Origin of the sequence: Mycolicibacter kumamotonensis, from assembly GCF_002086285.1 — a bacterium.
Classification (GTDB): Bacteria; Actinomycetota; Actinomycetes; order Mycobacteriales; family Mycobacteriaceae; genus Mycobacterium; species Mycobacterium kumamotonense.
Genome location: NZ_MVHU01000001.1, coordinates 1 through 57671, shown reverse-complemented (window position 1 = coordinate 57671; position 57671 = coordinate 1). Strand labels below are relative to the sequence as shown.

At 65.5% G+C, this 57671-nt stretch carries 48 protein-coding genes and 1 pseudogene (1 of these 49 running past the window's edge); 26 read left to right on the top strand and 23 right to left on the bottom strand.

Going from position 1 to position 57671, the window contains the following annotated elements; all coding sequences use genetic code 11:
• A protein-coding gene (locus BST28_RS00245; protein WP_413784768.1) for a M24 family metallopeptidase crosses the window boundary here: on the top strand, positions 1–261 show its final stretch. The gene continues 861 nt to the left of window position 1, outside the view; the window shows 261 of its 1122 coding nt (coding positions 862–1122); its start codon lies beyond the left edge, outside the window; its stop codon occupies positions 259–261.
• On the opposite strand, the gene BST28_RS00240 is transcribed toward BST28_RS00245, so the two are convergent.
• Complete coding sequence (locus BST28_RS00240) at positions 258–671, bottom strand: F420-dependent biliverdin reductase (protein WP_065287397.1); 414 nt, start codon at positions 669–671, stop codon at positions 258–260. The genes BST28_RS00245 and BST28_RS00240 overlap by 4 nt on opposite strands.
• A 35-nt stretch (positions 672–706) precedes the next feature.
• Here BST28_RS00240 and BST28_RS00235 point away from each other — a divergent pair, with 35 nt between their 5' ends.
• From BST28_RS00235 to ric, 4 genes are all read left to right on the top strand, one after another.
• Positions 707–1456 carry an SDR family NAD(P)-dependent oxidoreductase gene (locus BST28_RS00235; RefSeq protein WP_065287396.1) on the top strand — a complete coding sequence of 250 codons (750 nt, stop codon included), beginning with the start codon at positions 707–709 and terminating at the stop codon, positions 1454–1456.
• A 127-nt stretch (positions 1457–1583) separates the two neighbouring features.
• Positions 1584–1901, top strand: a complete 318-nt coding sequence (locus BST28_RS00230) for a hypothetical protein (RefSeq protein WP_020425511.1) — start codon at positions 1584–1586, stop codon at positions 1899–1901.
• Positions 1902–1972: 71 nt separating this feature from the next.
• Positions 1973–2356: a PPOX class F420-dependent oxidoreductase gene (locus BST28_RS00225; protein WP_065287395.1), complete on the top strand. Its 384-nt coding sequence runs from the start codon at positions 1973–1975 to the stop codon at positions 2354–2356.
• Between the two features lie 85 nt (positions 2357–2441).
• Complete coding sequence (ric, locus tag BST28_RS00220; RefSeq protein WP_065287394.1) at positions 2442–3143, top strand: iron-sulfur cluster repair di-iron protein; 702 nt, start codon at positions 2442–2444, stop codon at positions 3141–3143.
• 2 nt (positions 3144–3145) lie between these two features.
• On the opposite strand, the gene BST28_RS00215 is transcribed toward ric, so the two are convergent.
• Positions 3146–3844 carry a dienelactone hydrolase family protein gene (locus tag BST28_RS00215; RefSeq protein ID WP_083079352.1) on the bottom strand — a complete coding sequence of 233 codons (699 nt, stop codon included), beginning with the start codon at positions 3842–3844 and terminating at the stop codon, positions 3146–3148.
• A 66-nt stretch (positions 3845–3910) separates the two neighbouring features.
• Between BST28_RS00215 and BST28_RS00210 the strand changes: the two genes are divergently transcribed.
• Genes BST28_RS00210 through BST28_RS00195 form a run of 4 tightly spaced genes read left to right on the top strand, consistent with a single transcriptional unit; the run spans position 3911 to position 8545 of the window.
• Positions 3911–4420, top strand: a complete 510-nt coding sequence (locus BST28_RS00210) for an FxsA family protein (protein WP_109510842.1) — start codon at positions 3911–3913, stop codon at positions 4418–4420.
• Between the two features lie 43 nt (positions 4421–4463).
• Positions 4464–6068 (top strand): amidohydrolase, encoded by a 1605-nt coding sequence (locus BST28_RS00205; RefSeq protein WP_083079351.1) that lies wholly within the window; start codon positions 4464–4466, stop codon positions 6066–6068.
• A complete protein-coding gene (lnt, locus tag BST28_RS00200; RefSeq protein WP_065287391.1) occupies positions 6061–7800 on the top strand; it encodes an apolipoprotein N-acyltransferase in 1740 nt (579 codons plus the stop codon). Before BST28_RS00205 ends, lnt begins: the two co-directional genes overlap by 8 nt.
• Complete coding sequence (locus tag BST28_RS00195; RefSeq protein WP_065287390.1) at positions 7793–8545, top strand: polyprenol monophosphomannose synthase; 753 nt, start codon at positions 7793–7795, stop codon at positions 8543–8545. Before lnt ends, BST28_RS00195 begins: the two co-directional genes overlap by 8 nt.
• 34 nt (positions 8546–8579) lie before the next feature.
• Here the strand turns inward: BST28_RS00195 and BST28_RS00190 are convergent, their stop codons facing one another.
• The gene (locus BST28_RS00190; protein WP_029248713.1) at positions 8580–8915 is read right to left on the bottom strand and encodes an RNA polymerase-binding protein RbpA; all 336 of its coding nucleotides are present in this window, start codon (positions 8913–8915) and stop codon (positions 8580–8582) included.
• A 140-nt stretch (positions 8916–9055) separates the two neighbouring features.
• On the opposite strand from BST28_RS00190, the gene BST28_RS00185 reads away from it, so the two are divergent.
• Positions 9056–9394, top strand: coding sequence for a hypothetical protein (locus tag BST28_RS00185; RefSeq protein WP_052312169.1), 339 nt, complete (start codon positions 9056–9058; stop codon positions 9392–9394).
• 3 nt (positions 9395–9397) lie between these two features.
• On the opposite strand, the gene BST28_RS00180 is transcribed toward BST28_RS00185, so the two are convergent.
• Positions 9398–10108 carry a hypothetical protein gene (locus tag BST28_RS00180; protein WP_083079349.1) on the bottom strand — a complete coding sequence of 237 codons (711 nt, stop codon included), beginning with the start codon at positions 10106–10108 and terminating at the stop codon, positions 9398–9400.
• 378 nt (positions 10109–10486) lie between these two features.
• Here BST28_RS00180 and BST28_RS00175 point away from each other — a divergent pair, with 378 nt between their 5' ends.
• On the top strand, positions 10487–11995 hold the full coding sequence (locus BST28_RS00175; RefSeq protein ID WP_083079348.1) for a carboxylesterase/lipase family protein: 1509 nt from the start codon (positions 10487–10489) through the stop codon (positions 11993–11995).
• A gap of 66 nt (positions 11996–12061) precedes the next feature.
• Here BST28_RS00175 and BST28_RS00170 read toward each other — a convergent pair whose 3' ends face one another.
• Positions 12062–12610, bottom strand: a complete 549-nt coding sequence (locus BST28_RS00170; protein ID WP_019735564.1) for an RDD family protein — start codon at positions 12608–12610, stop codon at positions 12062–12064.
• A 39-nt stretch (positions 12611–12649) separates the two neighbouring features.
• Here BST28_RS00170 and BST28_RS00165 point away from each other — a divergent pair, with 39 nt between their 5' ends.
• Genes BST28_RS00165 through BST28_RS00150 form a run of 4 tightly spaced genes read left to right on the top strand, consistent with a single transcriptional unit; the run spans position 12650 to position 14937 of the window.
• A complete protein-coding gene (locus BST28_RS00165; RefSeq protein ID WP_420093413.1) occupies positions 12650–13123 on the top strand; it encodes a DUF2784 domain-containing protein in 474 nt (157 codons plus the stop codon).
• Complete coding sequence (locus BST28_RS00160) at positions 13080–13649, top strand: isochorismatase family protein (RefSeq protein ID WP_083079345.1); 570 nt, start codon at positions 13080–13082, stop codon at positions 13647–13649. Before BST28_RS00165 ends, BST28_RS00160 begins: the two co-directional genes overlap by 44 nt.
• Positions 13649–14461: a nuclear transport factor 2 family protein gene (locus BST28_RS00155; protein ID WP_083079343.1), complete on the top strand. Its 813-nt coding sequence runs from the start codon at positions 13649–13651 to the stop codon at positions 14459–14461. The genes BST28_RS00160 and BST28_RS00155 overlap by 1 nt, the downstream gene beginning before the upstream one ends.
• Positions 14462–14493: 32 nt before the next feature.
• Positions 14494–14937, top strand: a complete 444-nt coding sequence (locus tag BST28_RS00150; RefSeq protein WP_019735567.1) for a TOBE domain-containing protein — start codon at positions 14494–14496, stop codon at positions 14935–14937.
• A 1-nt stretch (position 14938) separates the two neighbouring features.
• On the opposite strand, the gene BST28_RS00145 is transcribed toward BST28_RS00150, so the two are convergent.
• A complete protein-coding gene (locus tag BST28_RS00145; RefSeq protein ID WP_019735568.1) occupies positions 14939–15292 on the bottom strand; it encodes a DoxX family protein in 354 nt (117 codons plus the stop codon).
• An 84-nt stretch (positions 15293–15376) separates the two neighbouring features.
• Between BST28_RS00145 and BST28_RS00140 the strand changes: the two genes are divergently transcribed.
• From BST28_RS00140 to BST28_RS00110, 7 genes are all read left to right on the top strand, one after another.
• Positions 15377–16270: a sigma-70 family RNA polymerase sigma factor gene (locus BST28_RS00140; RefSeq protein ID WP_083079342.1), complete on the top strand. Its 894-nt coding sequence runs from the start codon at positions 15377–15379 to the stop codon at positions 16268–16270.
• An 84-nt stretch (positions 16271–16354) separates the two neighbouring features.
• On the top strand, positions 16355–17089 hold the full coding sequence (locus BST28_RS00135) for an ATP-binding cassette domain-containing protein (RefSeq protein WP_019735570.1): 735 nt from the start codon (positions 16355–16357) through the stop codon (positions 17087–17089).
• Positions 17090–17092: 3 nt separating this feature from the next.
• A complete protein-coding gene (locus BST28_RS00130; RefSeq protein ID WP_083079340.1) occupies positions 17093–19006 on the top strand; it encodes a YhgE/Pip family protein in 1914 nt (637 codons plus the stop codon).
• Between the two features lie 77 nt (positions 19007–19083).
• Complete coding sequence (locus BST28_RS00125) at positions 19084–20358, top strand: ABC transporter substrate-binding protein (protein WP_052312209.1); 1275 nt, start codon at positions 19084–19086, stop codon at positions 20356–20358.
• On the top strand, positions 20355–21239 hold the full coding sequence (locus BST28_RS00120) for a carbohydrate ABC transporter permease (RefSeq protein WP_083079339.1): 885 nt from the start codon (positions 20355–20357) through the stop codon (positions 21237–21239). Before BST28_RS00125 ends, BST28_RS00120 begins: the two co-directional genes overlap by 4 nt.
• Positions 21236–22084, top strand: coding sequence for a carbohydrate ABC transporter permease (locus BST28_RS00115; RefSeq protein ID WP_019735574.1), 849 nt, complete (start codon positions 21236–21238; stop codon positions 22082–22084). Before BST28_RS00120 ends, BST28_RS00115 begins: the two co-directional genes overlap by 4 nt.
• 13 nt (positions 22085–22097) lie before the next feature.
• Positions 22098–23162 (top strand): ABC transporter ATP-binding protein, encoded by a 1065-nt coding sequence (locus BST28_RS00110; RefSeq protein ID WP_083079337.1) that lies wholly within the window; start codon positions 22098–22100, stop codon positions 23160–23162.
• 9 nt (positions 23163–23171) lie between these two features.
• Here the strand turns inward: BST28_RS00110 and BST28_RS00105 are convergent, their stop codons facing one another.
• The 4 genes from BST28_RS00105 to BST28_RS00090 all read right to left on the bottom strand — a co-directional run bounded on the left by BST28_RS00105 (position 23172) and on the right by BST28_RS00090 (position 28271).
• Positions 23172–24224: a tellurite resistance/C4-dicarboxylate transporter family protein gene (locus BST28_RS00105; RefSeq protein WP_019735576.1), complete on the bottom strand. Its 1053-nt coding sequence runs from the start codon at positions 24222–24224 to the stop codon at positions 23172–23174.
• A 167-nt stretch (positions 24225–24391) separates the two neighbouring features.
• Entirely contained in the window at positions 24392–27193 is a 2802-nt protein-coding gene (locus BST28_RS00100) for an aconitate hydratase (protein WP_083079336.1), read from the bottom strand.
• A gap of 83 nt (positions 27194–27276) precedes the next feature.
• Positions 27277–27936 (bottom strand): class I SAM-dependent methyltransferase, encoded by a 660-nt coding sequence (locus BST28_RS00095; protein ID WP_083079334.1) that lies wholly within the window; start codon positions 27934–27936, stop codon positions 27277–27279.
• The gene (locus BST28_RS00090) at positions 27936–28271 is read right to left on the bottom strand and encodes a DUF732 domain-containing protein (RefSeq protein WP_019735579.1); all 336 of its coding nucleotides are present in this window, start codon (positions 28269–28271) and stop codon (positions 27936–27938) included. The genes BST28_RS00095 and BST28_RS00090 overlap by 1 nt, the downstream gene beginning before the upstream one ends.
• Before the next feature lie 198 nt (positions 28272–28469).
• On the opposite strand from BST28_RS00090, the gene BST28_RS00085 reads away from it, so the two are divergent.
• The gene (locus tag BST28_RS00085; protein ID WP_083079332.1) at positions 28470–29105 is read left to right on the top strand and encodes a VldE C-terminal domain-containing protein; all 636 of its coding nucleotides are present in this window, start codon (positions 28470–28472) and stop codon (positions 29103–29105) included.
• Between the two features lie 9 nt (positions 29106–29114).
• Here BST28_RS00085 and BST28_RS00080 read toward each other — a convergent pair whose 3' ends face one another.
• Positions 29115–29960, bottom strand: coding sequence for an SDR family oxidoreductase (locus BST28_RS00080; protein ID WP_083079331.1), 846 nt, complete (start codon positions 29958–29960; stop codon positions 29115–29117).
• A gap of 122 nt (positions 29961–30082) precedes the next feature.
• Between BST28_RS00080 and hrpA the strand changes: the two genes are divergently transcribed.
• Complete coding sequence (gene hrpA, locus BST28_RS00075) at positions 30083–33997, top strand: ATP-dependent RNA helicase HrpA (protein ID WP_083079544.1); 3915 nt, start codon at positions 30083–30085, stop codon at positions 33995–33997.
• On the opposite strand, the gene BST28_RS00070 is transcribed toward hrpA, so the two are convergent.
• The 6 genes and pseudogenes from BST28_RS00070 to BST28_RS00045 all read right to left on the bottom strand — a co-directional run bounded on the left by BST28_RS00070 (position 33994) and on the right by BST28_RS00045 (position 47363).
• Positions 33994–34962 carry an acyl-ACP desaturase gene (locus BST28_RS00070; protein WP_083079329.1) on the bottom strand — a complete coding sequence of 323 codons (969 nt, stop codon included), beginning with the start codon at positions 34960–34962 and terminating at the stop codon, positions 33994–33996. The two genes, hrpA and BST28_RS00070, sit on opposite strands and share 4 nt — an antisense overlap.
• Positions 34963–35960: 998 nt before the next feature.
• Positions 35961–36617, bottom strand: a pseudogene (locus tag BST28_RS23600) (MAE_28990/MAE_18760 family HEPN-like nuclease); the annotation flags it as partial.
• 44 nt (positions 36618–36661) lie between these two features.
• Positions 36662–37759: a DUF262 domain-containing protein gene (locus tag BST28_RS00060; protein WP_133054271.1), complete on the bottom strand. Its 1098-nt coding sequence runs from the start codon at positions 37757–37759 to the stop codon at positions 36662–36664.
• A gap of 34 nt (positions 37760–37793) precedes the next feature.
• On the bottom strand, positions 37794–41159 hold the full coding sequence (locus BST28_RS00055; RefSeq protein ID WP_207569995.1) for a Swt1 family HEPN domain-containing protein: 3366 nt from the start codon (positions 41157–41159) through the stop codon (positions 37794–37796).
• Position 41160: 1 nt separating this feature from the next.
• On the bottom strand, positions 41161–43953 hold the full coding sequence (locus BST28_RS00050) for a DUF1156 domain-containing protein (RefSeq protein ID WP_083079325.1): 2793 nt from the start codon (positions 43951–43953) through the stop codon (positions 41161–41163).
• Positions 43953–47363 carry a helicase-related protein gene (locus BST28_RS00045; RefSeq protein WP_083079323.1) on the bottom strand — a complete coding sequence of 1137 codons (3411 nt, stop codon included), beginning with the start codon at positions 47361–47363 and terminating at the stop codon, positions 43953–43955. The genes BST28_RS00050 and BST28_RS00045 overlap by 1 nt, the downstream gene beginning before the upstream one ends.
• 126 nt (positions 47364–47489) lie before the next feature.
• Here BST28_RS00045 and BST28_RS00040 point away from each other — a divergent pair, with 126 nt between their 5' ends.
• Positions 47490–50969, top strand: coding sequence for a DEAD/DEAH box helicase (locus BST28_RS00040; protein WP_083079321.1), 3480 nt, complete (start codon positions 47490–47492; stop codon positions 50967–50969).
• Between the two features lie 13 nt (positions 50970–50982).
• Here the strand turns inward: BST28_RS00040 and BST28_RS00035 are convergent, their stop codons facing one another.
• The 6 genes from BST28_RS00035 to BST28_RS00010 all read right to left on the bottom strand — a co-directional run bounded on the left by BST28_RS00035 (position 50983) and on the right by BST28_RS00010 (position 57176).
• Positions 50983–51300: a hypothetical protein gene (locus BST28_RS00035; protein ID WP_083079320.1), complete on the bottom strand. Its 318-nt coding sequence runs from the start codon at positions 51298–51300 to the stop codon at positions 50983–50985.
• Positions 51300–52208 carry a TniQ family protein gene (locus tag BST28_RS00030; RefSeq protein ID WP_083079318.1) on the bottom strand — a complete coding sequence of 303 codons (909 nt, stop codon included), beginning with the start codon at positions 52206–52208 and terminating at the stop codon, positions 51300–51302. The genes BST28_RS00035 and BST28_RS00030 overlap by 1 nt, the downstream gene beginning before the upstream one ends.
• 9 nt (positions 52209–52217) lie before the next feature.
• Positions 52218–53249 carry a TniB family NTP-binding protein gene (locus BST28_RS00025; protein ID WP_083079316.1) on the bottom strand — a complete coding sequence of 344 codons (1032 nt, stop codon included), beginning with the start codon at positions 53247–53249 and terminating at the stop codon, positions 52218–52220.
• Between the two features lie 369 nt (positions 53250–53618).
• A complete protein-coding gene (locus BST28_RS00020) occupies positions 53619–55319 on the bottom strand; it encodes an integrase (protein ID WP_337339081.1) in 1701 nt (566 codons plus the stop codon).
• Positions 55316–56074 (bottom strand): TnsA-like heteromeric transposase endonuclease subunit, encoded by a 759-nt coding sequence (locus BST28_RS00015; RefSeq protein ID WP_165758032.1) that lies wholly within the window; start codon positions 56072–56074, stop codon positions 55316–55318. Before BST28_RS00015 ends, BST28_RS00020 begins: the two co-directional genes overlap by 4 nt.
• A gap of 103 nt (positions 56075–56177) precedes the next feature.
• Positions 56178–57176: a hypothetical protein gene (locus BST28_RS00010; RefSeq protein WP_133054269.1), complete on the bottom strand. Its 999-nt coding sequence runs from the start codon at positions 57174–57176 to the stop codon at positions 56178–56180.
• 55 nt (positions 57177–57231) lie between these two features.
• Between BST28_RS00010 and BST28_RS00005 the strand changes: the two genes are divergently transcribed.
• Positions 57232–57671 (top strand): transposase (locus BST28_RS00005; RefSeq protein WP_207569994.1); only part of this gene is annotated, 440 nt, incomplete at its 3' end.

Sequence of the window (57671 nt, the reverse complement as noted above, 5' to 3'; positions counted from 1 at the left end):
GACGTGCTGGCCGAGGCGGGACTGGCTGAGTACTTCGTTCACCGCACCGGGCACGGCATCGGCTTGTCGGTGCATGAGGAGCCTTACATCGTCGCGGGCAACGACATCGCCCTGGCCGCCGGGATGGCGTTCTCGGTGGAGCCGGGCATCTACTTTCCCGGTGAGTGGGGCGCTCGGATCGAAGACATTGTGATCGTCACCGAGGACGGCGCCGAATCACTGAATAATCGGCCGCACGAGTTGGTCGTGGTGGCCGTCTAACGGTTACCACGGTCGAGCAGATCGGCCGAACCGAGCACCCGCTCCACCTGTACTTCGATCACCACGCGCTGCGGATTCACCCGCGGCGTCCGGTAGCGCTGGGCGTAACGCAGTTCAGCATCGCGAACCGCGGCGGGGGCGTTGTTGACGGTGGCGCTGCCTTCCAGCGAGAGCCAGCGTGCCCCGTCGACTTGACTCAATACGGCGACCCCGGCCCGCTCGGCGTTGACCGCCTTCTGCGAACCGCCGGTGGTGATCACCCGGGCGACGTGGGTCTTCGGGTCGAAGGTGAAGCCGACGGCCACGACGTGCGGAGAGTTGTCGGCGCGCAGGGTGGTCAGCATCGCCAGGTGACGTTCGGTGAGAAAAGCCAGTGCGTCACTGGTGAGCCGGGTCGTCGCGTTCGCCATCACCGCCCACGCTAGCGCAGGCGATAATCGCAGCCGTGAACGACACGGTGGACGGACCGGTGGTGATTTTCGGCGGGCGCAGCGAGATCGGCGTGGAACTGGCGTGCCGGCTGGCGCCCGGTGCCACGGTCGTGCTGGCCGCCCGCGCTGCCGACCGGCTCACCGCCCAGGTCGCCGCGGTGCGCGACGCGGGCGCCGCGGCGGTGCACACGAAAGAGTTCGACGCCGACGATCTCGCCGGCCACGGCCCCCTGGTGGCGGCCCTGATCGCCGAGCACGGCCCGATCGGCACCGCCGTGCTGGCCTTCGGGATCCTGGGCGATCAGGCCCGCGCGGAATCCGATGCCGGGCACGCGGTGGCCGTGGTCCACACCGATTACGTCGCACAGGTAAGTTTGCTCACCCACCTGGCCACGGCGATGCGCATCGTGGGCCGGGGCCGCATCGTGGTGTTCTCGTCGATCGCGGGGGTGCGGGTACGCCGTGCCAACTACGTCTACGGCTCGGCCAAGGCCGGCCTGGACGGGTTCGCCCACGGACTGGCTGACGCCTTGCACGGAACCGGTGTAAGACTGCTGATCGTTCGTCCCGGTTTCGTCATCGGGCGGATGACCGCGGGGATGAAGCCGGCTCCGCCTGCCAGCACGCCGGCCCAAGTAGCGGCGGCGACCGCTCGCGCACTTGAGCGTGGCCGGCGCATGATCGCGGTGCCCTGGATGCTGCGGCCGATGTTCGTCGCGATGCGACTGGTGCCCCAGTTCATCTGGCGCCGGATGCCGCGCTGACCGGGGAAAACGATCGTAATCCGATAGTCGTAGCGTTGTCGGAAACTGGCACTCATATAAGAAAAGCCGAGAAATTTGGTCCTGCGGTCTGGCCTAGGCCCTGATAACAGGACTATGGTCTAAAACCATGGACGATCGTGATAAAGACCCGTCGGTGGTGTTGCCCTATCTGATCGGTCGGCCGCTGGCAGCGACCGAAGTCTATGAAGCCTTCGGCTACCGCAAGTCCGCCTACTACAAGGCGGCGCACGAAGGTCGGCTCATCACCGCCGACAACCTGCTCCGGGTTGCTCAGCACTTCGGCTTGAACGCCGTCGACCTGCTGGTCCGCTACGGGCTGATCTCGGCCGACGCGGTGGCCGCCTACATGGATTCCGCGCAGCCGAAGGTCGCGCTGCCCAAGATCGCCGAATTGCACCCGGTCGCGGGCCGGCCGCCGCTGTAGCCCGAGCAGTCCAGTCCACCCCTTCATCAGGTCTCCCGGCGCCGCCGCCCCGGGCGGGTAGATTCAGGTCCGTGGCCCCGACGTTTGCTGAGATCGCCAAGTCCGACTACCTGCTGCTGACCACGTTCACCAAGGACGGCCGACCCAAACCCACGCCGGTGTGGGCGGCCGCCGACGGGGACCGACTGCTGGTGATCACCCAGGAGTCGTCCTGGAAGGTCAAGCGCATCCGTAACACCCCGCGGGTCACCCTCGCGGTCTGTGACATGCGGGGGCGGCCCAAAGGTGAGGCGATCGAGGCGGTGGCCACCGTATTGGACAAGGCGCACAACGGTGCGGTCTACGCCGCGATCGGCAAGCGGTACGGGATCATCGGCCGGGTGTTCAACGTGTTCAGCAAGCTGCGGGGCGGCATGCGCAACAACGTCGGTCTGGAGCTGACCGCCGCCGAGTGAGGCCACGACTCGGTCACATATAATGTACTTTGATCATTAAAATCGGCATTGTTGGGTTGGACCCACCGACAACCTAGGAGCTCTCGTGGCCGCCTTCACCTCAGACCAGATCCTCGGCGACATCGTCACCGCCGACCCGTCGACCACACGCATCCTGAGCAAGTTCGGGATCGACTTCTGCTGCCACGGTCAACGGACGCTCCAGGATGCCTGCGCCGCCGACGGCGTCGACGCCGACGAGCTGCTCGCGGCGCTCAACAGCGCCGGTGAGCCCGCTCAGCGCGCCGACTGGGCCGACTTCGACGACGCCTCGCTGATCGCTCACATCGTCAGCACCCACCACAGGTTCCTGTGGGACGAGTTCCCGCGGCTGGCGGAGCTCGTCGACAAGGTCGCCCGGGTACACGGCCCCAACCACGGCGAGCTGGCACGCGTCCGGGAGATCTTCCACCAGCTGCGCGCCGGCATGGAGCCGCACCTGCGCACCGAGGAGACCATGCTGTTCCCCGAGATCAGCCTGCATGCAGGGCGCCCGGATCGGCCGCTGTCCGAGGAGGTGCGCAACGAGCTGGCCGAAAACCAGCAGGAGCACGACAACGCCGGCCACCTGCTCGCCCAACTTCGGGAGCTCACCGACGGCTACACCATCCCGGCGGACGCCTGCGCCAGCTACACCGCGATGCTGGCCGGCCTGGCGGACCTGGAAAGCGACATTCATCTGCACGTGCACAAGGAGAACAACGTGCTGTTCCCGCGGGTGCTCGCCGGAGCCGGCAGCCCGGCGTGAGCTCAGCCGGTGGCGCGTAGGTGTTCGCCGAAGAATGCGAACACCCGCGCCCAGGCATCAGCGGTGGCGGCGTCGTTGTAGCCGAAGCCCGCGATGCGGATCAGCGGTTGGCCGGGCAGCTTGTTGGCGAAACTGTGCCCCGCTCCGGGATAGACCTTGATGTCGTGCGGGATGTGCTTGTGCTCGGCGACCCGGCGTAGCCGATTGGGGGCGCCGATCCCCATCGGATCACGGCCGCCGAAACTGGCGACGATCGGGCAAGCGCCCTCCAGGGTTTCCTCGAGATGGCGCGGCAGCGGGGTGCCATAGAACGGGGCGGCGGCCCCGAAACCCTTGGGCGACAAGATCAATGCAAACTGTCCACCCATGCAGAAACCGGCGACGCCCACCTTCCCGGAGCACTCCGGCATACCGAGCAGGTGATCGCGGGCGGCCAAGATGTCGTCCAGGGCGCGGCCCCGCTGGGTCAGCAGCTCGCGGAACACGCGGGTGATGCAGCGCGCCCGGCCGCCGCGCGAGTACAGGTTCGGCGACACCGCGAGGTAGCCCGCGCCGGCGATCCGCTCGGAGATGGCTTCCATATCCGCGGCGTAGCCGATCGCATCGTGAATCACCACCACCCCGGGCCACGGCCCAGGCCCATCCGGGATGTCCAGCAACGCCTCGATGGGCCCGTCGGGCGTGGCGAAATCGATATTCATCGCATCAACGTATTCCCCGGTCCGCCAGGAGGGAACCTTCTTCGGCTCCCCAGACGTTGGGGTGGCATGGCGAGCGCTGTGTTGCGGATGTTTCTGGTCTACGTCCTGGCCGAGTCGGCCGCGGTTGCCGCATTGATCTGGGCGATCGGATTCGGCTGGACGACGCTGCTGCTGCTGGGCGCCTTCGTGGGCGGGCTGGTGCTGTCGGCAGGACAGCTCCGGCGCCAGATCGGGCGACTGCGTTCGGGAACCGGTCCGGCGGCATTCGCCGACGGCGGCCTGATCGCGGCGGGCACCCTGCTGGTGCTGGTCCCCGGCCCGCTGACGACGCTGGTGGGTCTGGTGCTGCTAGCGCCCCCGACCCGGACCGCCGCCCGGCCCCTGCTGACCGCGGTGGCCGCCGCCGGGCTCGGCCGGCACACGCCGCTGGCGGCTGCCACGGTCGCCGGCGGACGCTGGTATGCCGCTCGACACGCTCCCGGTCGCCGGGCCGACTACATCGATGCCGAGGTCGTCAACGTCACCGACGTCACCGATGTCCGACCCGTCCCACCGCCCGCCCTGTCGGTCGGCTGACCCGGCGCCACCGCCACCCCGTACTTTTTACGGCGTGACAGTCATGCCCGGGGCGCCCACCTTGCTGCTGTTGGGCGGCCGCATTCACAGCCCCACGCATCCGGACGCCACCGCGATGGCGGTCCGTGACGGAATGATCGCCTGGCTGGGCAGCGACGCCGTCGGCCGCGAGCAGTTCCCGCGGGCCGAGGTGGAAGACCTCGATGGGGCTTTGGTGACACCGGCTTTCGTCGACAGCCACGTCCACGTCACCGAAACGGGGCTGTGCCACACCGGTCTGGATCTGCGGGCGGCGACCTCCCAGCGGCATTGTCTGCAGCTGATCGCCGATCATGCGGCGGCCCACCCCGGGCAACCGATCTGGGGCCACGGCTGGGACGAAACCGGTTGGCCCGACGGTGGCGCCCCGGACACCGCGGCGCTCGACGCGGTGGTGGAGGACCGGCCCGCCTACCTGTCGCGGGTCGACGTCCACTCCGCGCTGGCCTCGAGCGCGCTCCGCAACCGGGTTCGGGAATTTCCGGCGGAAGCCGGGGCCGCGGCGCCGCTGTCCGGTGCTGCCCACCACCTGGTGCGTGCGACAGCCCGCAACCTGCTCACCGCCGAGCAGCGTGGGGCTGCCCGTGCCGCCGCACTCGACGCCGCGGCCGCTGCCGGGATCGTCGCCGTCCATGAGTGCGCCGGACCGGACATCGGCGGCCTCGATGACTGGCGCGAGCTACAGGCCTTCAGCGAACGCCGCGAGGGTGTCGAGGTCATCGGTTATTGGGGTGAACCGGTTACCAGCGCCGCCCGGGCGCGAGAACTACTCGCCGACACCGGCGCCCGCGGTCTGGCCGGCGACCTGTTCGTCGACGGGGCGCTGGGCTCGCACACCGCCTGGCTGCACGAGCCCTACGCCGATGCCCCGGAGTGCACCGGGGTGCGCCACCTGGACGCCGACACCGTCGGGGCTCATCTGTGGGCGTGCACCGAGGCGGGGGTGACCGCCGGATTCCACGTCATCGGCGATGCCGCGGTGTCATCGGTTGTCGCGGCCTTGGAACAGGTGGTGGAGCACTTCGGGGTCGCGGCGGTGGCGCGCTGCGGGCACCGGCTGGAGCATCTGGAGATGGTCAGCGCCGAGCAGGCCGCCAAGCTGGGATCCTGGGGGGTGATCGCCAGCATGCAACCCGTTTTCGACACGCTCTGGGGCGGAGACAAGGGCATGTACGCGCAACGGCTGGGGGCGCAGCGCGCCGCGCGGCTGAACCCGTTCGCGCTGTTAGCATCCCAAGGCGTGCCCCTCGCGTTCGGTTCCGACAGCCCGGTCACCGCGCTCGATCCCTGGGCCACGGTGCGCGCGGCCGCGCACCACCGCACACCGGGCAGCGCGGTCTCGATGCGGGCGGCGTTCGCCGCGGCGACCCGGGGCGGCTGGCGGGCCGCCGGCGTCAACGACGGCCTCAGCGGAACCCTGGTGCCCGGCGCACCGGCGTCCTACGCGGTATGGGAGGTCGCCCGCCTGGCCGTCGAGGCGCCCCGCGACTCCGTTCAGCGATGGTCGACCGATCCGCGCTCCCGGGTACCTGCGCTACCTGTGCTGGAACCCGGTGAGGCGCCGCGGTGTCGGCGCACGGTGCACCGGGGTGTGGTCCTGCATGGCTGAGGACGCGGAGGATCCGGAAGGCCCGGAAACCGCCGAAACCCGGGAACCGGCCGCACCGAACCGGTTGGAACGACTGGGCATTGCGGCGGCCGATCGCTGGGCCCAGCTGGCGGCGTCGGTGGTCGCGGGCATGCTGCTGCGCGCCGGTTTCCCGCCACTGAACTGGTGGTGGGCGGCGATCATCGCGTTCTCGCTGTTGGCCTGGGTGCTCATTCGCCGCGAGACGACCGTCGGCGGCGGTTTCGGGTACGGCCTGCTGTGCGGCCTGGCGTTCTACCTGCCGCTGCTGCCCTGGGTCGGCGGTCTGGTCGGGGCCCTGCCCTGGTTGGTGTTGACCCTGGTGTGTGCGCTGTTTCCCGCCGCCTTCGGATCGGCCGCGGTGGTGGTGCGCAGCTTGCCGGGCTGGCCGATCTGGTTCGGGGTGTTGTGGGCGGCCCAGGAGTGGGCGAAGTCGGTGATCCCCTTCGGCGGTTTCCCTTGGGGCGCCGTGGGTTACGGCCAGACAGCGGGGCCGCTGCTGCCGCTGGTGGCCCTCGGCGGGGTTCCGCTGCTCTCGACGGCCGTGGTGCTGACCGGCTGCGCCGGCACCGCGCTGGTCCTGGAGATCGTGCGGTGGCTGCGCGAGGAACCGCCCACCGGGCCGGCTCGCGACGCCTTCCGCCCGCCGGCCGTGCTGCTGCCCGGCCTGTGCATCTGTCTGGTGCTGCTGGCCGCGATCGTGGTGTGGCCCGGCGTGCGCCGCTCGGGTGCGGGAGCCGGTGACGACCCGGCGGTCACGGTGGCAGCGGTGCAGGGCAACGTGCCGCGCCTGGGACTTGACTTCAACGCCCAGCGCCGTGAGGTACTGGACTATCACGTCCGCGAAACCCTTCGGCTGGCCGAGGACGTCGAGGCCGGCCGAGCCTCGCAGCCGCTGTTCGTGATCTGGCCGGAGAACGCCTCCGACATCGATCCGATGACGAATGCCGATGCCGCCCAACAGATCACCGTCGCCGCTCAGGCCATCGACGCCCCGATCCTGGTAGGTACCGTGCGGGCGGCACCGGGCTGGACCCGCGACAACCCGGCGGCGGTGAACTCGGTGGTGGTGTGGGATCCGCGCACCGGGCCGGGGGAGAGCCACGACAAGCGGATCGTCCAGCCGTTCGGGGAGTACCTGCCGTGGCGCGGGTTCTTCCAGCACCTGTCGGGCTACGCCGACCGCGCGGGATATTTCATCCCGGGTCATGGCGACGGGGTGGTGCATGTCGCCGGCGTGCCGGTCGGGGTGGCGACCTGCTGGGAGGTGATCTTCGATCGGGCGCCCCGGGAATCGGTGCTGGCCGGCGCACAGCTGCTGGCCGTGCCGTCCAACAACGCCACCTTCGACGAGACGATGAGTGAGCAGCAGCTGGCGTTCGCCAAGGTCCGCGCCGTCGAGCACGACCGCTACGTGGTCGTCGCCGGAACAACCGGCATCAGCGCCGTGATCGCACCGGACGGTCGCGAACTGGCCCGCACCGGCTTTTTCGAGGCCGCCTACCTCGACAGCCATCTGCGGCTGAAGACGTCGCTGACCCCCGCAACCCGGTGGGCGCCGATCCTGCAATGGGTGCTGGTCGGCGCGGCCGTTGCGGGTCTGCTGGCGGCCATACGGCAAAATAGACCCTTCGTGCGCGGTCGAAAGCGGCGTTGGTTCAGCAGGCGTCCCACCGGCGCCGAGGTAAACGGGAGGAGCGGCGCCGATGAGTGATCGTCCCAGCCTGCACACGCTGGTGGTGATACCCACCTACAACGAGCTGGAGAACCTGCCGATCATCCTGGACCGGCTGCAGCAGGCCCGCCCCGATGTGCACGTTCTCGTGGTCGACGACGGCAGCCCCGACGGAACCGGACGGTTGGCCGACGAGCGCGCCGCCGCCGACCCCGCGCGCCTCCACGTCATGCACCGCACGGCCAAGGCCGGCCTGGGCGCGGCCTACCTGGCCGGTTTCGCCTGGGGTCTGGCCCGCCATTACGAGGTGATCGTCGAGATGGACGCCGACGGCAGCCACGCCCCCGAACAGCTGTACCGGTTGTTGGACGCCATCGACGCCGGCGCCGACGTGGCGATCGGTTCGCGCTACGTCGACGGCGGCGCGGTACGCAACTGGCCGGTGCGGCGCCTGGTGCTCTCCAAGACCGCCAACACCTACGCGCGGCTGCTGCTGGGGGTGGGAATCCACGACATCACCGCGGGCTACCGCGCCTACCGTCGCGGCGTGCTGGAGAAGATCGGCCTGGACGCGGTGGACTCCAAGGGGTACTGCTTCCAGGTCGACCTCACCTGGCGGGCGGTCAACAACGGCTTCACCATCACCGAGGTGCCAATCACGTTCACCGAGCGTGAGCTGGGCGTCTCGAAGATGAGCGGGTCCAATATCCGCGAAGCGATGGTCAAGGTCGCGCGGTGGGGAATCGGCGGCCGGGTGAACCGCCTGCGGGGTGCCCGCGGCTAGCTCGCCGCGGCACCCCGATCGAAACGACGCGGTGTCAGCCGCGCCGCTTCGTCTTGATCAGTTCCAGACGTTCCTTGAGCAGCTCTTCGAGCTCCTCGATCGAACGGCGCTCCAGCAGCATGTCCCAGTGGGTGCGCGGCGGCTTGACCTTCTTCGGTTCGGGCAGGTCGCCCTCGACCAGAGTGCCCTCCAAGCCGTTGCGGCACATCCAGGTGCCGGGGATCTCCGCGTCGTCGGCGAACGGAACCTCGAACTCTTCACCGTTCTCGGTGCGGTACCGCGCGATGCGGCGCGGCGCCAGGTCATGGTTGCGGTCGGTCTCGTAGCTCACGGCCCCCAGCCGACTGCCCCGCAGAACACGATCAGCCATCGACCCACACTCCTTATGCCTTCAGTGAAAAATGTCTCGCGAATGTCAACGCGAACGGGCCCTGTGCAGTTCCCGGCGCGTGCCGCGCAACCTCCAATGATACCGGGAACACCGCCGGCACCGGACTAAGGTGGGCAGACGTGCCACGCAGTCCCCGCCCTCAACCGTGCCGGTGGTGCGGCCGCGACGTGGGCGACGCCGGTATCGGACGGCGCCGGCAGTATTGCCGGCAATCCTGCCGGCAGCGCGCCTACGAGCAGCGCGCCCTGATCAGCAGCGGTAAGACAGCCGCGCTGGCACCCGACGCCGTGGTGCTCTCCGCCGAGGAAGCCACCGCCTTATCCGACCGGGTGTATCAGGTGCGCTGCGCGGCCGAGGACATCGCGACCGCGCTGTCGGAAGACGCTCCACGCGATGAGCTGCGGCAACTGTGTGACACGCTGCTGCACGCCGTGGAATCCGCCGACCGTTGGCGCTGATCGTCAGCTTGCGCAGCTGAAGAGCTTGCCGACATCCGCGGGCGGCGGCACCGGGCGCAGGCAGCCGAAGACGCCGATGTCCTCCGGACTGAACCGCACCGCCGAACGGTGGGCGTAGTTCACACAGAACAGCCCGACTCGATCCGCCCGACACCGGTAGTCACCGAAGGACAGCGTCGATCCGTCGGGCAACTCGGCTCCGTCACCATGCACGAACCGGCCCGGATCGCCGTGCACGGACCCGATCCGCAGCGTGTTGCCGCCGTAGTCGACCCAACCGGCCTTCCACTGCCCGTAGATCTCTTGGGGCTGCGGCGACGGATTGGCCAGATCGACCACGCAGGCCAACGCGCCGTCGGCGGAGTCGGCGTCGGTCATGCAGTAGGTGGCGCGGTGCGGCGCGGCCGGCACCGTGAAGGCGACTTCGTCGATGAGGTCGGTGCTGACCCCGTCGCGGGTCGCGCTGTGGTAGCCCGCGGCGTCGACGGGCCGGCCGGCCTCGATCCAGGCGATGACATCGGCGATCGGCGCGCCCGCCTCCGGCGGGGCCGACGGCTCGGCTGCAGTCGAGGTCGGCGACGCCGGGGACGACGGGGACAGCGTGGAGGTTGCCGGGGTGGTCGGGCGGGTCGGGCTGGGCTCGGGCTCGCCGACCGTCGCGCGGGAACACCCGGCGATCAACAGCAGTACCGCGACGAGCCCGGTGAGACGCATGCCGTTAGGCTAACCGCCCTGCCTCAACCGGCGGCCCAGCCTCACCTCTCCTTCGTCGAGGTTCGCTAACCGCCCTGCCTCAACCGGCGGCCCAGCTTCACCTCTCCTTCGTCGAGGTTCGCTAACCGCCCTGCCTCAACCGGCGGCCCAGCTTCACCTCTCCTTCGTCGAGGTTCGCTAACCGCCCTGCCTCAACCGGCGGCCCAGCTTCACCTCTCCTTCGTCGAGGTTCGCTAACCGCCCTGCCTCAACCGGCGGCCCAGCTTCACCTCTCCTTCGTCGAGGTTCGCTAACCGCCCTGCCTCAACCGGCGGCCCAGCTTCACCTCTCCTTCGTCGAGGTTCGCTAACCGCCGGGCGGTTCGCTACCGTTCGGCTCATGCATAACCACCCTGTGCAGGCCAGCATCGCCACCGGCGTCGTGGAGGGTTTCGCACGTGACGGGGTGCGCAGATGGCGCTCCATCCCGTATGCGCGCCCCCCCGTCGGCCCGCTGCGGTTCCGGGCGCCCCAGCCGGCCCTGCCGTGGTCGGGGGTGCGGCACTGTCACGGGTTCACCAACTGCGCGCCGCAGGAGCGGATGTACACCATCCTCAGTCCGGGCCGCTTTCAGCCGACCAGCGAGGACTGCCTGACGCTCAACGTGGTGGCACCCGATGAGGTCGGTGCGGGCCCGTTGCCGGTAATGGTGTTCATCCACGGTGGCGGCTACATCCTGGGCAGCTCGGCGACCCCGATCTACGACGGGGCGGCGCTGGCCCGGCGGGGCTGCGTGTACGTCTCGGTCAACTACCGGCTCGGCGCGCTCGGCTGCCTGGACCTGTCGTCGCTGTCGACCCCCGAGATCACGGTGGACAGCAACCTGTACCTGCGTGATCTGGTGCTGGCCCTGCGGTGGGTGCGTGAGAACATCGCGGCCTTCGGCGGCGACCCGGACAACGTCACGATCTTCGGGGAAAGCGCCGGCGCGCACATCGTCGCCACCCTTTTGGGGGTGCCCCAGGCCGACGGCCTGTTCGCCCGCGCGATCGCCCAAAGCCCCGCCGCGGGAATGGTTCGCAGCCCCGAGATCGCAGCGGAGTTCGCCCGCCGGTTCGCCGGGCTGCTCGGGGTGCGCCCCGCCGATGCCGCGCACACCCTGCTGCGGGTGTCACCGGCCGAATTGCTGGCGGCCCAGGCCCGACTGCTGGCCGAAGGCACCCGCGACATGCTGGGCGCTTTCCCGATCGGCCCGGTTTTCGGTGACGATCTGCTGCCGCTGGATCCGGTCGAGGCGATGCGGCGGGGTTCGGCCCACCGGGTGCCGCTCATCATCGGCAGTAATGCCGATGAGGGCCGGTTGTTCACCCGGTTCCTCAAGATGCTGCCGGTCGACGAGCCGACGGTCGAGGCGGTACTGGCCGGCGCCGAGGCGGGCGTGCGGGATCGCATCATCGCCGCCTACCCGGATTACCCGAAGCGGGCGGCCTGCATCCGGCTCGGCGGTGATTTCGCCTTCAACGCCGCGGTGTGGGAGATCGCCGAAGCTCACGGCGCTCATGCACCCACCTACGTCTACCGCTACGACTACGCGCCGCGGATGCTGCGCTGGTCGGGAATGGGCGCCACGCACGCCACCGAACTGTTCGCCGTGTTCGGCGTCTACCGCAGCGGCGGATTGGGCCGGCTGCTCACCGCCGGCGCCGACCGCCGGGTGGCGTTGCGGGTCAGTGGACAGCTGCAACGCCGCTGGCGGGCGTTCAGCCGGGAAGGGGCGCCGAGCGACGACTGGCCGGTCTACACGCCCGCCGACCGTGCCGTGATGGTGTTCGACCACAAGACCCGGGTGGAATACGACCCGGCGCCGGAGCGCCGGATGGCCTGGGAGGGCTTCTCGCTGGCCCACTGACCGCGAAAACCTATACGCGACACCGTCAAGTCAGGCGGTCGGGTGGTGACCTTCAGAGGCAGCGGATCAGGAGCGGATCACCCGGGTACCGCCGGCCAGCTCGTCGTGCTTGCCCTGTTTGGTCGGGCTGCCGCTGATCGTCAGCGCGATCACGACGTAGGCCACGAAGGCCGCCAGCGGGCCCAGGTAGGGGAACACGGCCAGCACGGTGAACGAGTTGCGGATGGCCGACTGCCCCAGCGTCGGCTTGGACACCCCGTCGGGCCCGCGCACGGCCAGGCCGAGCAGCCGCTTGGCCGGGGTGGTGCCCTGGGTGACCTCGAACAACACGAAATAGCCGTAGGTCAGCACCCCGGAGAACAGGCCGGTCACCAGAAAGGGATAGTCATCGGCGAACACGAACAGCGACAGGGCGAACGCCACGATGCTGACCAGCACACCGTCGAGGAACCGGGCCCAGAAGCGCCTGCCCAGCCCACCCGGTTTCTGGCCCCACGCCGGCGGCTGAGTCGATCCGGGCTGCTGTCCCCAGCCCGGCGGCGGCGGATAGGCGCCGGGTTGACCGGGACCGGGCCCGTAGCCGGGGACATTCGGGTTGAAATCGCCGGTTGTCATCAGATCCGCTCCTGATCCTCGGGTGTTCGCCAATGTACCGTGACGGGCGAGGACCTGATCGGATTCTGCGCACGGCGAAACGGCGGATTTCGTAGGACCATGTACCAGATCGTGGTGGTGCTCGTCGTTGCGTTGCACCTGGTGTTCGTCGGCTATGTCGCCGCCGGCGGGTTTCTGGCGCTGCGATGGCGGCGCACCATCTGGATGCATGCCGCGGCGGTGTTCTGGGCGGTTCTGATCCTCACCGCTCACCTGGACTGCCCGCTGACGTGGCTGGAGCGCAGGGCACGCGCCGGCGCCGGAATGACACCGCTGCCATCGGAGGGCTTCATCGCCCACTATCTGACCGGAGTGCTCTATCCGGCCACGTGGACCACGGCTGCCGAGGCGGCGGTACTGGCGGCTGTCGGCGTCTCGTGGGCGCTGTATGGGCGGGCCGCGGTGCGGGACCGGCGATACGGTGGTGGTCATGCGGGCGCTGATCATCGTCGACGTGCAGAACGATTTCTGTGACGGGGGCGCACTGCCGGTGACCGGCGCCGCCGCTGTCGCGCGCGGCATCACCCGTCACCTTTCCACCGCGGCCGCAGGGGAGCGCTACGACCACGTGGTGGCGACCCAGGATTGGCACGTCGACCCCGGCGGTCACTTCTCTGCGCACCCGGATTTCCTGACGTCCTGGCCGCCGCACTGCCGTGCCGGAACCGCCGGCGCGGAATTTCATCCCGCACTGAACATCGAGAGGGTCGAAGCGGTTTTCCGAAAGGGCGCATACGACGCCGGGTACAGCGGGTTCGACGGCGTCGACGGCGACAACACCGCCCTGGGCGACTGGCTGCGCCGACACGACGTGGACAGCGTCGACGTGGTCGGCGTTGCCACCGACTACTGTGTGCGCCACACCGCCGAAGATGCGATCCGCGCAGGGTTTTCCACCACGGTGCTGACGCAGTTGACCGCGGGAGTCGCCGCCGACTCGACGGCCGCCGCACTGGCGGCGATGCGCAGCGCCGGTGTCGTCGTTGTGGAGGCAGCCTGATGACCGACTCGTTAGCGCACGATCTACTGGCCGCGGTCGAGCAGTCGCCGGCCGCGGCGGCCGCCCATGACCGAGCCGGCTGGGTGGGGCTTTTCAGTGCCGACGGACAAGTGGAAGACCCGGTGGGCTCGCGCCCGCACGTCGGTCCCGAGCAGATCGGCCGCTTCTACGACACGTTCATCGGCCCGCGCGACATCACCTTCCACCGCGACCTGGACATCGTGCACGGCACGACCGTCATCCGGGACCTTGAGCTCGAGGTCGCGATGGGACCGGCGGTGATCATGCACATTCCGGCGATCCTGCGCTATGACCTTTGCCAGGACCTCACCGAGGCCGACGGCCGGTGGGCGTTGCGGCGGTTGCGCGCCTACTGGGAGTTGCCGGCGATGATGCGCCAGTTCCTCGGCAACGGCCTGCCGGCGGTGTCCGCCGGGCTGCAGCTGTCGCGATCGCTGCTGCGCAACCAACGCTTCGCCGGTACAGCCGGATTCGCTGCCGGGTTTCGCCGGCCGGCCGCTGCGGGCAAACGCCCGGTGCGTTCGTTCCTCACCGCAATGGCGTCCGGTCAGCAGGCCGTTGCTCGGGCACTGCTATCGCCCAGTGCCACAGTGACTTACGGTGACGACACCGCCGTGGACGCCATCGAACTCGGTACCCGGCTGGACGGCGCGCGGCCGACGAAGCTGCTGGCGGCCGGCGGCACCGTCGCGGTCTCGACCACGTCGGCGCAGCAACGCGGCGTGCTCTTCGCCGATGTGGACCGGCGTGGCCAGGCGATCACGGCCATCCGGTACTTCGCAGAAGACTGAGTCGCCGGGCCGGCGAGGATAAGCTCGACGACGTGCCAAGCTTTCGAATCGCCGAAGTCGCCGAACTGCTCGGGGTCAGTGACGACACCGTCCGACGCTGGATCGATTCCGGTCGTCTCTCGGCGACATCGGGTGCCGGTCCCCGGATGGTCGACGGGGCCGAGCTGGCGCGGTTCGCCCAGGAGCGCGCCTCCGTCGAACCGGTCACGCGCAATCCGGTGGTCGGCCAATCCGCCCGCAACCGGCTGGTCGGGCTGGTCACCAACGTGACTCGCGACACGGTGATGGCGCAGGTCGACGTTCAGGCCGGCCCGTTCCGGCTGGTGTCGCTGGTCAGCCGCGAGGCCGCCGACGAACTGCAGCTGCAGCCCGGCAGCCTGGTGGTCGCCTCGGTCAAGGCCACCAACGTCGTCCTGGAACTGCCGCGCCGGGCCGGTTCGGCCGGCAACACCGACCCGGCGGCTGAATTCGGATAGGTCAGGCCAGCAGCACTATCAGTGATGCCGTGGCCAGCAGCAGGTAGGCGGCTGGAAAGGCGATGTTGTACAACACTCCGGCCCGCACATGCGTCACGACGGCCCCGATGAAGAAGGCGACCAGCCCGGCGGCGGCGGCGACCCCGATCTGCGGGACGCCCGCCAGTCCGATGATCAGCCCGACGCCTCCGGCCAGCTTCAGTCCGCCCAACAGCGGCAGCCACGAGCGTGGAACTCCCACCTGTGCCGAGTTGGCCAATACGAACTGCGCCGGAATGAAGTCGGCGATGGCGATCGCGATGGTGACGATCGCGGTGACGGTGATGACCGCAAGGTAGACGCTCGATACGCTCATGATGTTGCTCGTCCTTTCGTCGGCGGATGTGACTGTCCCGGTCCTTCCGTGTCCATGACGACTGCCGGACGGGAAAGGTGACCCATGAGCAACGCGGAGAATCTGGCCCGCCAGTTCGAAGAGCACCGCCACCACCTGCATTCGGTGGCGTTTCACCTGCTCGGTTCGGCCGCCGATGCTGAGGATGCCGTTCAGTCGGCCTGGCTGAAGGCCAGCCGCGCCGACTTCGAGGCCGTGGACAACGTGGCGGGCTGGCTCACCACGATCACCGCCCACACCGCCGTCGATCAGTTGCGCACCCGTGCCCGGCGAGGCGAGCGGCCCCTGCCCGACACCGGACACGTAGACACCGCCCGCGGCCTGGTCGCACCCGCCGCCGACGAGCAGGTGCTGCGTTCCGAGGCGGTCAGCCGCGCGCTGCTGGTGGTGCTGGATCGGTTGTCGCCGGCCCAGCGGGCGGCCTTCGTATTGCACGACGTGTTCGACGTGCCCTTCGAGCAGGTCGGCGAACTGCTCGACAAATCCCCGGATGCCGCCAAGAAGCTGGCCAGTCGGGCCCGGGCGCGGCTCCACGCCGCCCCGGCCCCCGAACCGCGTCGCCGTGCCGAGCACCTGCAGATCGTGACGGCGTTCCTGGCGGCCTCCCGCGGCGGCGACATCCCGGCACTGCTTGAACTGTTGGCGCCCGACGTGGTGCGCCGGGTCGATGCGGTGCTGGTACCGGCGGGTGTGCCCACCGAAATGCGCGGCGCCGCCGAGGTGGCGACGGAGACCCGGCGCTTCACCGTCCGTGCCCGCGCCGGTGCGGTGGTGCTGATCGACGGCGCACCCGGCATCGCGATCGCTCCGGGGGGCCGGCTGTGGGCGGTGCTCCGCATCGGTATCGGTGACGACGGGCGCATCCACAGCATCGACATCGCCGGAGAGCCGCAGCGGCTGGGCCTTATGACACTGCAGCTGCCGGGAATGGATCGGTGATGAGTGCGCGTGACGGCCGATCACCGGTGCCCGGTTCTGCTTTGATGGTTCACGCGAACCGATTCGGCAGTTAAGGGGAATCCCATGCCTGAAGAAGCGAAGGCTCCCGAGGAGACGCCGGTGGCGGTGACAGCGCGCGGCATTTCTATGACCGGGCCGTGGGGGAGGGTATTCGGGCCGCTGGACCTGGATATCGAAGCCGGCGGGGTCACGGTGCTCATCGGCCCGCCCGGTTCGGGACGCACCGCGCTGCTGATGAATCTGGCCGGCCGGATGAAACCGTCGACGGGAACGGTGACGGTGTTCGGGCACCAGCGGGCCCGCGACATCTTCGGCGTCTCCGCCCTGGCCGGAATCGAACAACTCGACGCGATCTTCGAATCGGTGACAGTAGGCGACCTCATCACCGAACAGCTCCGCTGGAATTCCTCGTGGTGGCGGCTGGTCCGCCGCGCCGGGGAAGCCGAGCGCGATGCGGTGTGCGGGCCGGTCTTCGGTGAGCTGCCACCGCCGGAACTGCACGCCTACGTCGAGCAGCTCGACGAACTGACCGGGCTGCTGCTGCGCATCGCGCTGGCCAACACCGCGCGGCCACCACTGTTGGTGGTCGGCAGCATCGATCAGGTCACCAGTGACCGCGATCGGACAACCCTGATCCGGCGACTGGTCGCACTGGGGGAGCAACAGACCGTGATCACCGCGTCGGCCAACGAGGTACCCGAGGGCTCGGGGATCGCAGCACAGATCCACGTCGAGCATCTGGAGCCGGCCGAGCTTGTGCACAGCACACACGGCCGACACGAGAAGGGGCAGGAGTAGACCATGCTCGCCGGAATGTCGTTGGGCACCGACCTCAAACGCTACTCACGTGGCACCATGCCGCGGCTGGCCCTGCTCACCATCATCGTGCTGCCCCTGCTCTACGGCGCGATGTACCTGTGGGCGTTCTGGAACCCGTTCGCCGCCATCGACAAGATCCCGGTGGCCCTGGTCAACGAGGACACCGGCGCCACCGTCTCGGGCAACCAGTTGCACGCCGGCGACGAAGTCACCCGCGCACTGGTCGACTCCGGCCAGCTCGATCTGCATCAGGTATCGGAAAGCCAAGCCGCCAAGGGGGTTTCCGACGGCACATACTATTTCTCGATCACCCTGCCGGAGGACTTCAGCGCGGCCGTGGTGTCGCCCGCGGGGCCGCATCCGCAGAAGGCGCAGATCCAGTTCCGATTCAACGACGCCAACAACTATCTGGCTTCGGTCATGGGCCAAAACGCCGCCCGCGAGGTCCTCAACGAAGTCAGCGCCAAGGTCGGCCAACAGGTGATCGGCACGGCGCTGACCCAGGTGACCGACGAGGTCAAAAAGGCGGCCGACGGCGCCGATCGGCTCTCGCAGGGCTCGAAGGCATTGGCAGACAATCTGGGAACGGCACGCGACGGTTCGGCGGCACTGGCCGACGGCAGCCGCCGATTGTCGCAGGGGGTCCAGCAGGCCACCGACCCGCTGCTGAAGCTGACCGACGACCTCGGGGCCATGGGCTTCGACCCGAACGCCGCCGGTGCCGCCGCGACCGCGTTGAGCGGCAACATCACAACGGTGTCCGACCGGATCGCGGCGCTCAACGTCAACTACCAGCAGGCCGCCGGCATCGTCAATCAGGTCGTGGACGCACTGCGCGGCAACCCCGATCCGGCCGTTCGCGGGCTCGGTGACACCCTTGCCGGCGCACAGCGCCTGCTGGCGATCAAAGGGCTCGACCCGGCCACCGACGAGGGGCTGGCCCAGCTGCGCGCCAACGCCCAAAAGCTGGAGAATGACCTGGCCGATCCGGGCAGCGGGTTGCGCACGTTCATCAGCCATGCCCTCGACGGGGGGCTCAAATCCGATCTGGTCACGCTGCGCAACGGCGCAACCGACCTCGACGCGGGCGCACACAAACTCAGCGACGGGCTGGCCCGGTTGACCGAGGGCGGCGATCAGCTCAAAGACGGTGCCGCCCAGTTGGCGTCGGGACTGGGCGAGGCGGATCAGCGCGCGTCGACCGTCACCGACCAACAGCGCGTCGAGATTTCGCAGATCCTGGCCAGCCCGGTCGGTGTCGATATGGACTTCACCCATCACGCCGCCACCTTCGGCACCGGCTTCGCCCCGTTCTTCCTGCCGCTGGCCTTGTTCATCGGTTCGCTGATCGTGTGGATGCTGTTGACCCCATTGCAGACCCGGGCCATCGTCAACGGTCTCGGTGCCCTGCGGGTGGTGCTCGCCTCCTACTGGCCGGCCCTGCTGTTGGGTCTGTGCCAGGTGCTGCTGATGTATGCGGTGGTGCACTTCGGGGTCGGGTTGCAGGCGAAGTATGCCGCGGGCACGGTCGCTTTCCTGGCACTGATCGCCGCGTCGTTCCTGGCGCTGATCCAGGCGTTCAACGCGGTGCTCGGTGTCGCGGTCGGACGGGTGTTCACCCTGGCCTTCCTGATGTTCCAGCTGGTGTCCTCCGGCGGGGTGTATCCGGTGGAGACGACGGCGAAGCCGTTCCAGATTCTGCACCCGTATGACCCGATGACATACGCGGTCAACGGTTTACGTCAGCTGACCGTCGGCGGTATCGATGCCCGGATGTGGACGTCGGTCGCCGTGCTGGCCGGGATCCTCATCGTGTCGCTGGCGGCCAGCAGCTGGGCCGCCCGTCGAGATCGCCAGTACACCCTCGAACGCCTCTACCCGCCGATCGAAGTGTGACGGTTTTCGGCGTGCGACCTTCGGGCGTAAACCCGTTGCGGCGACGCACCGTGCTGCGCGGTGCCGCGGCGGTGGGGATGGCCGCCGCCGTGCCGTGGCCGTCGGCGTGCGGCGCCGACGACGACGCGGTGACGTTCTTCTTCGCGGCCAACCCGGAAGAGGCCGACACCAGGATGCGCATCGTGACGGCATTCCAGCGCGAACATCCCGACATCCGGATACGCACCGTGTTGGCCGGGGGAGATCCCACCCAGCAGATATCGACGTTCTGCGCCGGCGGCCGGTGCCCGGATGTGCTGATGGCCTGGGAGTTCAACTATGCCGGGCTGGCCGACCGCGGGGTGCTGGCGGACCTGAACCCGCTGCTGGACGCTGATCCGGAGTTCGCAGCGGCCCTGCGCACCGACAGTATCCCGGCACTGTATGAGACCTTCGGCTTTAACGGCGGCCAGTATGCCCTGCCCGAACAGTGGTCGGGAGCCTTCCTGTTCTACAACACCAGGATCTTCGCCGAGGCCGGTGTTCCGCCGCCGCCGGGCCGCTGGGACCGGCCGTGGACGTTCGACGAATTCCTCGACACCGCAACCGCACTGACCCGCCGCTCGGCCAACGGCCGAGTCACCCAATGGGGGTTCGTCGACACCTGGTCGCCGCCCTACTCCGCGGCGCTGTTCGGGATGAACAACGGCACGCCGTGGGCCGTCCCACGATTCGACCCCACCCATCTGAACTTCGACGACGACGCCTTCCTCGACGGCATCCAGTTCTACGCCGACCTGTCAGGTGTGCACCGGGTGGCGCCTGCGGCTTCCGACACCCAGGCGATATCCACCATGGGACTGTTCACCGCGGGCCAGGCGGCGATGGCGCTCGGCGGTCATTGGCGATACCAGACCTTCGCACAAGCCGAGGAGCTGGATTTCGACGTGGCGGTCCTACCGACCGGGCCTGCCGCGGCAGCCAAGGGGATGGCCGCCCGCTCGGCGATCGGCAGTACCGGACTGTCCATCGCCGCCGCCAGCCGCCACCGACGCCAGGCCTGGGAGTTCGTCAAATTCGCTGCCGGGCCGGTGGGGCAGACCCTGATCGGGGAGTCCGGTCTGTTCGTGCCGGTGCTGCGATCTGCGATCGCCGCACCCGGGTTCAGGACGGCCCACACCGGTATCACCAACCTCGACGTGCTTATCGGCGGCCCGGCCCACTCCGAGGGCCTGCCGGTCTCCCCGGAGTGGCAGAAGGTGCATGCGCTGATGGACCGCGCCATCGGGCCGGTGCTGCGCGGGAAGCGGCCCGCGGCGACGCTGAAGGCCGACCTGTCGCCCCAGATCGACGAGGTGTTGGCCACCGCATGAACCCGACACGCAGGCGCGCACGAGCGGGACGATGGTTCATCGCCCCGAATCTGGCGGCGGTCGCGGTGTTCATGGCGTTCCCGCTCGCATTCTCGCTCTACATGAGCGTCCAGCGCTGGGATCTGTTCAGCCCTCCGACGTTCGTCGGCGCGGCGAACTTCCGTGACCTGTTGACCGATGATCCGCTGTTCGGCATCGCGGTACGCAACACGACGGTGTTCACCGTCGGCACCGTGGTCCCGACGGTGTTGATCAGTCTGGCGGTGGCCGGATTGTTGAACCGCACGATCAGGGGCATCGGGCTGTTCCGGGCGATCGCCTTTCTTCCGCTGGCTGTGTCATCGGTGGTGATCGCGGTGGTGTGGCAGTTCGTGTTAAACACCGACAGCGGGTTGCTCAACATCATGCTCGGCTGGTTCGGTATCACGCCGGTGCCGTGGCTGACCGAACCGCACTGGGCGATGGCTTCGCTGTGTCTGGTCAGCGTGTGGAAGAGCGTGCCCTTTGCGACGGTGATCCTGTTGGCAGCCATGCAGGGTGTGCCGGAGTCGCTGCACGAAGCGGCCCGTATCGACGGCGCCGGGGAGGTTCGACGTTTTGTGTCCATCACGGTGCCGATGATCCGCGGCGCACTGTGGTTCGTGGTGGTGATCTCGGTCATCAACGCTTTTCAGGCATTTGACCTGGTTTATGTCCTCACCGGCAGCAGCGGCGGCCCGGAGACCGGTACCTACGTGTTGGCCATCATGCTGTTCCAGCACGCGTTCGCCTTCCTGGACTTCGGATACGCATCCGCACTGGCGTGGGTGATGTTCGCGGTGCTGCTGACGCTGACGATCGTCCAACTGCGGCTGTCGCGCCGCAACGCGATGGACCAATGACGGCCCGCACCGGCCGCCCGGTTCGGCACCGTATCGGCAGACTGCTCGGCGTCTACGCCGGCCTGGCCGGTGTCGCGGCATGTGCACTGTTCCCGATCCTGTGGGCGTTGTCCGGGTCGCTGAAACGCCAGGCCGAGATCAGCCAGCCGATGCTGTTTCCGGCCCACCCACAGTGGTCGAACTATCTGGATGTGTTCGCCCGAATGCCGTTCTGGCGGATGCTTTTCAACACCGTTCTGTACGCCGGTTGTGTGACGGCCGGGCAGGTCTTCTTCTGTTCTCTGGCCGGCTACGCCTTCGCCCGGCTACCCTTCACCGGCCGCGACACGTTGTTCGTGCTCTACCTGGCCACCCTGATGGTGCCGTTGACGGTTACGGTGATTCCGCAGTTCATCTTGATGCGGGTGTTCGGGTGGACCGACACCATGTGGGCGATGATCATCCCGGGATTGTTCGGCAGCGCGTTCGGCACCTATCTGATGCGGCAGTTTTTCGCGACGCTGCCCGTCGACTTGGAAGAGGCGGCCATTCTGGACGGGTGCTCGCCCTGGCAGGTGTACTGGCGGATTCTGTTGCCGCACGCCAAACCTGCGGTGATGGTGCTGGCGGTGCTGACCTGGATCAACGTCTGGAATGACTTCCTGTGGCCACTGTTGATGATCCAACGCAAGAGCATCGCCACCCTTACCCTCGGGCTGGTGTGGATGCAGGGGGAGTACGTCGCCGAATGGCCCGTGCTGATGGCGGCGTCCATGCTGATGCTGGCGCCGTTGATCGTGATCTACGCGGTGGCGCAGCGCGCCTTCATCAACGGTATCGCCGCCACCGGGTTCGGCGGACGGTAGTCGGGGGATCGTAGTGGCTTCAGTGACTTTCGACTCGGTGACCCGGCGCTATCCCGGGGCCGACCGCCCCGCGCTCGACGCGTTGAACCTGTCCATCGACGACGGCGAGTTCATGGTGTTGGTGGGGCCGTCCGGATGCGGCAAGACGACCACCCTGCGGATGCTGGCGGGCCTGGAACCCGTTGATGCGGGCCGGATCCATATCGGCAGCACTGACGTAACCGAGACCGATCCGGGCGCTCGTGACCTCGCCATGGTGTTCCAGAACTACGCGCTGTACCCGCACATGACGGTGGCGCAGAACATGGGATTCGCGCTGAAGGTCGCCAAGGTTCCGAAAGCCGAGATCCGTACCAGGGTGCTGGAGGCCGCGCAACTGCTGGGCCTGCAGGCGCACCTGCAGCGTCGGCCCAAAGACCTGTCCGGGGGCGAGCGGCAGCGGGTCGCGATGGGCCGGGCGATCGTGCGCCGCCCCCAGGTCTTCCTGATGGACGAGCCGCTGTCGAACCTCGATGCCATGCTGCGCGTGCAGACCCGCAATCAGATCGCCGAACTGCAACGCCGGCTGGGCATCACCACCGTCTACGTCACCCACGACCAGGTGGAGGCGATGACGATGGGTGACCGGGTGGCCGTTCTGCGCGACGGGGTGCTGCAGCAGTGCGCGCCGCCGCGTGAGCTGTACCGAAAGCCGGCCAACGTGTTCGTCGCCGGGTTCATCGGCTCCCCGGCGATGAACCTGTTCACCGTGCCGGTCGTCGACGGTGCGGTGTCGGTGGGGGGTTACGCGCTGACCTTGCCGCCGGAAATCTCTGCCGCCGCAGCCGAGTTGACCGTCGGTATCCGGCCTGAACAGCTGCAGATCGCCGACCGTGGGATCGGTGTGGAGGTGGAGTTCGTCGAAGAACTCGGCGCCGACACCTATCTGTACGGCCGGACCGTCGACCGCCCGGCACCGCAGTCGGTGGTCGCGCGGGTGCCCGGCGGCACCGAGATCCAGCGGGGGAGCCGGCTATCACTGCACCTCGACGCGGCGGACCTGCACTTCTTCACCACCGACGGCGCCCGGCTGGGCTGAGGGCCGGCGTCAGTGCGGCGCTTTGCGCGCCTCCGGCCCCAGCGTGACCGCCAAATGATGCAGCATGAGCACGAACGTGATGGCCCACGCGGCCAGCGCTATCCAGCTCTGCACCGAACCGATGTGGTAGACGATCGGAAGGTGGTCGGCCTGCCCCAGGTAGTGGCTGCCCACGCCGTACATGCCCAGCGGGAAGATCACGCTCCACCACGGCGCTTCATAGCGCAGTGGGATGCGATGCACGACATGGCGCCACACCCCGGCGGCGATCAACGCGGGGATCAGCCAGGTGCCGAACGCCCAGAACAGCACCGATGTCCCGGCGATCAGACCTCGGGTGGCGGTGACCATCGGCGCCTCGGCCATCTCGACGATCCGCGCGCCGGCCAACACGGTGATCGCCGTGGCACCCATCGCCACCCAGTACTGCGGAATGAGATCCTCGGGCAACAGCGGGTAGAGCAGCAGCCGCAGGGCGACGAAGATGCCGGCGGCGCCGTAGAGGAACACCCCGATCGACCAGGAGACCACCGCCAGCAGCGCCAGGCTCTGCCGCCAGGGCTCTTCCACCTCCACCTCGAGTACCGCCGCGAGCACCGCGATGGACTGGCTGGCCACCACCCAGATGAACCAGGTGCCGTTGGCCCGCCGTACCACCGGACGCTCCGAGGTGCCCAGCACGGCGGTCCACGGGATCAGGTAGCCGAGCACCAGCCAGGCCAGCGAGCTGACCATCAGCAGGCCGACCGCGACATCGTCGTGCCCGTCGATGACGAGCCGTGCCCCCAACACGTTGGTGGCCGAGACGAAGGTGAACAGCCCGAACGCGCGCCCGGAATCAGACAGGTCGGCCCGGAATTCGTGGGGGAAGGCGATGACGCGCACCGCTGACACCACGACCAGGACCAGGTAGGACAATGCCGTCACCCACAGCAGCAGCACCGACACTCGGTAGGCGTTCTGGTGGTACATGGCCATCGACACCATTCCGCTGGCCATCACCAGTGCGAAGTAGCCGGGATTGAGTGTCCGTACCGCCTCCCGGGTCCCGATCACCGGCATCGTCGTCGTTGCACCCACCCCGTTCAGCCCCTCTCTTCGCGCGCCGAAAGCGTGTCTCGGTATACCACCGGGCCGCTTCCGGCGAGGGTCAGTTGGGGCCAATCGACATCGATCTCTACGCTGCCGGTCACCAGACCGGAAGTAGATCGCGCGGCGATGTTTTCGGATCAGTCGAGCAGCTGCCGCAGCACGTATTGCATGATGCCGCCGTGCCGGTAGTAGTCGGCCTCGCCGGGTGTGTCGATGCGCACCGTGGCATCGAACTCCACGTCACCGGCTTTGACGTGCACGGTGTCGGGGATGGTGTCGCTCAGTGCGGTCACGCCGGTGATGTCGAAACTCTCCTCACCGGTCAGGCCGAGCGAATCGGCGTCGGCGCCGTCGGGGAACTGCAGCGGGAGCACTCCCATCCCGATCAGGTTGGAGCGGTGGATGCGCTCGTAGGACACCGCGAGCACCGCCCGCACCCCGAGCAGCACGGTGCCCTTGGCGGCCCAATCGCGAGACGAGCCGGAGCCGTATTCCTTACCGGCCAGAATCACCAACGGGACACCGGCGTCAAGGTAGTTGACCGACGCGTCGTAGATGGTGGTCACCGGGGCATCCGGCTGGGTGAAGTCACGCGTGAAACCGCCTTCGGTACCCGGCGCCAACTGGTTGCGCAGCCGGACGTTGGCGAACGTACCGCGGATCATCACCTCGTGGTTGCCACGCCGGGAGCCGTAGGAGTTGAAGTCTTTGCGCTCAATACCGTGTCCTGACAGGTATTTTCCGGCGGGGGAGTCGTAACGGATCGATCCGGCCGGGCTGATGTGGTCGGTGGTGACCGAGTCACCCAGTTTTGCCAGCACCCGCGCCCCGGTGATGTCGGTGATCGGCGCGGGCTCGCGGGTCATGCCATCGAAGTACGGCGGCTGGCGTACGTAGGTGGAATCGGGGTCCCAGGAGAAGGTGTCGCCCTCCGGCACCTCCAGCGCGCGCCAGCGTTCGTCACCGGTGAAGACATCGGCATAGCTGGCGGTGAACATCTCGGCCTGCAGGTTGTCGTCGACGACGGCGGCGATCTCCTCGGTGGTCGGCCAGATGTCACGCAGGTACACCGGCTCTCCGTCACTGCCGGTACCGATCGGGTCGGTCAGCAGGTTGACCCGCAGCGTGCCGGCCAGTGCGTAGGCGACCACCAGCGGCGGGGAGGCCAAAAAGTTCATCCGCACCTCGGGGTGGATCCGGCCTTCGAAGTTGCGGTTGCCCGACAGCACCGAACACACCGTCAGGTCGTTGTCGACGACGGCCTTGCTCACCTCCGGGATCAGCGGGCCGGAGTTGCCGATACAGGTGGTGCAGCCGTAGCCGACCAGGTTGAAGCCCAGCTTGTCCAGGTACGGGGTCAGGCCGGCCCGCTCGTAGTAGTCGGTGACCACCCGTGATCCGGGTGCCAGCGTGGTCTTGACCCACGGCTTGCGGGACAGGCCTTTGTCGACGGCGTTGCGGGCCAGCAGCGCCGCCCCGACCATCACCGACGGGTTGGACGTGTTGGTGCACGAGGTGATGGCGGCGATCACCACGTCGCCCTGGTTGATGTCGGTGCGGGTGCCGTCGGAGAGTTCGACGGCCACGCTGGCCGACGGCCAGTCGTCGGCGGCGCAATCGCTGTGCGGTGTGCGCGGCTTGCCCTTGGGGCTGCTGGTGTCGCCGAAGGCGATCGGGTCGCTGGCCGGGAAGGAGTCCGCGGAGGCCTCATCGAGGTCCGAGAGAGCCTGTTCGGTTGTTTCGACACCGCCGAGCAACGCACACACGGTCTGGGGGGCCACGCGCAGCGGAATGCGGTCCTGCGGGCGCTTCGGCCCGGCGATCGAGGGCACCACGCTGGCCAGATCCAGTTCCAGGATTTGGGAGAACGCCGGTTCGTGCTGCGGGTCGTGCCACATGCCCTGTTCTTTGGCGTAGGCCTCCACCAGCTTGATCTGGTGTTCGGAGCGGCCGGTGAGCCGCAGGTAGTCGCAGGTGACGCGGTCGATCGGGAAGATCGCGCAGGTGGCACCGTACTCGGGGCTCATGTTGCCGATGGTGGCCCGGTTCGCCAGCGGGACGTTGGCCACACCCGGGCCGAAGAACTCGACGAACTTGCCGACCACCCCGGTACGACGCAGCAACTCGGCGACGGTGAGCACCAGGTCGGTGGCGGTGGTGCCGGGCTGCAGTTCGCCGCTGAGCTTGAGCCCCACCACCTGGGGGATCAGCATGCTCATCGGTTGGCCCAGCATGGCGGCTTCGGCTTCGATCCCGCCCACGCCCCAGCCCAACACTCCCAGGCCATTGACCATCGGGGTGTGCGAGTCGGTGCCGACCAGGGTGTCCGGGTAGGCCAGCGGGCCCTCGGCGCTGTCCCGGGTGAACACCACCCTGGCCAAATATTCGAGGTTGACCTGGTGGCAGATGCCGGTGTCCGGCGGCACCACCGAGAAGTCGTCGAACGCCTGCTGGCCCCAGCGCAGCAGTTGGTAACGCTCGGCGTTGCGTTCGAACTCCAGCTCGGCGTTGATGGCGAAGGCGTCGGCGCGGCCGAAGACGTCGGCGATCACCGAGTGATCGATCACCAGCTCGGTCGGGCACAGCGGGTTGATCCGTTTGGTCTGCCCGCCCAGTTCCGCGATCGCATCCCGCATGGCGACCAGGTCGACGACGCAGGGCACCCCGGTGAAGTCCTGCATCAGCACCCGCGCCGGGGTGTAGGCGATCTCCCGGCCGTGCTCGGCCTTCGGATCCCAGGCCGCCATGGCACTGATCTGCTCGTCGGTCACCAGGTGGCCGTCCTCGTTGCGCAGCAGGTCTTCCAACAGGACCTTGAGGCTGTAGGGCAGTCGGGCCGAGCCGTCGATGCGATCGAGTCGCCGGATTTGATAGCTGGTGTCGTCGACGGCCAGCTGGTGTTTGGTTCCGAAGCTGTCGAGGATGCTGCCTGCGGCCATCGTGGGACCCTCTCGCCGTCGTGTCAGGATACCAACGACGATAGCCCGCAAAACCGGTGCGGCTAGGGCTGAATCAGCAACGTCTATTTGTGGACGGCGAAATGCGTGACCGCGCCGGAACATTCGAGATCATCGACGATCAATCCGGCTTCGGTGAACCACAGCCGGGCATCGTCGAGGGTGCCGCCGGGGCCGAAGGTGCCGCTGGCTCGCATCATGACCATGTAGGCGTCGGCGCGGCGAACCTGCCCTCGGGTGGCGAAATCGCCGACGAGCCGGCCGCCTGGTTTGAGGCACCGGGCGATCTCACGGATGGCGGCGGCCGGATCGGGCAGACAGTGCAGCCCGTTGAAGCACACGCACAAGTCGAACTGGTCGTCGGGGAACGGAACGGCGTCGATGCTCGCCTCGACGAACTCGACGGTGTCGCGCTGTTCGGGGCGCAGGCGCCGGCGGGCGTGGTCGAGCATGCCGGCCGAGATGTCCACCGCCACGTAGCGCACCCGCTGGCCGGGTTTGAGGTGGGCGATGGTGATGCCGCCGCCGCACGGCACATCCAGGACGACGGCGTCATCGGGCAGATCCGCGACGACGTCCATGGCGCGATAGATGCGGTCGACGTCGGTGCCGAAGAGCAACCGGCCGAAGACCCGAGCCGCTGCGGGCTGTTCGATCGCGCGGGCGTAGCAGGCGCCCACGGTCCCGGCGAACAGTTTGTTCTGCCAGAGCCGGCTGACGTTCATCAACCGTGTTGGGAGGCGGCCTGCTCGAGCACCGGTCGCTTGTCCGGGCAGTAGGTGTGGATCGCGGCGCCCAGGAACTGCCAGGCCTGCGGCTGGCTGGTGCCCTTGGGCAGGTTGGGGGTGATGAAGCGGACCGACTTGGCGGCATCACCGTCCACACCCTTGTCCAGGCGCTCGCAGACGATCTTGCCCAACCACGCGTTGTAGTCCCGGGGGCCGTAGATGCCGTAGCTGTGCAGTTCGTTGGCGAAATCAATGTCAGGGTCGGCCTGCGCCGGTGCCGCCAGCGCCACCGCCAAGCCCATGACCGCCGCGGCGATGGTCGTCGACTTCATGGGGAGCAGTCTAAACCCATCTGATTAGACGCTCTACCTTTGCCGCTGTGCGCTGCGCCACCCGGGGCCCGCTGATCTGGGCGAACAATGGCGATTTGGCGGTGGTGGCCGCAGTTGTTTCGGCCCGCGATTCTAAAATGTTTCCTGAGCTTTATAAATTTGTGACTATTAGCCAGATTTCTCGTATCCTATCTACTCGTGGGCCGACACGAGTTAGCCAGCAAGCGCCGAAAGTCCTCGGCATGGATGGCCGTAGTCATCGCACCAGTAGCAGTGTTCTTTGCTGTGGGCGGCAGTGCCAATACGACAGCCGCCAAAGACTCCGCGCCGGTGGTTGCTGAGGACGAATCAATAGGCGGATTGCAGCTGGTCGCGGCGCCCGCCGACTATCTGCGACAGGGCACGCCCGCCGGGGTTGCGGCGGCGTCCCGGATGCGCATGGTGTCCCGCTTCCTGCCGGCCGGGGTCGCCCCGGAGCGGGGCCTTCAGGTCAAGACGATCCAGGCGGCCCGCAGCATCAGCGACGCCTTTCCGCAGATCCACCAGATCGGCGGCGTGCGTGCCGACGCGTTGCGCTGGCACCCCAATGGGTTGGCACTCGATGTGATGATCCCCAATCCCGGCAGTAGCGAGGGCATCGCGCTCGGCGACTCGATCGTGGCCTACGTGATGGAGAACGCCGACCGATTCGGCCTGCAGGACGCCATCTGGCGCGGCGTCTACTACACCCCCGGCGGCGGGGCGCAGCGCGGCGGCTACGGCCACTACGACCACGTCCACGTCACCACGACCGGTGGCGGCTATCCCAGCGGCAGCGAGGTCTACCTGCGCTGAGCGCGGGCGTTAGGCCCCACCGCCGGCCGGCCGGTCGACGAAGAAGTCCATCAGCGGATCGGGGCCGCCGCCGTAGCGGGAGAAGTCCGTCACGCCGGCCTGGGCCAGCACGTCGGCGTCGATGAAGCACCGGCCGCTGGCCTCGGTGGCCGGGCGCCGCAGGATCTCCACGGCGGCGTCGGCCATGATCTGCGGCCTGCGCGCCTTCTCCAACAACTGGCCCCCGCCGGGGGAGTTGGCCACCGCGGACGTGGCGATGTAGGTCTCCGGCCACAGGCAGTTGCACGCGATCCCGGCGTCGGCGTATTCCGCGGCCCACCCGAGCGTGAGCAGGCTCATTCCGTACTTCGACAGCGTGTACGACGGGTGTACGCCCAGCCAGTGCGGGTTCATGTTGACCGGGGGAGCGATCGTCAGCACGTGGGCTGCGGTGGACCGCCGCAGATGCGGAAGGCACGCCTTGGTCAGCAGGAACGTACCGCGCAGGTTGATGTCCTGCATCAGATCGAATTTCTTGGCCGACAACTGCTCGGTCGGCTCGGTGGCGATGGCGCTGGCGTTGTTCACGCACACGTCGATGCCGCCGAACCGGTCCACCGCGGCGTCGACCGCGCGCTGCACATCGTCTTCGCTGCGGACGTCGCCCACGACGGCCAGGGCCTTGCCGCCGGCCGCCTCGATCTCAGCGGCGGCGGTGTGCACCGTCCCCGGCAGCCGGGGATGCGGTTCGGCGGTCTTGGCCAGCAACACGACATTGGCCCCTAACCGGGCGGCACCCAGCCCGATCGCCAATCCAATACCACGACTGCCGCCGGACACCACCACGGTGCGGCCGGAGAATTCGTTGCCGGTCAAGGTGTTTACTCCTCGTCGTCGATGCCTGGTTGCCCGGGCGAAAGCGTGACAGTTTATGGCTGTTTTGTAAAGTTGCGTTGCTGCTCGCCGTCGTGATGTGGCGCGCCACTATCCTCGGCGGGGTGCCCGAGCCCTCCGCCGCAGAACTGCGCGGCCGGCTCGACGGCCTGACCATCCGCGACGCCGTGCATTTCGGCAGGCGGTTGAAACACCTGCGTGGTGCCCAGCCCGAGAAGCTGAGGCAGCTCGCCGATCAGATCACCGCCGCAGAGGCCGTCGTCGCGACGCGACGAGCCGCCGTGCCGGCGATCAGCTATCCCGACTTGCCGGTGAGCGATCGACGGGCCGAGATCGCCGAGGCGATCCGGGCGCATCAAGTGGTGGTGGTGGCCGGGGCGACCGGGTCGGGCAAGACGACGCAGCTGCCTAAAATCTGCCTCGAACTCGGCCGCGGCATCCGCGGCACCATCGGGCACACCCAACCTCGCCGCCTCGCCGCGCGCACGGTCGCCCAGCGCATCGCCGATGAGCTGGCGATTCCGCTCGGCGACGTCGTCGGCTATGCCGTGCGATTCACCGACCGGGTCAGCGACCGCACGTGCGTCAAGCTGATGACCGACGGCATCCTGCTCGCCGAGATCCAGCGCGACCGCCGGCTGCTGCGCTACGACACCGTGATCCTCGACGAGGCCCACGAACGCAGCCTCAACATCGACTTCCTGCTCGGCTACCTGCGTGGACTGCTGCCGCGGCGACCCGATCTGAAGGTGATCATCACCTCGGCGACCATCGAGCCGCAGCGCTTTGCCGCACATTTCGGCGGCGCCCCGATCATCGAGGTCTCCGGTCGCACCTACCCCGTGGAAATCCGCTACCGCCCACTGGAAGTCGCGGTCAGCGAAGGCGGCGCCGATGACCCCGACGATCCCGACCGGGAGATCGTGCGCACCGAGATGCGCGACGAGATCGAGGCGATCGTCGATGCGCTCGACGAGCTGGACGCCGAGGCACCCGGCGATGTGCTGGTGTTCTTGTCCGGTGAGCGCGAGATCCGGGACACCGCCGAGGCTTTGGCGGGGCGACCGCGCACCGAGGTGTTGCCACTGTTTGCCCGGCTGCCGACCGCCGAACAACAGAAAGTGTTCGCGCGGCGACCCGCATCCAACATCACTCGCAGGGTGGTGCTGGCGACGAACGTGGCCGAGACGTCGCTGACCGTGCCCGGCGTCCGCTATGTCATCGACCCCGGCAACGCCCGGATCTCGCGCTACAGCAGGCGATTGAAGGTACAGCGGCTGCCGATCGAACCGATCTCGCAGGCATCGGCCGCCCAGCGGGCCGGTCGCTGCGGGCGCACCGCACCGGGCGTGTGTATCCGGCTCTACGCCGAGGCCGACGTTGCCGCTCGGCCCGCCTACACCGACCCCGAAGTGCTGCGCACCAACCTCGCCGCGGTACTGCTGCAGATGGCGGCGCTGCGACTCGGTGAGGTGGACGACTTCCCGTTCCTGGATCCCCCGGATGCGCGCAGCGTCCGCGACGGGGTGGCGCTGCTGATCGAACTGGGGGCATTCGACACCCACGGGCAGATCACCGATCTAGGTCGCCGACTGGCCCGGCTGCCCGTCGACCCGCGATTGGGCCGGATGATCCTGGCCGCCGACGACGAGGGCTGCCTGCGTGAGCTGCTGGTGCTGGCGGCGGCGCTGACGATCCCTGACCCGCGGGAACGGCCCACCGACCGGGAGGAGGCCGCCCGCGCCAAGCACGCCCGCTTCGCCGATGATGAATCGGATTTCATGTCCTACCTCAACTTATGGCGTTATCTGTCGGAGCAACGAAACACCCTGAGCAGCAGTGCATTCCGACGAATGTGCCGCGATGAGTTCCTGCACTATCTGCGGATCCGCGAGTGGCAGGATCTGGTGGGCCAGCTGCGGAGCATCACCCGCGATCTCGGCCTGCGCGAGTCCGGGGTCGATGTCGGGGAACCGGCCGGCCGCAACCGGGTGCATGCGGCCCTGCTGGCTGGGTTGCTCTCGCACGTCGGGATGCGCCACATCGACGGGCGCGACTATCTCGGGGCGCGCAACTCCCGCTTCGTGCTGGCACCCGGATCGGTGCTGGCCAAGAAGCCGCCACGATGGGTGGTGGTGGCCGAACTGGTCGAGACCAGCCGGCTGTACGGGCGCACCGCGGCACGCATCCAGCCGGAGATCGTCGAACGGGTGGCGGGGGAGCTGGTGCAGCGCGCCTACAGCGAACTGCACTGGGATGCCCAGCGCGGCGAGGTGCTGGCCTATGAACGGGTGACCCTGTACGGCCTGCCCTTGGTGGCGCGCCGCCGGGTCGGCTACGCCCGTATCGAGCCGGCCCTGGCCCGAGAGCTGTTCATCCGGCACGCGCTGGTGGAGGGCGACTGGCCCAGCCGTCATGGTTTTGTGGCCGACAATGCACGGCTGCGGGCCGAGATCGAAGAGCTGCAGGACCGGGCCCGCCGCCGCGACCTGATCGTCGATGACGACGAGGTCTACGCCTGGTATGACGCCCGGATCCCGGCCGACGTCGTCTCCGCGCGGCATTTCGACGGCTGGTGGCGCAAGCAACGGCACAAGACACCGCAGCTGCTGAATCTCGCCCGTGAGGATCTGCTGCGCGCCGCCGACGATGTTGCGGCCGGCCGGCCCGACAGCTGGCAGACCGGCGATGCCAGGCTGCCGCTGACCTACCGGTTCGAGCCCGACGCCGCCGACGACGGCGTCACCGTGCACGTGCCGATCGATGTGCTGGCCCGCCTCGGCGGTGACGCCTTCACCTGGCAGGTTCCGGCGCTGCGCGAGGAGTTGGTGACCGCGCTGATCCGCGCGCTACCCAAAGATCTGCGCCGCAACTTCGTGCCCGCCCCGGACACCGCCCGCGCGGTGCTGCCCGCACTGGACCCTGACGGCGGGTCGCTGTTGGTGGCGCTGCAACGCGAATTGCGGCGCCGCACCGGCGTTCTGGTACCCGTCGAGGCCTTCGACCTGACCAAGCTGCCGGCGCATCTGCGGGTGACCTTCGCCGTGGAAGCCGCCGACGGCGCGGAGTTGGCCCGCGGCGAGGATCTGCCCGCACTGCAGGAGCGGTTCGCCGCATCGGCCCGCGACGCGGTGGCAGGTGCGGTTGCCGGCGATCTGGAACGGACCGGGCTGCGCGACTGGCCCGAGGATCTCGACGAAATTCCGCGGGTGGTCGAACATGTCCTCGGTGGGCGGGTGGTGCGCGGACACCCCGCGTTCGCCGACACCGGCAGCGCCGCCGATCTACGGGTGTTCGCCACCGCAGCCGAACAAACCGCCGCCATGCCGGCAGGCACTCGGCGACTGTTACGCAGCTGCATCGCATCGCCGGTTAAAGCAGTTGAGCGGCAGCTGGATCCGAGCACACGATTGGCGCTGAAGGTCAATCCGGACGGCTCGCTGGCTGCGCTACTCAATGACTGCGCCGACGCTGCGGTGGATGCGCTGATGGACGGCCCGGTCTTCACCCGCGAGGCGTTCAGCACGCTGCGCACCGCGGTGGACAAAGCTCTGGTGGTAACGACGCGCGACATCGCGGGCCGGGTGGAGAAGCTGCTCGCCGCTGCCCGCGACGTCGACCTGCAGCTGCCCGCCCAACCGCCGGCTGCCCAGCACGATGCGATCGCCGACATCCGAGACCAGCTGGCGCGGTTGTTGACGCCCGGCTTCGTCACCACCGCCGGGCGCGCACGCCTGTCCGATATCACGCGCTACCTGACCGCGATCCAACGGCGCCTGGAGCAACTGCCGCACGGTATTACCACCGACCGACAACGGATGGCCCAGGTGCACGCCGTGCAGAACGCCTACGACGAGCTCGTGGCGGCGCTGCCCGCCACCCGCCGTGCCGCCGCCGACGTGCGCGATATCGGTTGGCAGATCGAGGAACTACGGGTCAGCCTGTGGGCGCAGCAACTCGGTACCCCTCGCCCGGTCAGCGAGAAGCGGATCTATCGGTCGATCGAAGCCGTGGGCTAAACGGCGTCGACTTCCGCTTTGAGCGCATCGCGGGCGAATCGACGGTCACGCTGCTCCTCGAACCTGATGACTTGGCGCTCAAGGGTTTCCAGATAGGCTGCGAGACCTTCCCGGCGTTGCTCGCCCTGGGCGGTGAAATCATTGCGCTCGAAGATGCGCCACTTGCGCAGAACCGGCCTCACCACCTCGTCGAGATGCTGTCGCGGGTCGTAGATCCCGTGCTTGGCCATCAGCACCCCGTTTCGCCGAAAGTTCGGCATACCCTGGCCGGGCATCCGGAAATGCTCTACGACGCTGGCCAGCGCCTCCAGGGCCTGGTCGGGTACGAGATCCAACGCTGCACCGCACACGTTGCGGTAGAAGATCATGTGCAGATTCTCATCGGCAGCAACGCGTTGCAGCATACGGTCTGCAATCGGGTCGTTGCACACCTTGCCGGTGTTGCGGTGGCTGACACGGGTGGCGAGTTCTTGGAACGTCACGTAGGCGACCGACAGTAGGAAGTCGGTTCGGTGCCGTGCCTCTTCCTCGGCAGTGGCTGTGAACCCGTTGGTCACATGCAGCATCCGCGCCTGCTCCAGTGCCACCGGATCGATCCCGCGGGTGACGACGAGATAGTCGCGGATCACGATGCCGTGCCGGTTTTCCTCGGCGGTCCATCGACCCACCCATGCCGCCCAGGCGCCGTCCCCGGAGAAGTACTTCGCCGCCTGACGGTGGAACGAGGGCAAGTTGTCCTCGGTGAGCAGGTTGGTGATCATCGCCGCCTTCGCGACGTCACTGAGTTTCGACTGCTCGGGTGACCAGTCGCTCCCACCGGTCCGCGCGAAATCACGGCCGTGATCCCAGGGCACGTAGTCGTGCGGATTCCACTCGACGGCAACCGCTTCGTGCCGCATCACATTGGCGGCGGCAACCGGTTCCAGCTCGCCGAGTATCTCCAGGTCGGTCAACTGCCGCGACATCGCATCCCTCTCCACTGCTCTCGGGACGCCCCCGCTCCAGAGCAGCCTAGCCTGCCGCTCGGTCCACGCCGTCGCCGACTGACCGGTTGGGCGAACTCACGGGCAGAACTATGTTGGGACACACCGGTGAAATCATCACCTCATTTGGCCCTCGCGGTAGCGCGGCAAACCCGCGTCTATTAGTCCCACAACGAATAACGCTGCACCCCAAATAGATTCGTCACGGTGACGAATTGATCTGGGCCGTGGGGAGAGCGGGGGATTGCCCCGGATCGTGATTACGGCGCCCCGGCAGCGGGTAGTGCTAGTAGATCGGCCTTCAGATCGGGGGTCTGGGCACTTCAGAGGGAGATCTTCGATGAGTAGGTTCGTTCTTCGCCTAACATTCGCCGCGGCGGTGGGGTTAGCGCCTGCGGTGTATTCGACAGCAGTAGCGCCGGGTGTGGGCTCAACTCAGCCACCTGATTGCGGACCGGGCAACTGGTGGAATCCGGGAGCCAATGCCTGTCAGCCCGTGACGCCGCCGCCCCCGCAAAACTAAGCCGACGGCAGCAAGGACGCCTCCGCACCGCAACACCGGAGCGGATTCGGATGCGCCAAAACCGAATTCATCTTGCCCGCCCGACCATCCCATTACGTCACTGTGACGTAATGCTCGGCGGGAGCGGGAATCCAGGAGCGTAGTGCGGTGTGGGCCGCGACACGGTACCTGGCGGCCGGCGATGGGCGGCGAGCACCGGCCGCGACTGGCGGGGAGCAGGTGCCGCAGCGGCTTGTGCGACGAATGCCGAATGCAGCCGTGCCAGCTGTAAGACGGTGACGGTTTGGCATGACCGAACTCCCACCCGGTTCCGCCCGGCATGTCAGTTTGCAGACAGTCGCTGCTGCACCGCACGCACGTACTGTACTGCAGCGATTAGGTGAAACGCTTCGGGACTCGTTTTTGCAGTTGTTCGGGGTTGCGTGGTTTCCTTTATCGCGTCGTGACATCGAAAGGGTTACGGGTCGGCACTGGTGAGCGCAGAGGCCTGAGTAGGAGTGTTCGTGGCTTTATAACCACCCGTCCGCGCCGCAGCCAGAATAAGATCGCGAATCTCTTCCATCATGCACATCACCTCTGAGTGCAGATCGGAAAACTCGCCAATCCTGGGACATGCATCGCGCCCGTGCGCGATCGAGTTGCGTATATCGCAAAGACGCCGATCGATCAGCTGCTCTCGGAGTTCGAAAGCTCCTGTGTCCAAACCAAAGTCCAAAAGTAGGTTCATCAGGACCCCTGATCGAAGATTTGATTGGGTATTTACCATGTGCGCCTTTGGGAGTTGCGATCGAACCTCACCGCCTTTCCGGATTGCCTCAACAAGGAGGTGCCTCGCGGCTTCATCGCCAGAGTCGGCCCGCCGGAGGGCATGCAAGAGTGCGGTCTGGAGTAAACCGTCATTCAATTCCGAGAGCTTTGGTCGCCGCCGCACGAGGAAGTCGACGTACGCTTGAAGGCATTCCTTGGCGTATCCCTCCCAGTGGGCGTAGAGCATCGCGACGCCTGCACGGCGCAAACTCCGTCCAGCAGGCAGATTCTGCGACCTTGACTCGTGCTGTTCTATGAGCCCTTTCAGTGCACTGAGTTCCACGCGGCGCCAAGACAGCGTGGAATCGAGTGCATCCTGTAACTCGTTTTATGGTCCGAACGGCCACGGCGTCAATCCTGAGCGAAGAAAGTTCGGGCCCGTAGTATCAGGCGGGGTACCCGGCGTCTCGGACTGACTCCCGTCCCCGAGTTATCCCGAAATTCGGGCGCATTCCACACTGCTTCGATCTTGGCACGGAGGGCGTCGGGTCTTCCTTGCCAACGATCAAGATTGGCCGCCAACCCCGAAGTTATAAACTCGTAGCCCGAAATAGAGAACGGTCCCAAGTGCCGCTTCCCGTCGAACCGGCGGAAGGCGTCTTCGCCGAGCGCACGTTCGATTTCCCCGAAGCATGCTTTGAACGCAGAGCCGTCGATCTCCCTGGCCCAATCTGCCCTGACCGCAATCTCCCTCAGCCAGTCAGTCAGATATTCACCGTATTCCTTTCGTAGCTCAGAGTCTTTTCCTTTGTAGGAGCGTTGGAGGAAGAATCGAAGTACTAATTCCTCTCTGTAAGCTTGATTTTCTTTCTGGTCGGACAGTGGAACGGAACTCGCAAAAGCTTCGGACCGAGACAGGCGATCTAGTTCGGAATACATATCGGTGTTTAACATTACAAGCAAGCAATTTCTAGCCTCTTGCGGTGAAAGCTGAGAGCCTGAGTTCAATCGTTGGAATAGGTCATATTTTGCGTTTTTATCTGACTCTTTTCGGATTATCCTAAATTCCAATTTTGAGCGCTTGAAGTCGCGTTGCATCGAGGCGGTGAAAGCTTTGTCGCCTTCTGACTCGCTCTGCCAGCGGTAGCCTTCGAGGTCAGGAAGATACTCGGTTGCAAGGAGCGGCTCTGGTTTGACCAGTTTGTCTTCATGGTCGCGATACGAACCAACAAACTGCAGAATCGTCGATAAGCGTTGAACTCCATCAATAACATCCCAGACGCCGTCGTCACGTTGCGAGACGAATATCGGCGGGATGGGTATTCCGAGTAGGATGGACTCGATTAGGCGAGACTTCTGCTCCATACTCCACCGAAATATCCGCTGGAATTCTGGATGGATGTCCAAGTCTCCGTCTTTATACATTGATAGGACTTCGCCGATCGACATTCCGTATCCGTCGGTATGAATCTCTTTTGCGCGTGTTTCGATTTGATCTTGGAGGCTCACTATTTCCCCTCGATGGATTTCTTCGGATGGAAGCTCACTCTTTCTCGAAACCTGCCTGATCGAACTTCAAAGTTTTCGCGTTCTCCGAGACCGTACGAATCTTGTTCTCATCGAAGCCATCTGAGTCAACAGCCTCGATCTCGATCTTCACGACGAGGTTGATGCCTTGTTCCCGAAGGTTCGCGATCACCTCGTCGGCGATGTGCTTGAAGTCCATCGCGATCTTGTCCGAACTGAGGGTCTTGACACCGTAGAACCGGGTGAACGCGATATCGATGTGGCCGGAACCAGTTCCGGTGCTTGTTCCCGCCGTATTACCGCTATCGGCCCCGGTCTGCGTACCACTTTCGGCACCGGTGCCGAATCCAGTACCGGTCTGCGTTGCCTCTTCATGTTTCCGCTGATGGACCGCGGCATCGGGACGCACCAAGAGGAGTGAGTCCGCTGGTGTAGGTACTGAATTGGCATCCCCTGGGATCCATAGTCCGACGTATCGCCCCGCATCGTCCACCCCGGTTGCAAGAGCAAACGCGTCGGTCTCCCAAATGAGCGGTAGGTCGAGGACGCCCTCCTCCAGCACTCGCCGATCCTGCAGCCGCGGCATGTACGGGTACTGGCAGTACAGGCCCCATAGGTTACCCAACGAGACGTGGCCGTCTTTCCAGATCTGCGGCACTTTATTGATGGCGAGGCGAACTGTGACGGCAGCCTGCCGGTTCGACAGGTCACCGTCGCTACCCAGCCTTCGAGAGGCCCGTTCGGCAAGTGATTCGGACTGGCCCTCGACCTTCGTCTCACGGACAATGAATGGGGCGCTCGCGTTCGGCTGCGACGGCACTAGCGCCCACGTAAATGTTTGCAGCAGACGAGACTTGACGGTCTGGTCGGCCTGCGCCTGCCGCTGGGCCGCCTGCTTCTTCTGATTGTCGGTGAGGTCGAGCGCGGCTTCGCTCGCAAGCACCAGAGTCCATCCCAGATAGTCACGCGTGGCGCTGTCTAGTTCTTCCAGTCGCGCCTCGTCAGCAGCCAAGTACACCAGCATGTTCCGGTTCGTGCGGTTCGCGGTGCCGCGCTGCTCGGTGGCCTTTTGCGCAAATGCTTTGGCCGGCGATTCGGTGCCGCGTTTGTGCGCGACCTTTGGGTGCAGAATCACCAATCGCGCCTCGTCAGTATCAGGAATATCGGCATTCGACTCGGGGCAGACGTGGACGCCGGCGAAATCCCCGCGCGTGCGGGCTTGGACCTGAAGTCGGCGAACGATCTCGGCCCACACATCCTCCTTATGGAGACGCTCAGCCTGATCTTTCGCCGTGCGCGTGATGTTGGCCTGCAGGTCGTACCAGTACTTGCCGGAGCCGGAATAGAAATACGTCGCCCGATCGCCGAGCTGAGTCAGCGCCGAGTGGAAGTTCCCGGGGACATCGCCCGGGACGGCGGTCCCGATGAAAACCCGTTGGGTTTCGAGGCCCTTGTGGGCGGACCCTATGGTGGGTGCGGCACCAAAGAACACCGTGCGGGCAAGGCGTTTGGTCAATGAACGTTGTCCGAAAAGCGGCTTCTCTTTGTCGATGCGCGCCGGCTCGGAGTTGAGTCCGTCGACATCAGCGTCGATGATCGCCTTCCACGAGTCCTGGAGATACTGAGTTAGTTCCGCATTCACATTCGCCGTCGCCAATGGGATCGACCCGGGCATGATCAACGGTGAAGCGTCCTCACCGGTCCACAGCGCGTGAATGACGGTGCTCATCAACCGCAGGACGCCGCGGGTGCGCTGGAAGCGCTCCAGCGACGACCACTCCTCATAGAGTCGGTCGAACAGCTCTGGGTGGATGGGATAGGTACGTTTGATGCGGTCTTCGTATGCGGTGTCGCGGGATTCGCGAGGGAAGTCGTCGGTGTACTTGCGGTACATGTCGACGTAGGCCCGCGCAGTAGCTCCGATCGAGGCTAGTGCGGCCCCGTCTGGTTGCACGAAGAGACGTTGCCGCACGATCTGGTAGGCCTCGGCTGACGAGGCTGGCCGCCATTGCTCTGCGACCCGGCGCACCACGTTTTGCAAGCGTTTCAATGCTTCTAGGCCATGCGCGCCGCCGACCTCCTCGGCGTTGCCGGCGACGATCTTGTCGTTGTCTTCCCCGGATTCCGATGCAGGGATCGAAATCACAAGGAGCACACCAGGAGTACCCTTCGCAGTCTCAGTGAGGGACTGAGCGAAGGTGAATTGATCGTCGAAGGTGCCGCCGGCCAAGTCGTCACGGCCGACCAGCGACCGGGCGTAGGCCACCCATTCGTCGATCAGGATTACGGCGGGGGAGTACTTCGCCAGTAGATGGTGCAGGGCTTCGCCCGGTGTGGTGCGGTCTGCATCGGCCCTGGCGACGAGGGCATAAGCTTCGGGGCCCCCGAGTTGCCACGCGAGTTCGCCCCAGATGGTGTTGACGTGGGTGCCGTCGTCCTTCGTCGTCCCGGACGGGCTGAAGTGGTTGCCGACAATGGCAACCCGGTTAACATTGGCGCCGCTATATCCGTTCTTGGTGAGCAGCTCTTGTGTTTCCTGGGGGAACTGTCCGACGGGCAGTCCGGCTGCGATGTGCCACAGTGCGAGCATCGAATGGGTCTTGCCACCACCGAAGTTGGTCTGCAGGTTGATTACGGGGGGCGCGTTGTCGTCACCGGACAGTCGGCGCACCGCCCGGCCGACAAGGTCGGTCAGTCCTTCGGTGAGGTAAGTTCGGCGGAAGAACTCGACGGCATCGGCGTATCCGGAATCTTGTTCGCCGCCGAAGGCGACCTTATAGAGGTCGGCGGCGAATTCGGACGCGGCAAAGTTTCCGGTGGCGACGTCATGGTGGGGCGGTAGTACTTCGCGCCAGGGCTTGAGACCGGCCGCCTCGGGGTTGTCGACGGCGGATTTGAGTGTCTTCTTGTCGTCTTTGTCGGCGGTGACACGACGTAGGTTGAGGCGTATCGTGCGGACCTCGTCGGCTTCCTTGGCGGCGCCAATGAGTTTCAGGAGCCGTTCACCAGTGTCGAGTGCGCGATAGGCGTCGTCATCTGTGAAGGTGCCGTTGTGCGCCCACGTGTTCCGGGCCTCCCGCAGTTCGATCGCGTACGACTTCCCCGCTTTGCCGAGCGTCTCATCGAACGGGTACCAACTCGTCTTGAACCCGTGGGTGATGTTTGATTCGGTGAGAATGCGGAACTGAACCTGCGGGTCGAGCGGGTTATACGTCTTATCTGACGGCGTGCCCTTCTTCCCGTCTTTTAATTGAACGAGCTTCGTCCATGCCGCTCCCAGTGCCGGATCACCCTGGCCGATCACGGACGCAATGAAGTCGTCGAGCGGGGGGGCCATTGCCTGAAACATTCGGTCGATTCGGTCGCGATTGCTCAGGGCCATGTCAGTCACTCTCTTCGTCGAAGTCGAAGGCGCTTTGCGGATTTCTCACGGGCGACTCAGCTCGCGCGGCATCGAGAATCTCCGGCCAGCTAGTGACCAAGTTGTTGAAACTGATGGCGTCCTTGGTCCAGCCGTTGCTCTCCGAGATGCGGAACAAGAGGTGCGCGAGCTCTTTGATGAGGTCGGCGTCGACCGCACCATCAGGGCGTGTCAGTGCGACGCGCATGAACTCGCCGGCCGCAGCGATGCCTTCTCCTTCGGTTGTGTTGATCAGGTGGTGCAATACTTCCCAGTTGCTGGTGTGTAGGTCGGCGAGGATGTCGTAATCCACAGTCAGATCCGAGGGCTTGATGAGTTGGACGCGGCCGGCGCGACTGGTCAGAATGCCGCCGCGGTCCATCGCATCAACAGCTGTGTTTCGGGCGTTGGCCAGATTGTTCGCATCTCCAAATAACCCAGCGCCGTAGCCATGTTGGCGATACCAGGCGATCGCGAATCGTGTCGTTGGGTCGAAATCGCCTTCTTGTTCGTTGAGCACTTGATCGAGGATCTCGTTGATCCGGGACAGCGCCGATCGAACAGTCATCCTTGAACCATTCGGTTCCAGGACCGCACTGTAGCGACTGAAAACCGCCATCCCCGGTCCGATGGCTGCTTGGGGTAGGTCCACCGGTGCGATCGGACCTTGTTGTAGCTTCCGCAGCGCGTCAGGTAGCTCGGACTCGAGCGCCGCAATTAGCCCACGACGATCAGTTGTCGGAGATCCTTCTGGCCGCGGACGAAGCGAAAGTACAATCGATGAAGCGAGTGCATTGGAGCCGCTCGCAATCATCCGGTAGCCCTGCTCGCTCCGGAGTGGCCACGTCGAAGTAATTTCCCAACCTGAGTGGATCATTCCCTCAAGAAGGGTTTCCCACCCAGTCGAGGACTCTCCGCCCGACGTCGTTTCACTCTGCTTGAAGGCGTAGTAGACAGTGATCGGGTAGTCAGGCGACGCGCTGGCGCGTGCTCGGGCAAACACGCGGCGGAACCCTTCCTCGAAGAACTCGCGCGCACCCTGATTGCCGTCGTGGCGGTATGGGTTGGCGACTAGTTCCTCTGCCTTGGGAACCAGCATGGTCGAGAGCAGCTGCGGGTGGACGGCGCGAAGTGAGCGACGAAGCCAGATGTAGAAAAAGTCGGATAGATCGGAGTAGCCGATGTTGTCGTAATACGGCGGATCCGTAGAAATCACGACCCCCTCGTACTGGCCGCTCGTCGCGTCGACCTGCGCAGCAATTCCACGAGCCTGAGTCGGCCCCCTCTCGAAAGCATCAGCGACCCAATCGAACTGGCTGAGGAAATTACCGGTTGACGACGAGAAAAGGTTGACTTCCGCGAAGTCCCACGTCATAGGGATCGCCTGCCGACCGAATGTGTTGCGTACCTTGCCCAGCGACGAATCCCAGCTTGCGATTGTCGACGAACGATCGGCGGTGCGGCTCACGGCAAGTCCGAGGTAAGTCGCGACGGCATCGGCGTAATCACGCGTCCCACCGTCGGCTTCGACGAGCTCGCGCGCTTCGGCAACCAGGTCGCTGAAGGTAGTGAGGGCCACGAGCTGGCGATTTGTGAAGAGGTCTGTGAACTCGGTGAGGCCATAAGTAGGTGCCTTTAGATCACGCGGGTAGTAACCCAGCGAGCCGCTCACCGATTCCTCAGGCGTAGGGACCTCGGCTGCGCTCTCGTGCATAGCTGAAGACGGTAGATAGACGCGCTGACGGCTGCCTTCCGCGACGACAGCGATTAACCGCACCCCAAATTCATTGGCTCGGCCACGGTCACGAATGTAAGCTAGAGGTACGGCTGCCGCACACGCAAGGCATACGGCTCCACTTCGACCAACGGTCCCTTCTGCTACTCGGCTTGGTGGATGGTCCGGTGCCTGTCCGACACTGAAGTCGATACGAACACCGGCCGGGCTGCTTGGATCGCGGACAACCGTGGGCACAAGAAATGCCTCTTTGCCCTTTCGCCTACTCAGCCAAAAGTTTCCAACCAGAGGCATCTCCACTCCGCACGCTGGGTTGGGGCAGGTGACGGTCCTCGCCCATATCCACGCGATCACTGTGGCCTCGGACCGATCGGAAAGGACCGCCTTCGGGTACAAATGCCCGATTCTCTTTTCCGCCTCGTCGTGCATCCACTTTCCGTATGCGCGCACATCGGCCGCCAAACCTTCGGCTCCTCGCCAGTCCCGAATCTGTGAATCAGCTAGACCTGGGAATACCGGCGGTTGGTTCTTAAATCTTGGAGGGATCTCGATCAATGCCTTATTAATCAGCACTGCCACAGGGTTGAGGTCGCTCGCTAGCGCGTCTAGGCCGAGACGTTGCGCCTCAAGCGGAATAGTCCCGCCGCCAGCAAATGGGTCAAGGATGGTGGGTGGGGTGCCGCCAGTCGACTTGAGAATCTCAGCGTGGGCCTCAGCGAAGAGCGACTCATCCCACGAGTTGGTCCAAACGGCGAGCCGCTGGATCAGGTCATGCAGACGGTCGCGCTCCTTGCGTTGGAGTTCGTCAGTTGGGAATTCATCCGGCCGGGCGCTCGGGTCATCAACAAGCTGAGCAAACAGCACGGCCCTTGCCGCCACGTGCGGTCGCCGCGCCCACCACAAATGCAAAGTGCGTGGATGCGGGCGGATTGCTGGAACCTTCTCGTACGCCGCCTCCCGGTTGATCGCTTCCAGCGGCAGCGACACCTCGATCAGTTTCCGTTTGCGGACCGGCTGGGCCGCCACGTCGCCGTCAGTCATCAGAATGGATTCACTCCCTTGTTCCACATCTTCGTCCAGTCGCCACGGACGCCAGTGGCGTCGAAGTCGCCGAGATCCGTTGAGGAGAATGGGTTATCGAGGTAGCGAACTTCGTCGTGGGCCGTCCCTCGCGGATCGACCTTGACCAAAGCCAGCCGGTAGCGCGGTGCCGCGTTCTTGCCAACCATGACTTCGTTATGCGTGACGAAGAAGTCTGTGGCGCCATCCAGCCGAGCTTTGACCTCGATGCGGTAGGTGTCGCCGCTTGCGTCTGTGGACACGATGTCGAATCCTTTGTTGTTGAAGGACTGTTCGACTGGCTTCCGGCCCAGCGTCCGTTCCGTCGCCATCACCAGGTCGACGCCGCGGCGTTCGACCTCTTTGGTCTCCTTGGCATGAATCGGCGCCGACGCGGGAAGTTCACCGTCAACCATCGCTACGGGCAATATGAGTGCTGCGGTGACGATACGCGGGGGCTTGGTCGACATCAGTGCCTGCTTGTCGAGCAGGTCAAGACGATTGCGTAGGCGAGCGTCGAGCTCGACCGCCTTGCGGTTGAGGCTTTCGGCGGACTCTTTCGGCTTTTCGCCGGCCTGCTCCTTCTCGGCAGCCACCGCGGCATCTAGAAGCATTCGGTCACGTTCTCCTTCAAGGCGTTTCACTACCAGATCGCGGCATTTGGCGAGCTCTGCGGAACGACGCGGTTGAACCTCGGCCAGATACTCGGGGAGTTGGGTCGTGATAATCCAGCTGTTGGCGCGGTCTTCGGCGTCGGCCAGCCAGGGGAGTTGGCGTGCTGCGGCGACGGCTGGCGTGTCGGGTGCGGCGACGCAATCGAGATAGGGTGCCGGCCCTGCAGGCGTTACGGTGCCGAGGCTGTCGACATAGGCGTAGCCGAAACGTCGGGACACCGCAGCACCGGTGGCATCGGCGACCTCTTCGACAACACCGACGAGCAGGTGAGGTTCCTCCAGCGTCGCTGACACCAGCACGGTGCCGCTGTTTAGGCTGCCGCCAAAGTGTCGTATCGCTTCGTCCATCACTGCGTCGTGCAGCGGGTGCCCCGGTGCGAGCAGGTCGGCGCGTGCCAGCTCTTCGGAGTGCACATGTTCAAGGTCGAAGGTGACGCGGTCATACTTTGTCGCGATCGGCTGGTACTTGCTGGCTCTGATTTGTGCTGGCACGTTGGCGATTTCGTAGCGACCTCGCTCGCGTTTGGCGATGCGACCACCGAGTCGGGTGAACGCCGCCTTGAATGCCAGCTCGATGTAGTGCGGCTGGAGTCGGCGTGCGCGGGCCTCGTCCATAGCGGCGCGAAGCTTGGCGAGGTCGGCATCGGCGAGATGGTCCGACGCCAGCGCGCGTTCGTCTAGCAACTCCTTGAGCCCGTCGGACACCTTGTGGTCGATGACTTCGTGCATCTTGGCGCGGACTTCGGGAAGTTCGCCATACCGGATCGCGTCCAGAAGCAGTTCTCGCAGAGGAGTCTCTGAGAATGCCTCACCGAGGACGTCGAAGACCTTGCCGCCATAGGCTTTCCGCTGTTCCTCAATCTTGGCAAGCAGCCGGACAAAGACGTCACCTTCGCGGGTATTGCTGGCGACGATGTTCCATAGGCGGCAGACCTCTTCCTGGCCGATGCGGTGGATACGACCGAAGCGCTGCTCGATCCGGTTAGGGTTCCACGGCAGGTCGTAGTTGACCATGAGGTGGGCAGCTTGCAGGTTCAGGCCTTCGCCGGCGGCATCCGTGGCCAGCAGGATCTGGCAGTCCCTGTTCTTGGTGAACTCCTCGGTGATCATGCGCCGCTCTCTGCGGCGCACTCCGCCGTGGATCGCCTGCACGGCGTTGGGCTTGCCGATTAGCGTCCGGATGCGACCGGCCAGGTAGTCGAGGGTGTCGCGGTGCTCAGTGAAGATGATCAGCTTGCGCGGCCAGCCATTCGCATCGACGGTCAGCGCCTCGTCCTGGAGGATGCGGCTCAACTCGGTCCACTTGCGGTCGGTGCCGGAATCGCGAACCTGCTTGGCGACCGTCGTCAGCTCGGCCAGTTCGAGCAGTTCGGCATCAAGTTCCTCGACTGTCTGCGCGGCGGTGGCGGCGTCGAGCAGCTCCTCTTCGAGCTCCTCGATCTGCTCGGAGCTGTAGTCATCGGCATCGAGTCCTTCGACGTCGACGGTCGGCTCCCTGTCGGTGTAGGTGCCGTTGAGAATTTCGAGCTTCTTGCGCTCGAGCCGTTCGGTACGGCGCACGAGGCTCTTGTAGATGGCCTCGGGGCTAGATGCCAGGCGACGCTGCAGCACGGTCAGTGCGAAGCCGACGGTGTTCTTGCGTTTGCCGCCCACCCGGTCGGCACGATTCATGCCCTCGCGGACGTAGGCGGTGACCTGCTCGTAAAGCGAGTACTCCAGCTCGGTTAGCTCGTAGGGCACGGTCTCGGCGCGGCGCTCCGGAAAGAGCTTCTTCCCGTCAAAGGTCAGCAGGTCTTCTTTGACCATACGGCGCATGATGCCGTCAGTGTTAGCGGTCTTGGTCTGCTTGCCTTCGAACCGGTCGCGGTCCAGCAGGGTGAGGAAGAGCTGGAAGTCCTCTTCCTTGCCGGAGTGCGGCGTGGCGGTCATCAGCAACAGGTGCCGGGTGATTCGGCCGAGCATCTCTCCGAGCAGGAAGCGCTTGGTCTTCTCCAGCTTGCCCCCGAAGTAGTGGGCGCCCATGCGGTGGGCTTCGTCGACGATGATCAGGTCCCACTCGGTCTCCTTGAGCTGGGCCTGGAGCTCCTCGTTGCGCGACAGCTGGTCCATTCGTGCGATCAGCAGTGGGTTGCTTTCGAAGACGTTGAGGTTGACGTTGGCGTCGATGAGCTGGTTGGTCAGCAGGTCGAAGCGCAGCCCGAACTTGAAGAACAGTTCGTCCTGCCACTGCTCCACCAGACCGCCGGGGGCGACGATCAGGCATTGGCGCACGTCGTCGCGCAACAGTAGCTCTTTGATGTACAGGCCGGCCATGATGGTCTTACCGGCGCCGGGGTCGTCGGCGAGCAGAAATCTCAGTGGAGTTCGGGGGAGAAGCTCGCCATAGACGGCCCTGATCTGATGGGGGAGCGGCCTGACGTCGCTGGTGGCCACGGCCAACATCGGGTCGAACAATCCGGCCAGGGTGATCCGTTGGGCCTCGGCGACCATCTTGAAGTCGGTGGCGTTGGCATCGAGCGCCCGGCTTCCGGTCTGGGCGACGGTGAGGTTGTCCTGGTCCTTGCGGAACACCACCTGCTGGCCGAGCGCACCGTCGTTGGTCTTATAGGTCAGCTCCAAAGCGTCGGTGCCGTGCCACTGGGCAAAGATCACCGTGATCACCTGCGCCGGGATCAACCCGTCGATGCGCAGGCCAGGCTTCAACTCTTCCAGCAGCACTGTTTGTCCTCCCCGGTAGATAGCTGACCCACGCTAGTCGACCTCCCCGACAATATCCGGGGTAGTCCGCGAATCGTCGCTAGGTCCGCTAATCTCCCGCAGGAAACAAGTCGATCAACGGGGACCATGAGCAGCGACGCACAGCCGTCAACAGCGGCGATTGGTGATGAAGTACGAGGCTGGGTAGACGCGGCCAAGGCTGTGGCAGTCGCACGCCATGAGATTGCTAGCACGGCCGCCACCCAATCCGCCGCGCTACGAGCACGCACCGCGAAGGCACAGCGCAACAACCGCTACCTCTGGCACGTCATCCCGCTAAGCGCCGACGATCAGGCGCTCGTCCACACCATGGCCAGGGCATCCTGCCTCCCGCCTGTTCATCCGGACGTCCAGCGAGAACTCGACCGGCTCACCACCGAAGTCGCTGCGGCCACTGAGGACCTGAGGAAAGTCACCGGGTTCGGCCGCCTGCTGCTGTTCGGCGGAACCCGCGACAAAGCCAACCAAGCGGCGCAGTTCCTCACCGACTACAGACGGTGGTTCCTGACTAGCGGTGTTGGACAGGCAATCGACCAGGCCAAGCCGGTCGATGATCCCCGGATCCGCGCCCTCACTGTCCGCGACGTGCTGGCCGACTGGGTGGGCTTCAAACAGCAGCTACCCGACCACGGCCAAACTGCCGAGCTGGTCGACTCGACGACCTTCGCGATCCTCCCGAACGCCACCGCCGTCATCCGCCGCGCGGCTACTGAAGAGTCCAAGCTGCGCAAAGCCGCCGTCGACGCGGGAAACGCCGTCCGCGCCAAAGAGACCGATCGCATGCTAGCCGACATGTCCGTGGAACGGCTACGCGAAGCCACCCGCGACAAGATCCGCATCGGCGCTCTAACCGACAACGGCATCACCACTGTCCTCGCTGTCTTGGCTAACGAAGGCATTCTCGAGCACTTCGACGGCATCGGGGAAACCTCCGCAACCCGCATTCGCGCAGCCGCTCGGACGCTGCGGCAGAACACCTACGACGAGATGCCGATGCGCATCGACATCAAGAACCGCACGCCGGAGCACACCGACTTCCTTCGCCACCTGCGCGGGTGGGACGCGGCGCGTAGGGCCACCGCTTCGTCGCCGGACATGGCAATCGTCGAAGAGTTGGCACCCGTCGCAGCAGTCATCGACAACACGGTCACCCACGCCATCGTCATCCCCACCGCCTTGTCGACCGTCGCGGACTTCCGGGACGCCGTTCAGATAGTCGCCCGAGCAGCCCGAGCGATCGCCGACGCCCAAGACGCCGCAACAACCGGCGACCCCTGGGAAGACTTCCTCACCCGGCCAGCCGACTACTTCGCACTACTGGCTGAACTGGGATTCATCACCGAGGACGACGAGAAAACTCACGGTGACCTGCCTACCGAAATCATCGAAGCAGTACGTAATTTCGAGTTGAAGGGCGACTACCTCACTGCATCGCTACGCGGCTACCAGAGCTTTGCGGCACGTTTCGCACTGGTCCAGCGCAAGGTCATCATCGGAGACGAGATGGGCCTGGGCAAGACCGTCGAGGCCATCGCCACGCTGGCGCACCTGCGAGCAAAGGGCGACAACAACTTCCTGGTCGTGTGCCCCGCCGCCGTGGTGACCAACTGGGTTCGCGAGGTCAGCGCGAAGTCGAAACTGCCCGCACACCGTCTGCACGGCCCCGACCGGCAATGGGCGGCGAAGAACTGGCAACGCAACGGCGGCGTGGGCGTCACGACCTTTGATACGCTGCGATGGCTCAACGATGAGGTGTCGATCCCGGCGCTCAGTTGCGTGGTCGTCGACGAAGCGCACTACATCAAGAATCCCGACGCCCTTCGCACGCAACGAACCGCGCAGCTCATCGGCTCGTGTGAACGGGCGATTCTGCTCACCGGCACGCCACTGGAGAATCGACTTGACGAGTTCCGCAACCTCGTCGGTTACCTCCGCCCGGACCTCGTGTTGGATGCGAACGAATTCGCGCCGAAGAAGTTCCGCCGCCAGGTAGCGCCGGCATACCTACGCCGCAACCAAGAAGATGTCCTCACCGAGCTTCCCGAACTGGTTGAGGTCGATGAGTGGATGCCGATGTCGGGCGACGACGCCACGGCGTACCGCTCCGCCGTGAAGCAACGCAACTTCATGGCGATGCGCCAGGCCACGATGAAGCAGGGAATCAAATCGACCAAGATGCAACGCCTGGTCGAGATCGTTCAAGAGGCAGAGGCCAACGGCCGCCGCGTCGTCGTCTTTTCGCACTTCCTCGACATTTTGAGCGACGTTGCACGGCATATGCCGGGCCGGGTCTTTGGACCACTGACCGGCTCGGTCGCCGCCAGCCAACGCCAGGTAATGGTCGACGACTTCTCCGCTGCCAACAAGGGCGCCGTGCTGGTCGCCCAAATCGTCGCTGGCGGAGTGGGTCTCAACATTCAGGCGGCCTCGGTGGTTGTGATCTGCGAACCGCAGCTCAAACCGACCACCGAGTGGCAAGCCATCGCACGGGCGCACCGCATGGGCCAGCTCGAATCCGTTCAAGTCCACCGACTTCTGTCCGACGAAGGAGTCGATCAGAGACTCCGTGAGATCCTGGCCACCAAGAAGGAACTCTTCGAGAGCTTTGCCCGCGAAAGCGAAACCGCTGCAAGCGCTCCGGAAGCCTACGACGTCACAGAGGCCGAACTCGCACGCGACATCATCGCTGCCGAACGCGAGCGGCTTTTCGGTCAATCGGTGAAGACCGCGCCCTCGACAGCGCCAAGTGAGCCACCGAAGACGTCGCCCGCGACTGAGAAGCCGACCGTATCTCGACCGGCAACGACCACGACGGAATCTGTCAGACCGACTGCACCAGCGACTCGTCACCACGCTGTGAGACCTGTACCGCCAGTGCAGAACTCGACTCGTTCGGAGAGCCTCCAGGACCGACCGTGTCCCGTGGTTCCAGAACGCCATCAATCACCGGTTCCAACCAGCGATGCGCGGCCGCAGCCCTCCAGCTCTGCACCTCCCGCGCTGCAGGCGTATCCCGTTTTCTCTGAGCCCTTATCACCGATCTCGCAGACACCAGCCGACCGCATCATCGACAACATCGTCCGCATCGTGGGTGCAGAAGGCCCTCTGACTGGGTGGCGTCTGCACCAGGTCTACCGAAAGTGCGCGACGGGCCGAGAGTCTCACGATGAGTTCTCGCGGCTGCTCAATCGGGCTATTTCAGCTGCCGAGCGGCAGCAGCGCATCGTCTCGGAAAACCCAATGAATCAGTCCGGCAACAAACCACGGACTTTCAGACTGCGGAACCAGTCATCAACCGTCGCGCGTGAACTCGGCCCGCGGACCATCGATATTGTGCCTCCGAGGGAGGTGCAGCAGTACTGCCTCACCGTGTCCGCCGGCCAATCGCTATCGGCTGGCGAACTTGTGGAACGGGTGGGCAGACTGCTCCGCAACAGGCAAGTCATGAACGAGCTTCAGAAAGCGGTGCTTGCGGCCCAGCGCATAGATCAGAAGTCCGCTGGCACACGCTCAGGAGACGCCGTGTGCCCCTCGTGCTTTACGATCCATGCCGGCGAGTGTGCTTGACTACCTTGAAATCTCAGCGCGCCTGCAGCACCTCCCAGTGCTCGGCGCGGGTAGCGGCGTCGAGCAGAATCCGTGCCAGCGCTCGTGATTGTTCCGCGGACAGCGGACCATTGCCAGCGATGTCAAGGTAGATCTCGACGAAGTCATGAGAGCTGAGTTCTCCGTTGGGGTGTTGAATGGCGGACAGGTGTACGCCGACGTCGTAACCCTCGACGCTTTCCTCGTTGGTATAGACGATCCTGTATACCTCGTCGCCATCCGGCTGCCAGTCGGTGCATCCTGCTGCGCCGTGGGGCAGCGCAGGTCCAACTTGATCGACTGTCGTCATCATTATCCCCTCGTGTTCTCTTGATTGCCCTTGCGCCCGAGCTTCTTGACATCCGCTGCCGCCAGTTGACGCAGCCTCCATTCGTAGATCGGATCCGCGGCACGGTAGGGTGCGTCGCCATCCAGGACGAGTTCAAAAAGGTCGAGCATGGCCTTGCCGCGTCTTGCTCTGTCTTTCGCGAGCAGCCGCCTGCGCCACGCCGAGTCGCTGAGCACGGTGGCCAGCCGAATGATCTCGGGATACATGGCCGCGTTGCGGCTCGCACTGCCCGCGCCTCGTTGAGCTTCATCGGGTTGAAGTTCGACGAGTCGGAATCCGACCGCTTCCAGCGGTCGCCAGTAGTTCCACTGCTCCACGATGTCGTAGGCGTCGGTGACAGATTGCAGAATCGCGGGCCGGCCATATTGGCGGATGAGACGTTGATGCCGCCGGTGAGCAAGCAGAATATCGGCACGTGAGGCGCCAACGATTTTGACGATCGGGCGGGTTGGGTCGGCACGAAAGGCCGTGCCGTTGAGCCACATGCTGTGGTGGACGCACACCACGCTGTCGTGGGTGGACCACACCTGCGGGAAGGAAATTCGTTGCCCGTGCCTGGACGCGCACAGCGGACATCCGGGCCCGACCGATTCCACTTCGCGCTGCAACAACTCAGGATAGGCGTCGTTATCGCCCGCAATTCGCAGTTCGGGCAGCGCGAAGGCGAGGGCACGATCGCTCATCGACACGCAAGTGGCCAGAGCGGCTCGCATCGTTGGCCCCCGGCGGGTCAGCAGTGCTTCCAGGCGAGCACGGCTGATGCCGTTCGCTGTCGCCAGACGGGCGAGGTATTCGGCAAGCACTTCGTTCGGCAGGGGCCTCACCGGACGGGGAAGTGTTGGGTTGCCGATGCTGGACGTGAGCGTTGTCATGATCGTGACCTACCCGGCCTTGGGGGCGATTGGGTGGCTGGTTGCGGCCTCCGCTGCGTGGTCGATGATGGCTGCGTCGAGTGCCTCACGCGTGATCGCGTCGTCTCCGCTGAGGATGGCCGTGATCGCCGCGACTCGGATGAGATGACTCAGACTGCTGATCGACCCACCCGTTCGTTGGTGTAGGTATTTCGAGTTGCGTGTCAGTGTGCCGTCTCGGTGCTTGTACAGGCGCAATGCTGACTCCATTGATGCGACAAGCGATTTCCATTCGTCGTTGAATGGAAAGTTGCCCGTCTTGATCAGAACGGACCGTCCTGAGATCTGCCGGCCGCGGACTCCGGTGAACAGCCCGGAGCGCTCCACATTGATGCCCGCGTAGACGAATGTGGCGGGCATGTGCTCGCTGAAGTACTTCAGATGATCGGACATGTCCTCGCCGGCGGCACTGGCAAGGTTGAGGTTGTGGATCTCGTCGACAATGACGAGTTCGGTCCGGGCCTCGGTGAGCACGTGGCACACGGCATCGGCGATGTCTGTGGTGTTGTGACGTTGCCGCGTAGGAAGTCCGAGGAAGTTGGCGAACTCTGAAGCCAGCTTGCGGGGCGAGCCTTTCGGCGGTGTCGTGATGTAGACGACAGGTATCCGGTCCTGGCCGGGATACCGGCGGCGTACGTTTTGCTCGTGGATCTTTCCGAGCAACTTGATGGTAGTGGTCTTCCCGCTCGCCCACGGCCCTGACACGATCATGGATCGGCGGGCGCCGCATTCACGTTGATTGAGCAGAGTCAGCAGCCGGCCCTGGCGGGTGATGTGGCGGACCGTTGAAGTCTCGATGATGACCAACTCCGAGTGGTAGGCCATGCGTCGGTCATCGAAGGCGAGCTTCTCCGCACCGGTGAGCGTGCTGTAGTAATCGTGATCGGGTAGGTCAAATATTGCGGGTCGGGCGTCGACGAATCTGCGCCAACCATCAAGCGTTACTGACGGCAGCTGACGGGGGTCGAGGTCGGGCTCGGCCGTCTGCTCATCGACGGTCATCTTCGAATCACCATGTGTCGGAATCCTTCTCGGCGTCGAATACGGGTAATGGGATCACGTCGGCGATATCGTCGTCTTCCTCCGGGGACAGCGGAGCCGTAGGCTGGTTCGCTGCTGGCGGCACTGTGGGTGGTAGTTCCGCCGCCGCCCGCGTCCGGGCGATGGCTCGGCGGTCCTTTGCGGTGCGGCGACGCCGAGTCGGCGGCTCAGGTGCCACGGACGCACGTCCCAAGAGGTCCTCGACTGCGGCCGTGATCGCCTCTTGCGAGGTTCGTCGCTCTCCTCGACTTGTCTCGAGTTGACGTGCATGCTCCCACAGTGACGACCCAAACGGCTGCGGTGCGGTGTGGAGCTGCGTCCAGCAGGCCATCAGGTAGCCCTCGCCGTGGTGGTTGCGAACCCAGATGCGACTGACGTCGTAGGGGTCGTAGTGGACCTGCCACTGCGTGCCCTTGCCGGGTACCCGGAGATCTCACCCCGCGCAGCGTCCAAGTCGTCGCTGTCGTAGGTCCGGTAGTCGATGGTGATGCCTGCGGCTGTCACCGTCCGGTACAGGCTGGGTAGGAGCGCGATGTATTGGTCGGAGGTCAACGGCGCGGGGATGTATCCGCTGACGGCGAGCATGGACGCGTACTTCTCGTTCGGGGTCAGCTTTCGTTGCGGGTTCAAGGGGTCCCGAAGTCCATCGTGGGGTCTGTTCTGCCAGGCGACGACGATCCATTCGTCCAGCAGATCCTGAAGCTCTTGCAGTGAGAAAACTGCATTCTGCTCGGCGTTCTTGCCTCGGTTCTCGACCGATGATCCGAGGTAGCCCGTGACGTATTGTGCGAAGAGGGTTTTGACCGATCCCAGGGTGCGTTCGACGATCGGCTTATCGGTGGGCTCGTCCTTGTGCGCAGGCTGCATGCTGATCCCGAGCGATCGGCATGCGGAGCGGAAAGTGCTCGACAGATAGACGGCGCCGTTGTCGTACACGATGTTCTCGGGAACGATGACGGGGCGGGCAGCAGCGTGCTCGAGTCTGTCATCGACAGACCGCATCGCGTGGTAGGGCAGGACCGAGTTCGACATTCGGACGGCATCGATCCATCCTGGCCGCATCGGTTCCGGCGTCATCGATTTCGCGACAAGAAGGGATGCGTCTACGGCCTTCGTCGTAGGTCGGAGAACCGCCGCGACGATTGTGCGCGTCGCAGCGTCGACGAGGCCCGTCAGCTCCACCCGACCCCTCACCGACTCATCGAGCCGGATGCCGACATCGAACGGCGTGGTGTCGATTTGCATCCACTCCCCGGGACGGCTCGCGACGACCTTACCGAACACGCCCTCCGGCTGATGGTTCTTCGTCTGCCGGGTTCGAGCGGATCCAGTGGCGTGACGCGCTTGGGGGAGCTGTTTCATCAGCCGATGAAATGTGGTGTGAGAAGGTAGTTTCACTCCGTCGCCGAACTTGTCGACCACTCGCCGGTCCACGTGCCACTTCATGGCGATCTCTGTGCGCGTCGACTGCAATTCGTTCTCGTTCAGCACCTCCAACAGCACGCCCACGTAGCGACTATCGACCCGACGGGTTGGCGAGCGCCTACGGTGAAGACGGCCGTCAACCAGCCCGGCAACGCCGGATCGTTCGTAACGCCGACGGAGTTCTTGAAAGTACTTCAGGCCCAATGGCATTCCAGCGGCATCAAGTTCGGAGCATTTGTTGCGTTCTCGCTGTCCGAGTGATGTCGATCGAATGTCGTATCCGTTGCGCGGAGTGGTCTGCGGCGGTGAGCCGACTGGTATCCCGTCGACCACTTCGGAGATGTGGTGCTCGAGCCAGAGGACGCGCTCCTGGACCCGCCTCGGCAGCGCGGAGAAGTAGTCGGGTGGGATTGGGCGGCGACGAACGCTGGGGGATAGGATGTCGAATGAACTGTCCGCGAACAAGTCCGCAATCTTGACTGCTGCGAGCTGACCGTCCTCGCGACGTAGCTTCGCTATCATTCCGTCGATCGCCACCAGCTCGCAGAACTTGCCGTCGTAGCGACAAAAGTCGCCGATGGCGATTCTGGCCGGCTCAGCAGTCATCGTGTGGCCAACCGGATCAGCGTATGTTCACCGATCGGTGCCGAGTCGATATCGACGTCGATCTCGTGTGTCCAGAGCAGGTGATAGAGAGTGGGTAATACCAATAGCGGTTCGCCCGCCGCGAGGGCGGCTGCGCCGATTGTCTTCGGGTTGTGGGCCAGTAGCGAGGTCAGGCTGGTGACGACGTCCTGCCGTCGATTTCGTGGGTTCCGGTAACCGGCGAGCCAACGCAAGTTCGCGGCTCGGATCGGAGGCTGATCTCCAACACGGCGGTAGGTCCACCCAGACCCAGTACGCCCGCACAGCGCACTGGTCGATTCGAATGCCTCGCGTGCGTCACCGTCCACGAGTCGGTCTGGTCGAACATCCACGACGACGCCGTCGCCGGATCTGGTTCGGAGGAACACATCAGGTGTGTGCTGCCGCTGTTTCCCTGCGACCGAAGTGAAGCGAAAAGCGAAGGGCTGTACGGATATTCCAATGATGTCTGGATCGAAGTCGGCCGCGATCAGAAAGTCCCGTTCAACCCACGATTCGAATGGGATGTGCGACTCTGTGGTCGAGCACCACCACTCGCCGGTGAAGTTTTTCTGACCCTTGTACGTCGAGGCTTTGCGGACCGGCGCACATCTCTCGAACGGCACCGACCACAGCTCGTCGACCGGAATTTGAGCGACAGGTTCACCCTCAGCGGGCCGGTAATCAATCAGCTCGCTGTTTCGAATCTGCGCCGCCGCGCGCCCATGGGTGGGCACGTCTCTGATGGTATGGCCGAGATCGGCGAACTACTCGTCCGACACGCCTGAATCGCCCGATATGGAGAGCCGCATCCATATGACCGGCGATGCCCATGCACTGTCACGCTCCGCTGCCGCGGTGGCCCTCACCGAGCTCAGTCGGCGTTCTCTTCTCCGCGAACCGATATTGCGGAGCCAGTACCTCTACGGCGTCTGCCACACCGTCGGGATAGTTGCGAGCTCGCTTGGGGTCTGGACGGGGGCCAACCGACTGTGCCTCGTACAGCGACACTGCAGCCTCAGTCATGCGAATTGCGTTTCCAAAGGAGTCGAGAGTGATCGCCAGCAGTGGCGTGTCGTCGAGTTCTTCGTCGTTGAGCACGTATCCCATCAGCCACTTGAATCCGTGAACGAACCCCGAGCCCAGTGAGTAGAAGCTCTTGGCGCTACGTGGGTGCATCACGGCGTCCAACTCGGCGTCAGCCTTGCGTGGCAGTTGCTCGTCCATCCAAATCTCCGCGCCTTCAACCAATTTGAGCGGTCCGCCACTTGGCCCAGTTATATGCTCGGCGGATAACGCCGCGATCTTGGCCTGCCGAGCAGCCACCCGTTCGCGCCGCTTCTCAAAGTTGGTCAGATCGACTTCCGCCAGTGGGTCTGTTCGTGCTGCCAGAGCCTCAGCCTCAAGCCTCTCGAACTCTTCTTGCCGGCCACGCTCAGCCTTGAGGAATCCGTAGCAGCGGCGAATCCGTTCTTCCGTGTCCGTCTCGGAAATCAGCCAGATGGTCTTGGCCGACGATTCCATCGCAATACGGCACAGCGCCGCCGTTGCCGACGTTCGGATTTGCCCCTGTGTGAGTGCCAGCGCAATGACCTCGGCCGCCGCCGCGAGATTTTCGCACGCGTTCATGGTCGGATAGAGCGCCGTCGAGCTAACCAGATTCGTTTCATCCTCGAGTGTGACTGCCACATCGTCGAATGCGAGGCGGCTCTCGCGATGGATCGGATTGGGCCGCAGACCCCAGGGTAAGTCCCCTGGCGTGGTGGGGTTTCGGGAGGTGACGCCGGCCGGGGTGTAGGTGGCCGGGGGTGTGTCGGTACCGGCTGTGGGGTGGGCCATCGCGTAGTGATCAATGAGTTACCGACCAAAGTGACTCATAGAAAGACACGACGCGATGACCCAGGACCATTCTGCCTTGCTCGCCCAGCTCGACGCACTCAAGTCCGCTGATACCGGCGCGGTGTTCGCCGAGCTGATCCGTGCCGGACTGCAGGCGCTCATCGAGGCCGAAGCCACCGCCGCGATCGGGGCGGGCCGCTACCAGCGCAGCGATGGGCGTACGGTGCACCGCAACGGGCACCGTCCCAAGACGGTGTCGACGACTTCTGGTGACATCGAGGTGCAGATCCCCAAGCTGCGGGCCGGGTCGTTCTTCCCGTCGCTGCTCGAGCGGCGCCGCCGGATCGACAAGGCGCTGCACGCGGTGATCATGGAGGCCTACGTGCATGGCGTGTCGACCCGCAATGTCGATGACCTGGTGGCCGCCATGGGCGTCGAAACGGGGGTGTCCAAGTCGGAGGTGTCGCGCATCTGCGCGGGCCTGGACACAGAGAT

Bases quoted from the DNA above. Each gene is read 5' to 3' on its own strand.
- BST28_RS00240 (WP_065287397.1), bottom strand. From the start codon at position 671: ATGGCGAACGCGACGACCCGGCTCACCAGTGACGCACTGGCTTTTCTC.
- BST28_RS00230 (WP_020425511.1), top strand. From the start codon at position 1,584: ATGGACGATCGTGATAAAGACCCGTCGGTGGTGTTGCCCTATCTGATC.
- BST28_RS00215 (WP_083079352.1), bottom strand. From the start codon at position 3,844: ATGAATATCGATTTCGCCACGCCCGACGGGCCCATCGAGGCGTTGCTG.
- BST28_RS00210 (WP_109510842.1), top strand. From the start codon at position 3,911: ATGGCGAGCGCTGTGTTGCGGATGTTTCTGGTCTACGTCCTGGCCGAG.
- BST28_RS00205 (WP_083079351.1), top strand. From the start codon at position 4,464: ATGCCCGGGGCGCCCACCTTGCTGCTGTTGGGCGGCCGCATTCACAGC.
- lnt (WP_065287391.1), top strand. From the start codon at position 6,061: ATGGCTGAGGACGCGGAGGATCCGGAAGGCCCGGAAACCGCCGAAACC.
- BST28_RS00195 (WP_065287390.1), top strand. From the start codon at position 7,793: ATGAGTGATCGTCCCAGCCTGCACACGCTGGTGGTGATACCCACCTAC.
- BST28_RS00190 (WP_029248713.1), bottom strand. From the start codon at position 8,915: ATGGCTGATCGTGTTCTGCGGGGCAGTCGGCTGGGGGCCGTGAGCTAC.
- BST28_RS00180 (WP_083079349.1), bottom strand. From the start codon at position 10,108: ATGCGTCTCACCGGGCTCGTCGCGGTACTGCTGTTGATCGCCGGGTGT.
- BST28_RS00175 (WP_083079348.1), top strand. From the start codon at position 10,487: ATGCATAACCACCCTGTGCAGGCCAGCATCGCCACCGGCGTCGTGGAG.
- BST28_RS00170 (WP_019735564.1), bottom strand. From the start codon at position 12,610: ATGACAACCGGCGATTTCAACCCGAATGTCCCCGGCTACGGGCCCGGT.
- BST28_RS00160 (WP_083079345.1), top strand. From the start codon at position 13,080: ATGCGGGCGCTGATCATCGTCGACGTGCAGAACGATTTCTGTGACGGG.
- BST28_RS00155 (WP_083079343.1), top strand. From the start codon at position 13,649: ATGACCGACTCGTTAGCGCACGATCTACTGGCCGCGGTCGAGCAGTCG.
- BST28_RS00145 (WP_019735568.1), bottom strand. From the start codon at position 15,292: ATGAGCGTATCGAGCGTCTACCTTGCGGTCATCACCGTCACCGCGATC.
- BST28_RS00140 (WP_083079342.1), top strand. From the start codon at position 15,377: ATGAGCAACGCGGAGAATCTGGCCCGCCAGTTCGAAGAGCACCGCCAC.
- BST28_RS00135 (WP_019735570.1), top strand. From the start codon at position 16,355: ATGCCTGAAGAAGCGAAGGCTCCCGAGGAGACGCCGGTGGCGGTGACA.
- BST28_RS00130 (WP_083079340.1), top strand. From the start codon at position 17,093: ATGCTCGCCGGAATGTCGTTGGGCACCGACCTCAAACGCTACTCACGT.
- BST28_RS00125 (WP_052312209.1), top strand. From the start codon at position 19,084: ATGGCCGCCGCCGTGCCGTGGCCGTCGGCGTGCGGCGCCGACGACGAC.
- BST28_RS00120 (WP_083079339.1), top strand. From the start codon at position 20,355: ATGAACCCGACACGCAGGCGCGCACGAGCGGGACGATGGTTCATCGCC.
- BST28_RS00115 (WP_019735574.1), top strand. From the start codon at position 21,236: ATGACGGCCCGCACCGGCCGCCCGGTTCGGCACCGTATCGGCAGACTG.
- BST28_RS00105 (WP_019735576.1), bottom strand. From the start codon at position 24,224: ATGCCGGTGATCGGGACCCGGGAGGCGGTACGGACACTCAATCCCGGC.
- BST28_RS00100 (WP_083079336.1), bottom strand. From the start codon at position 27,193: ATGGCCGCAGGCAGCATCCTCGACAGCTTCGGAACCAAACACCAGCTG.
- BST28_RS00095 (WP_083079334.1), bottom strand. From the start codon at position 27,936: ATGAACGTCAGCCGGCTCTGGCAGAACAAACTGTTCGCCGGGACCGTG.
- BST28_RS00090 (WP_019735579.1), bottom strand. From the start codon at position 28,271: ATGAAGTCGACGACCATCGCCGCGGCGGTCATGGGCTTGGCGGTGGCG.
- BST28_RS00070 (WP_083079329.1), bottom strand. From the start codon at position 34,962: ATGTCGCGGCAGTTGACCGACCTGGAGATACTCGGCGAGCTGGAACCG.
- BST28_RS00055 (WP_207569995.1), bottom strand. From the start codon at position 41,159: ATGGCCCTGAGCAATCGCGACCGAATCGACCGAATGTTTCAGGCAATG.
- BST28_RS00050 (WP_083079325.1), bottom strand. From the start codon at position 43,953: ATGACTGACGGCGACGTGGCGGCCCAGCCGGTCCGCAAACGGAAACTG.
- BST28_RS00040 (WP_083079321.1), top strand. From the start codon at position 47,490: ATGAGCAGCGACGCACAGCCGTCAACAGCGGCGATTGGTGATGAAGTA.
- BST28_RS00035 (WP_083079320.1), bottom strand. From the start codon at position 51,300: ATGATGACGACAGTCGATCAAGTTGGACCTGCGCTGCCCCACGGCGCA.
- BST28_RS00030 (WP_083079318.1), bottom strand. From the start codon at position 52,208: ATGACAACGCTCACGTCCAGCATCGGCAACCCAACACTTCCCCGTCCG.
- BST28_RS00025 (WP_083079316.1), bottom strand. From the start codon at position 53,249: ATGACCGTCGATGAGCAGACGGCCGAGCCCGACCTCGACCCCCGTCAG.
- BST28_RS00020 (WP_337339081.1), bottom strand. From the start codon at position 55,319: ATGACTGCTGAGCCGGCCAGAATCGCCATCGGCGACTTTTGTCGCTAC.
- BST28_RS00010 (WP_133054269.1), bottom strand. From the start codon at position 57,176: ATGGCCCACCCCACAGCCGGTACCGACACACCCCCGGCCACCTACACC.